The organism is Enterococcus sp. XAF26B05_ASV22, from assembly GCF_056727285.1.
Genome location: NZ_CM161538.1, coordinates 1,960,357 through 2,018,027, shown reverse-complemented (window position 1 = coordinate 2,018,027; position 57,671 = coordinate 1,960,357). Strand labels below are relative to the sequence as shown.

59 protein-coding genes, 1 tRNA gene and 4 pseudogenes (1 of these 64 running past the window's edge) are annotated in these 57,671 nt (G+C 32.9%); 52 read left to right on the top strand and 12 right to left on the bottom strand.

Annotated features, from left to right (window positions below; all coding sequences use genetic code 11):
* The 14 genes and pseudogenes from AC1PU0_RS10030 to AC1PU0_RS09965 form a co-directional block, all read left to right on the top strand.
* Nucleotides 1-1,349, top strand: partial view of a glycerophosphodiester phosphodiesterase family protein gene (locus AC1PU0_RS10030; protein WP_206849523.1) — the 3' portion only. Its footprint begins 442 nt before the window's first position; the window shows 1,349 of its 1,791 coding nt (coding positions 443-1,791); its start codon lies off the left edge, out of view; its stop codon occupies nucleotides 1,347-1,349.
* A gap of 616 nt (nucleotides 1,350-1,965) precedes the next feature.
* Nucleotides 1,966-3,117, top strand: a complete 1,152-nt coding sequence (gene hemW, locus AC1PU0_RS10025) for a radical SAM family heme chaperone HemW (protein ID WP_206849522.1) — start codon at nucleotides 1,966-1,968, stop codon at nucleotides 3,115-3,117.
* Nucleotides 3,118-3,366: 249 nt separating this feature from the next.
* Nucleotides 3,367-4,410 carry a heat-inducible transcriptional repressor HrcA gene (gene hrcA / locus AC1PU0_RS10020; RefSeq protein ID WP_111247062.1) on the top strand — a complete coding sequence of 348 codons (1,044 nt, stop codon included), beginning with the start codon at nucleotides 3,367-3,369 and terminating at the stop codon, nucleotides 4,408-4,410.
* A gap of 62 nt (nucleotides 4,411-4,472) precedes the next feature.
* A complete protein-coding gene (grpE, locus tag AC1PU0_RS10015; RefSeq protein WP_111247063.1) occupies nucleotides 4,473-5,015 on the top strand; it encodes a nucleotide exchange factor GrpE in 543 nt (180 codons plus the stop codon).
* Nucleotides 5,016-5,081: 66 nt separating this feature from the next.
* Nucleotides 5,082-6,911: a molecular chaperone DnaK gene (gene dnaK, locus AC1PU0_RS10010; RefSeq protein ID WP_069652973.1), complete on the top strand. Its 1,830-nt coding sequence runs from the start codon at nucleotides 5,082-5,084 to the stop codon at nucleotides 6,909-6,911.
* A 194-nt stretch (nucleotides 6,912-7,105) separates the two neighbouring features.
* A complete protein-coding gene (dnaJ, locus tag AC1PU0_RS10005; RefSeq protein ID WP_069652974.1) occupies nucleotides 7,106-8,272 on the top strand; it encodes a molecular chaperone DnaJ in 1,167 nt (388 codons plus the stop codon).
* Nucleotides 8,273-8,475: 203 nt separating this feature from the next.
* Nucleotides 8,476-8,747, top strand: a pseudogene (locus tag AC1PU0_RS10000) (hypothetical protein).
* A gap of 374 nt (nucleotides 8,748-9,121) precedes the next feature.
* Nucleotides 9,122-9,217: pseudogene (locus tag AC1PU0_RS09995) on the top strand (propanediol utilization protein); the annotation flags it as partial.
* A gap of 79 nt (nucleotides 9,218-9,296) precedes the next feature.
* Nucleotides 9,297-9,647: pseudogene (locus AC1PU0_RS09990) on the top strand (cupin domain-containing protein).
* Between the two features lie 405 nt (nucleotides 9,648-10,052).
* Nucleotides 10,053-10,940 carry an energy-coupling factor transporter transmembrane component T gene (locus AC1PU0_RS09985; RefSeq protein WP_206849520.1) on the top strand — a complete coding sequence of 296 codons (888 nt, stop codon included), beginning with the start codon at nucleotides 10,053-10,055 and terminating at the stop codon, nucleotides 10,938-10,940.
* Nucleotides 10,913-12,589 carry an ABC transporter ATP-binding protein gene (locus AC1PU0_RS09980; RefSeq protein ID WP_206849519.1) on the top strand — a complete coding sequence of 559 codons (1,677 nt, stop codon included), beginning with the start codon at nucleotides 10,913-10,915 and terminating at the stop codon, nucleotides 12,587-12,589. The genes AC1PU0_RS09985 and AC1PU0_RS09980 overlap by 28 nt, the downstream gene beginning before the upstream one ends.
* Nucleotides 12,582-13,268 carry an ECF transporter S component gene (locus AC1PU0_RS09975; RefSeq protein ID WP_206849517.1) on the top strand — a complete coding sequence of 229 codons (687 nt, stop codon included), beginning with the start codon at nucleotides 12,582-12,584 and terminating at the stop codon, nucleotides 13,266-13,268. Before AC1PU0_RS09980 ends, AC1PU0_RS09975 begins: the two co-directional genes overlap by 8 nt.
* Before the next feature lie 24 nt (nucleotides 13,269-13,292).
* On the top strand, nucleotides 13,293-13,667 hold the full coding sequence (locus AC1PU0_RS09970) for a DUF4430 domain-containing protein (RefSeq protein ID WP_206849515.1): 375 nt from the start codon (nucleotides 13,293-13,295) through the stop codon (nucleotides 13,665-13,667).
* A 706-nt stretch (nucleotides 13,668-14,373) separates the two neighbouring features.
* Nucleotides 14,374-14,547: an EVE domain-containing protein gene (locus AC1PU0_RS09965; RefSeq protein WP_242596564.1), complete on the top strand. Its 174-nt coding sequence runs from the start codon at nucleotides 14,374-14,376 to the stop codon at nucleotides 14,545-14,547.
* A 203-nt stretch (nucleotides 14,548-14,750) separates the two neighbouring features.
* Here the strand turns inward: AC1PU0_RS09965 and AC1PU0_RS09960 are convergent, their stop codons facing one another.
* Genes AC1PU0_RS09960 through AC1PU0_RS09950 form a run of 3 tightly spaced genes read right to left on the bottom strand, consistent with a single transcriptional unit; the run spans nucleotide 14,751 to nucleotide 17,555 of the window.
* Nucleotides 14,751-15,974, bottom strand: coding sequence for an ABC transporter permease (locus AC1PU0_RS09960; RefSeq protein ID WP_206849513.1), 1,224 nt, complete (start codon nucleotides 15,972-15,974; stop codon nucleotides 14,751-14,753).
* A 15-nt stretch (nucleotides 15,975-15,989) separates the two neighbouring features.
* Complete coding sequence (locus AC1PU0_RS09955) at nucleotides 15,990-16,682, bottom strand: ABC transporter ATP-binding protein (RefSeq protein ID WP_069652979.1); 693 nt, start codon at nucleotides 16,680-16,682, stop codon at nucleotides 15,990-15,992.
* 12 nt (nucleotides 16,683-16,694) lie between these two features.
* Complete coding sequence (locus tag AC1PU0_RS09950; RefSeq protein WP_111247071.1) at nucleotides 16,695-17,555, bottom strand: efflux RND transporter periplasmic adaptor subunit; 861 nt, start codon at nucleotides 17,553-17,555, stop codon at nucleotides 16,695-16,697.
* A 207-nt stretch (nucleotides 17,556-17,762) separates the two neighbouring features.
* Between AC1PU0_RS09950 and AC1PU0_RS09945 the strand changes: the two genes are divergently transcribed.
* From AC1PU0_RS09945 to AC1PU0_RS09925, 5 genes are all read left to right on the top strand, one after another.
* Complete coding sequence (locus AC1PU0_RS09945) at nucleotides 17,763-18,497, top strand: metallophosphoesterase (protein WP_111247072.1); 735 nt, start codon at nucleotides 17,763-17,765, stop codon at nucleotides 18,495-18,497.
* Nucleotides 18,498-18,613: 116 nt separating this feature from the next.
* Complete coding sequence (locus tag AC1PU0_RS09940) at nucleotides 18,614-20,806, top strand: Tex family protein (RefSeq protein WP_206849511.1); 2,193 nt, start codon at nucleotides 18,614-18,616, stop codon at nucleotides 20,804-20,806.
* A 2-nt stretch (nucleotides 20,807-20,808) separates the two neighbouring features.
* A complete protein-coding gene (locus AC1PU0_RS09935) occupies nucleotides 20,809-21,306 on the top strand; it encodes a SprT family protein (RefSeq protein ID WP_206849509.1) in 498 nt (165 codons plus the stop codon).
* A gap of 78 nt (nucleotides 21,307-21,384) precedes the next feature.
* Complete coding sequence (locus AC1PU0_RS09930) at nucleotides 21,385-22,110, top strand: YdcF family protein (RefSeq protein WP_206849508.1); 726 nt, start codon at nucleotides 21,385-21,387, stop codon at nucleotides 22,108-22,110.
* A gap of 84 nt (nucleotides 22,111-22,194) precedes the next feature.
* Nucleotides 22,195-22,277 (top strand) — tRNA-Leu (locus AC1PU0_RS09925).
* 131 nt (nucleotides 22,278-22,408) lie between these two features.
* Here AC1PU0_RS09925 and AC1PU0_RS09920 read toward each other — a convergent pair.
* Both AC1PU0_RS09920 and AC1PU0_RS09915 read right to left on the bottom strand, forming a co-directional pair.
* The gene (locus AC1PU0_RS09920; protein WP_111247076.1) at nucleotides 22,409-22,840 is read right to left on the bottom strand and encodes a hypothetical protein; all 432 of its coding nucleotides are present in this window, start codon (nucleotides 22,838-22,840) and stop codon (nucleotides 22,409-22,411) included.
* A gap of 36 nt (nucleotides 22,841-22,876) precedes the next feature.
* On the bottom strand, nucleotides 22,877-24,175 hold the full coding sequence (locus AC1PU0_RS09915; RefSeq protein ID WP_181429432.1) for a site-specific integrase: 1,299 nt from the start codon (nucleotides 24,173-24,175) through the stop codon (nucleotides 22,877-22,879).
* A 123-nt stretch (nucleotides 24,176-24,298) separates the two neighbouring features.
* On the opposite strand from AC1PU0_RS09915, the gene AC1PU0_RS09910 reads away from it, so the two are divergent.
* The 17 genes and pseudogenes from AC1PU0_RS09910 to AC1PU0_RS09830 all read left to right on the top strand — a co-directional run bounded on the left by AC1PU0_RS09910 (nucleotide 24,299) and on the right by AC1PU0_RS09830 (nucleotide 35,690).
* The gene (locus AC1PU0_RS09910; RefSeq protein WP_479998287.1) at nucleotides 24,299-24,793 is read left to right on the top strand and encodes a hypothetical protein; all 495 of its coding nucleotides are present in this window, start codon (nucleotides 24,299-24,301) and stop codon (nucleotides 24,791-24,793) included.
* Between the two features lie 444 nt (nucleotides 24,794-25,237).
* Nucleotides 25,238-25,366, top strand: coding sequence for a hypothetical protein (locus AC1PU0_RS09905; protein WP_479998286.1), 129 nt, complete (start codon nucleotides 25,238-25,240; stop codon nucleotides 25,364-25,366).
* 15 nt (nucleotides 25,367-25,381) lie between these two features.
* Nucleotides 25,382-25,807 (top strand): annotated as a pseudogene (locus AC1PU0_RS09900) (recombinase family protein); the annotation flags it as partial.
* Nucleotides 25,808-26,057: 250 nt separating this feature from the next.
* Nucleotides 26,058-26,297 (top strand): hypothetical protein, encoded by a 240-nt coding sequence (locus AC1PU0_RS09895; protein ID WP_479998284.1) that lies wholly within the window; start codon nucleotides 26,058-26,060, stop codon nucleotides 26,295-26,297.
* A 10-nt stretch (nucleotides 26,298-26,307) separates the two neighbouring features.
* Entirely contained in the window at nucleotides 26,308-26,634 is a 327-nt protein-coding gene (locus tag AC1PU0_RS09890) for a hypothetical protein (protein ID WP_111247081.1), read from the top strand.
* Nucleotides 26,635-26,657: 23 nt separating this feature from the next.
* The gene (locus tag AC1PU0_RS09885; protein ID WP_479998282.1) at nucleotides 26,658-29,603 is read left to right on the top strand and encodes a MucBP domain-containing protein; all 2,946 of its coding nucleotides are present in this window, start codon (nucleotides 26,658-26,660) and stop codon (nucleotides 29,601-29,603) included.
* Nucleotides 29,604-29,907: 304 nt separating this feature from the next.
* Nucleotides 29,908-30,204, top strand: coding sequence for a TIGR04197 family type VII secretion effector (locus AC1PU0_RS09880; RefSeq protein WP_479998280.1), 297 nt, complete (start codon nucleotides 29,908-29,910; stop codon nucleotides 30,202-30,204).
* A complete protein-coding gene (locus AC1PU0_RS09875) occupies nucleotides 30,204-30,542 on the top strand; it encodes a DUF3958 family protein (protein WP_206849450.1) in 339 nt (112 codons plus the stop codon). Before AC1PU0_RS09880 ends, AC1PU0_RS09875 begins: the two co-directional genes overlap by 1 nt.
* Before the next feature lies 1 nt (nucleotide 30,543).
* Nucleotides 30,544-30,711 carry a hypothetical protein gene (locus AC1PU0_RS09870; protein ID WP_206849449.1) on the top strand — a complete coding sequence of 56 codons (168 nt, stop codon included), beginning with the start codon at nucleotides 30,544-30,546 and terminating at the stop codon, nucleotides 30,709-30,711.
* A gap of 3 nt (nucleotides 30,712-30,714) precedes the next feature.
* Nucleotides 30,715-31,248: a hypothetical protein gene (locus AC1PU0_RS09865; RefSeq protein WP_479998278.1), complete on the top strand. Its 534-nt coding sequence runs from the start codon at nucleotides 30,715-30,717 to the stop codon at nucleotides 31,246-31,248.
* The gene (locus AC1PU0_RS09860) at nucleotides 31,202-31,843 is read left to right on the top strand and encodes a hypothetical protein (protein ID WP_479998276.1); all 642 of its coding nucleotides are present in this window, start codon (nucleotides 31,202-31,204) and stop codon (nucleotides 31,841-31,843) included. The genes AC1PU0_RS09865 and AC1PU0_RS09860 overlap by 47 nt, the downstream gene beginning before the upstream one ends.
* Nucleotides 31,844-31,845: 2 nt before the next feature.
* Nucleotides 31,846-32,223, top strand: coding sequence for a hypothetical protein (locus tag AC1PU0_RS09855; RefSeq protein ID WP_479998274.1), 378 nt, complete (start codon nucleotides 31,846-31,848; stop codon nucleotides 32,221-32,223).
* Nucleotides 32,224-33,165: 942 nt separating this feature from the next.
* A complete protein-coding gene (locus tag AC1PU0_RS09850) occupies nucleotides 33,166-33,939 on the top strand; it encodes a DUF4839 domain-containing protein (protein WP_479998273.1) in 774 nt (257 codons plus the stop codon).
* A 174-nt stretch (nucleotides 33,940-34,113) separates the two neighbouring features.
* On the top strand, nucleotides 34,114-34,305 hold the full coding sequence (locus AC1PU0_RS09845; RefSeq protein WP_206849496.1) for a hypothetical protein: 192 nt from the start codon (nucleotides 34,114-34,116) through the stop codon (nucleotides 34,303-34,305).
* Between the two features lie 449 nt (nucleotides 34,306-34,754).
* Nucleotides 34,755-34,925 carry a hypothetical protein gene (locus AC1PU0_RS09840; RefSeq protein WP_479998272.1) on the top strand — a complete coding sequence of 57 codons (171 nt, stop codon included), beginning with the start codon at nucleotides 34,755-34,757 and terminating at the stop codon, nucleotides 34,923-34,925.
* An 18-nt stretch (nucleotides 34,926-34,943) separates the two neighbouring features.
* On the top strand, nucleotides 34,944-35,090 hold the full coding sequence (locus AC1PU0_RS09835; RefSeq protein WP_206833972.1) for a hypothetical protein: 147 nt from the start codon (nucleotides 34,944-34,946) through the stop codon (nucleotides 35,088-35,090).
* 306 nt (nucleotides 35,091-35,396) lie between these two features.
* Nucleotides 35,397-35,690 (top strand): helix-turn-helix domain-containing protein, encoded by a 294-nt coding sequence (locus AC1PU0_RS09830; RefSeq protein WP_479998270.1) that lies wholly within the window; start codon nucleotides 35,397-35,399, stop codon nucleotides 35,688-35,690.
* Here the strand turns inward: AC1PU0_RS09830 and AC1PU0_RS09825 are convergent.
* The gene (locus AC1PU0_RS09825) at nucleotides 35,685-35,894 is read right to left on the bottom strand and encodes a hypothetical protein (RefSeq protein ID WP_479998268.1); all 210 of its coding nucleotides are present in this window, start codon (nucleotides 35,892-35,894) and stop codon (nucleotides 35,685-35,687) included. The genes AC1PU0_RS09830 and AC1PU0_RS09825 overlap by 6 nt on opposite strands.
* 218 nt (nucleotides 35,895-36,112) lie before the next feature.
* Here AC1PU0_RS09825 and AC1PU0_RS09820 point away from each other — a divergent pair, with 218 nt between their 5' ends.
* From AC1PU0_RS09820 to AC1PU0_RS09795, 6 genes are all read left to right on the top strand, one after another.
* Nucleotides 36,113-36,724 (top strand): recombinase family protein, encoded by a 612-nt coding sequence (locus AC1PU0_RS09820; RefSeq protein WP_479998266.1) that lies wholly within the window; start codon nucleotides 36,113-36,115, stop codon nucleotides 36,722-36,724.
* Between the two features lie 105 nt (nucleotides 36,725-36,829).
* Nucleotides 36,830-38,752: a DNA methyltransferase gene (locus AC1PU0_RS09815; protein ID WP_479998264.1), complete on the top strand. Its 1,923-nt coding sequence runs from the start codon at nucleotides 36,830-36,832 to the stop codon at nucleotides 38,750-38,752.
* A gap of 2 nt (nucleotides 38,753-38,754) precedes the next feature.
* Nucleotides 38,755-40,650 (top strand): DEAD/DEAH box helicase family protein, encoded by a 1,896-nt coding sequence (locus AC1PU0_RS09810; RefSeq protein ID WP_479998263.1) that lies wholly within the window; start codon nucleotides 38,755-38,757, stop codon nucleotides 40,648-40,650.
* Nucleotides 40,651-40,684: 34 nt separating this feature from the next.
* Nucleotides 40,685-41,383 carry a hypothetical protein gene (locus AC1PU0_RS09805; RefSeq protein WP_479998261.1) on the top strand — a complete coding sequence of 233 codons (699 nt, stop codon included), beginning with the start codon at nucleotides 40,685-40,687 and terminating at the stop codon, nucleotides 41,381-41,383.
* Between the two features lie 496 nt (nucleotides 41,384-41,879).
* Nucleotides 41,880-42,269, top strand: coding sequence for a hypothetical protein (locus AC1PU0_RS09800; protein WP_479998259.1), 390 nt, complete (start codon nucleotides 41,880-41,882; stop codon nucleotides 42,267-42,269).
* 339 nt (nucleotides 42,270-42,608) lie between these two features.
* Nucleotides 42,609-45,599: a DNA methyltransferase gene (locus AC1PU0_RS09795; protein ID WP_479998257.1), complete on the top strand. Its 2,991-nt coding sequence runs from the start codon at nucleotides 42,609-42,611 to the stop codon at nucleotides 45,597-45,599.
* Between the two features lie 453 nt (nucleotides 45,600-46,052).
* Here the strand turns inward: AC1PU0_RS09795 and AC1PU0_RS09790 are convergent, their stop codons facing one another.
* From AC1PU0_RS09790 to AC1PU0_RS09775, 4 genes are all read right to left on the bottom strand, one after another.
* Nucleotides 46,053-46,484: a hypothetical protein gene (locus AC1PU0_RS09790; RefSeq protein ID WP_479998256.1), complete on the bottom strand. Its 432-nt coding sequence runs from the start codon at nucleotides 46,482-46,484 to the stop codon at nucleotides 46,053-46,055.
* A gap of 35 nt (nucleotides 46,485-46,519) precedes the next feature.
* Nucleotides 46,520-46,681: a hypothetical protein gene (locus AC1PU0_RS09785; RefSeq protein WP_479998255.1), complete on the bottom strand. Its 162-nt coding sequence runs from the start codon at nucleotides 46,679-46,681 to the stop codon at nucleotides 46,520-46,522.
* A 210-nt stretch (nucleotides 46,682-46,891) separates the two neighbouring features.
* Nucleotides 46,892-47,383, bottom strand: coding sequence for a site-specific integrase (locus AC1PU0_RS09780; RefSeq protein WP_206849455.1), 492 nt, complete (start codon nucleotides 47,381-47,383; stop codon nucleotides 46,892-46,894).
* 45 nt (nucleotides 47,384-47,428) lie between these two features.
* Complete coding sequence (locus tag AC1PU0_RS09775; RefSeq protein ID WP_206849453.1) at nucleotides 47,429-47,746, bottom strand: hypothetical protein; 318 nt, start codon at nucleotides 47,744-47,746, stop codon at nucleotides 47,429-47,431.
* Between the two features lie 124 nt (nucleotides 47,747-47,870).
* On the opposite strand from AC1PU0_RS09775, the gene AC1PU0_RS09770 reads away from it, so the two are divergent.
* The 6 genes from AC1PU0_RS09770 (at nucleotide 47,871) to AC1PU0_RS09745 (ending at nucleotide 52,107) form a co-directional block, all read left to right on the top strand.
* Nucleotides 47,871-48,092 carry a hypothetical protein gene (locus AC1PU0_RS09770; RefSeq protein ID WP_206849452.1) on the top strand — a complete coding sequence of 74 codons (222 nt, stop codon included), beginning with the start codon at nucleotides 47,871-47,873 and terminating at the stop codon, nucleotides 48,090-48,092.
* A 218-nt stretch (nucleotides 48,093-48,310) separates the two neighbouring features.
* Entirely contained in the window at nucleotides 48,311-49,246 is a 936-nt protein-coding gene (locus AC1PU0_RS09765; RefSeq protein ID WP_206849451.1) for a CAP domain-containing protein, read from the top strand.
* Nucleotides 49,247-49,548: 302 nt separating this feature from the next.
* Entirely contained in the window at nucleotides 49,549-49,845 is a 297-nt protein-coding gene (locus AC1PU0_RS09760; protein ID WP_479998252.1) for a TIGR04197 family type VII secretion effector, read from the top strand.
* A complete protein-coding gene (locus tag AC1PU0_RS09755; RefSeq protein WP_206849504.1) occupies nucleotides 49,845-50,180 on the top strand; it encodes a DUF3958 family protein in 336 nt (111 codons plus the stop codon). Before AC1PU0_RS09760 ends, AC1PU0_RS09755 begins: the two co-directional genes overlap by 1 nt.
* A gap of 1 nt (nucleotide 50,181) precedes the next feature.
* The gene (locus AC1PU0_RS09750) at nucleotides 50,182-51,117 is read left to right on the top strand and encodes a T7SS effector LXG polymorphic toxin (protein WP_479998250.1); all 936 of its coding nucleotides are present in this window, start codon (nucleotides 50,182-50,184) and stop codon (nucleotides 51,115-51,117) included.
* A 450-nt stretch (nucleotides 51,118-51,567) separates the two neighbouring features.
* Nucleotides 51,568-52,107, top strand: coding sequence for a hypothetical protein (locus AC1PU0_RS09745; RefSeq protein ID WP_479998248.1), 540 nt, complete (start codon nucleotides 51,568-51,570; stop codon nucleotides 52,105-52,107).
* Nucleotides 52,108-52,186: 79 nt separating this feature from the next.
* Here the strand turns inward: AC1PU0_RS09745 and AC1PU0_RS09740 are convergent, their stop codons facing one another.
* Nucleotides 52,187-52,612, bottom strand: coding sequence for a hypothetical protein (locus AC1PU0_RS09740; protein ID WP_479998246.1), 426 nt, complete (start codon nucleotides 52,610-52,612; stop codon nucleotides 52,187-52,189).
* Between the two features lie 506 nt (nucleotides 52,613-53,118).
* On the opposite strand from AC1PU0_RS09740, the gene AC1PU0_RS09735 reads away from it, so the two are divergent.
* On the top strand, nucleotides 53,119-53,304 hold the full coding sequence (locus AC1PU0_RS09735) for an alpha-amylase family glycosyl hydrolase (protein ID WP_479724033.1): 186 nt from the start codon (nucleotides 53,119-53,121) through the stop codon (nucleotides 53,302-53,304).
* Nucleotides 53,305-53,815: 511 nt separating this feature from the next.
* Nucleotides 53,816-55,033: a pyridoxal phosphate-dependent aminotransferase gene (locus tag AC1PU0_RS09730; protein WP_206850299.1), complete on the top strand. Its 1,218-nt coding sequence runs from the start codon at nucleotides 53,816-53,818 to the stop codon at nucleotides 55,031-55,033.
* Between the two features lie 104 nt (nucleotides 55,034-55,137).
* Here the strand turns inward: AC1PU0_RS09730 and AC1PU0_RS09725 are convergent, their stop codons facing one another.
* Nucleotides 55,138-55,314 carry a hypothetical protein gene (locus AC1PU0_RS09725; protein ID WP_167351490.1) on the bottom strand — a complete coding sequence of 59 codons (177 nt, stop codon included), beginning with the start codon at nucleotides 55,312-55,314 and terminating at the stop codon, nucleotides 55,138-55,140.
* Between the two features lie 195 nt (nucleotides 55,315-55,509).
* On the opposite strand from AC1PU0_RS09725, the gene AC1PU0_RS09720 reads away from it, so the two are divergent.
* Both AC1PU0_RS09720 and nagA read left to right on the top strand, forming a co-directional pair.
* Nucleotides 55,510-56,337, top strand: a complete 828-nt coding sequence (locus tag AC1PU0_RS09720; RefSeq protein WP_206850300.1) for a helix-turn-helix domain-containing protein — start codon at nucleotides 55,510-55,512, stop codon at nucleotides 56,335-56,337.
* A gap of 103 nt (nucleotides 56,338-56,440) precedes the next feature.
* Nucleotides 56,441-57,589 carry an N-acetylglucosamine-6-phosphate deacetylase gene (gene nagA, locus AC1PU0_RS09715; RefSeq protein WP_206833979.1) on the top strand — a complete coding sequence of 383 codons (1,149 nt, stop codon included), beginning with the start codon at nucleotides 56,441-56,443 and terminating at the stop codon, nucleotides 57,587-57,589.
* Nucleotides 57,590-57,671: the final 82 nt, after the last annotated feature.

The window sequence follows — 57,671 nt, the reverse complement described above, 5'->3', positions numbered from 1 at the left end:
ACCAAGGGGTTTATTATCCTAAAAGTAGCACATGGGAATCGGATATTTTAGTAAAAAAACACCAAGAAGCTGGACGTTATCAGATAAAAATCCTAATAACCAAAGAAAATGGAAAAACGGAACTAGCTGATTTTGGTGAATTTAACGTTGATCAACCAACAATAGAAGCTGAAGTAGATAATGCTCAAATTGGGAAAGGTCAGTTCGATGTAAAGGTGAGAACGAAAAGCATCGCTGATATCGAAAAAATAAACGTTCCAGTTTGGTCAAAAGAAGATCAAAGTGATAAAAAAATATACGAAGGAATCCGACAAGCTGATAATTCTTATAAAGTTCACGTTGATTATGAAGACTTTGATTATAGGAATGGACTTTATCACGCAAATGCAGAACTAATTGCTAAGAATGGTTTAAAAGCTAAATGTGACGCAGGTACAGTAGAAATTGCGCTTAGACGTCCTGTTCGAATTCGGCTTATGCAAGAAACATCTCTTTTTAAAGATAGAAATTTATCAAAAATTGTCGGACTGTTGCCAGCGAATAGCATGGCCTACGTCAAAGGAATCGTCTTTAACTCTGACAAAAAAGTGTATCGAACGACTGAAGGATACATTTCTGCTGAGAATATAGAAATTAGTGAAATGATGGATGATATTCGTTATGTCGCACATCGTGGTAATCACAAGGTGGCACCTGAAAATTCAATCCCTTCTTTTCAGCAATCGGATAGTTGGGGGATCGAGACAGATATTTGGCTTACTAAAGATAAAAAATGGGTCATCATGCATGACAAGACAGTTGACCGCATGACAAATGGAAAAGGAAAAATAAGTGATTTAACATTAGATCAAATAAGGGCTTTGCGCATCGATCAAGGATCCAATAAAGAAAAATATTCTCAAGAACAATTAATTATTCCAACATTGGAAGAGTTTCTTACAATTATGAGTAGTAAAAAAAGTATTCCGTTTATCGAAATGAAAGCTAAAAATCTTGAACCAAGTGATTACGATGATTTAGCCAATATAATTAGTTCATTTGGTATAACGAATAAGGCTATAATCATTTCATTTGATTTTACGAATTTGGTCGAAATGAAAAAGCGTCTTCCTGAAACGCAGGTTCAGTTTCTAGCGAAAACTTTAGATGAACAAATGATTGATCAGGTTAGCAATCTTGGTGGGAATGCTGGGTTAGCTATTAAGTATGAAAGTGTTTTAGGTCGAGCAGACTTGATTGCTAAAGCTCAAAGTAAAGGTTTAACCGTTAATTTATGGGGGGTTCCTCAAAGTGAGTTTAAGAAGATGGAAGCATTAGGCATTAATAATCTAACTACTGACTATGATTAAGCTTTCTTTTTTGAAAGGAATAACGTTATCAATGATTTAGAATGGTGCATACTCTTTATTCTGTCATATAGGATATGGGAAAAATACGGAAATGAATAAAAGTAAATTTGAAGGATGCTCTTTCTCTCAAGTCGAAAGAAGGAGTACTTCTTCAAATTTGCTTCTAGTAAACGTTATTAAAAAATGTGAATTGGCAAGTACAAAGAGCATTTATAGGTTAAAAGTAGAAATAAAACATAAACAAGTTCGGAGAGAAAATTTCTTGGACTTGTTTTTATTTTCTAAACAGGATAATTCCCGATTCTCATTTTATTGAGAGTTTTATTTACAGCGAGAAAGAGTTTCTTACTAGCTCGTAGTTAAGCAAGAAAGCGATATGATTTAGTCTTTTCAACTATTCGTTAGTTGGTCATTATAGAAGCTTAAAAATATTCAAGAGAGTAAACTAGACAATTTTAGTAGGGGATATGTTAAGATAAGAGACGTGTCCCAAATGAATTACAAGTTTTGGAACAAAAAAGTTGATACAATGAAATCTTAAAATAGAAGTGAAATACTTTGGTAAGCTTCCTATAATAAAATCTGTAGCAACTTCGTTTAAACTGGAGGAAGAAAATTGAAAAACGATAAAACATCAGCCTATATACATATCCCTTTTTGTGAGCACATTTGTTACTACTGCGACTTTAACAAAGTCTTTTTAGAAGGGCAGCCAGTAGATGAATATATCCAAAGTCTTTTGACAGAAATTCGTTTGACAAAAGAGCAGTATCCAAGCAAAGATACAGAGACAATATATATCGGAGGGGGAACGCCTACTTCGCTTTCAGCTAAGCAATTAGCTGTTCTGTTAAAAGGGGTACGCGAGTTATTGCCGTTTGATGATAAAAACGAATTTACAGTAGAAGCGAATCCAGGCGATCTAACGCAAGAGAAACTACAAGTAATGAAAGAATATGGTGTAAATCGCTTATCTATGGGTGTTCAGACATTCGACAACCAATTATTAAAAAAAATTGGACGCAAACATACGGCAGAAGATGTCTATGAAACGATGAAATTCTTAGAAAAAGAAGATTTCCTAAATGTTAGTATCGATTTGATTTATGCTTTGCCTGGTCAAACGCTGGAGGGGTTTAGAGATACACTGAAACGTGCGATTGAACTTGATTTACCGCATTACTCTTTATATTCGTTGATTTTAGAAAACAAAACAATGTTTATGAACTGGGTACGTCAAGGTCGATTACAATTGCCAGATCAAGAAGTTGAAGCGTTAATGTTTGAGGAAACAATTAGTGCAATGGAAAAGGCTGGACGTCACCAATATGAGGTTAGTAACTTCGCGCTAAAAGGGCAAGAAAGTCAACATAATTTGGTTTATTGGAACAATGATCACTATTATGGATTTGGCGCCGGTGCGAGTGGTTATTTAGGACATACTCGATATCGAAATCATGGTCCGATTCAACATTATCTAAAACCTTTAAGAGATAACCAATTACCAACTGTTGAAACAGAGATTTTGACCGTCAATAATCAAATGGAAGAAGAACTCTTTCTTGGGTTAAGGAAGATGGGTGGTGTTTCGAAAAAACGATTCGAAGAGAAGTTCAATTTACCGTTAAATCAGGTATACAGAGAAACAATCCCGAACTTGATTCAAAAAGGATTGATAAGCGAAAATGAAACACATATCCAACTTACTGAACAAGGTCTTTTTGTTGGGAATGATGTTTTTGAAGCATTTCTTATTGACCAAGAATAAACGTGTACAGTACAACAATAAGAGTGAGATTGGGAAAGAAGTGTTCAATTCCCACCGTTCACTAGGATTCCGTTAGGCTAAGATATGGCTCTTGGGGCTATGTCTTAGCCTTTTTTTGTATATTTTAGCACTCTGATGCAATGAGTGCTAAAAAAGTGAGTTTTTCTCTTGACAATTCAAGAAGAACTTGCTATATTAATAATTGTATTAGCACTTGAATGTCATGAGTGCTAATGAAGGGTGGTAATTATGATAACGGAAAGACAAAAGAATATTTTGCGACTTATCATCCAAGAATATACGAATACAGGTAACCCTGTAGGATCAAAGAAATTAATGGAAGAAGGAATTAAGTCAAGTTCTGCAACGATTCGTAATGATATGAAGGCTCTAGAAGAGCACGGACTATTATTGAAGACACATTCGTCTTCTGGCAGGATTCCTTCAATGGATGGTTATCGCTATTATGTGGATCATTTATTGAGTCCAGCTGAAATCGAACGTGATGAATTAGAAACGATTCGTCATTCATTTGGGAAAGAATTTCATGAGATCAATGATATTATTGAACAATCAGCTGAAATCCTTTCTGATTTAACAAGCTATACTGCTTTTTCGTTAGGTCCAGAAGTGAAAGAAAGACGATTGACTGGTTTTCGAATTGTTCCATTAAATGAACGTCAGATCATAGCGATCATAGTGACGGATAAAGGCAATGTGGAAAGCCAAGTATTTGCGATTCCAGCATCTGTTTCAAGCCAAGACTTGGAAAAGATGACGCAAATCATTAATGATAAATTGGTCGGACAACCATTGCTGACGGTCTATCATCGTTTACGCACCGAAATTCCGATGATTTTACATCGCTATTTCCAAACACCTGACGGCATGATGAACCTATTTGATGCGATGCTGGGACACGCTTTTGAAGAAAAAGTGTTTGTCAGTGGGCGCATGAACCTATTAGATTTTGGTGTACAAGAAGATATCAATCAACTAAAATCTGTGTATTCCTTTATGAAAAATACAGACGCAATCACCCACTTGTTGACGTCTGATGAAGAGACAGATACGCAAATTGCGATCCGTATCGGTTCAGAAATAGGAAACGATTTACTTGATAATATGAGCATGATCACTGCGACTTATGAAGTTTCTGGTCACGGTAAGGGAACCATTGCGTTATTAGGCCCTACAAGCATGCCCTATTCAAAAATGTTTGGTCTGGTAGATGTATTTCGCCATGAATTAGCTTCAAAACTCGGTGCTTACTACCGTTTTCTTGATGAGTAAGTGATGAGTTGAAAATATAGAATTCTAATAATTCTACGTAAATGAGAAGGGAAGTTGCCAGAGTGAGTAATAAAGAAGAAACGAATGAAGAATTACAAGAGGAACACATGGATGCTATCGATGACACTGGTGTTTCAGAAGAAGAAACAGAAATGACAGAACTTGAAAGTGCCAATGCTGAATTATCAGAAATGGAAGACAAGTTTTTAAGAGCTCGTGCTGAAATTGCCAATATGAGCAATCGTTTCAAAAATGAGCGTGAATTGCTTGTTCGTTATCGTTCACAAGATTTAGGAAAAAAATTGCTACCTTCGATCGATAATTTGGAACGTGCGATGGCAATCGAAGTCGATGATGAACAAGGTGCTAGCTTGAAAAAAGGGATCTCAATGGTTCTTGAAGGGTTACAAGCGGCATTAAAAGATGAAGGTATCGAAGAAATCCCGACAATGGGTGAAGTGTTTGATCCTAATTTACATCAAGCAGTTCAAACGATTCCAGCAAGTGACGAAGTCCCTGCTGATACAATCGTCGAAGTGTTACAAAAAGGGTACAAGTTACATGACCGCGTTTTACGAGCAAGCATGGTTGTTGTTGCACAATAACAGCAAGCGATGGTTGTATAATATAAATTGAAAAAAATTAAAATAGAAGATAGGAGATCATTAATTATGAGTAAAATTATTGGTATTGACTTAGGAACAACAAACTCAGCAGTGGCAGTATTAGAAGGCGGAGAAGCAAAAATCATTGCGAATCCAGAAGGTAACCGTACAACGCCTTCAGTTGTATCATTTAAAAATGGAGAAATCCAAGTCGGTGAAGTTGCAAAACGTCAAGCAGTAACAAACCCACACACAATTTCATCAATCAAACGTCATATGGGCGAAGCTGGCTATAAAGTAGAAGCTGATGGCAAATCTTATACACCACAAGAAATTTCTGCAATGATCTTACAATATTTAAAAGGTTTCGCAGAAGATTATCTTGGTGAAAAAGTAGACAAAGCAGTTATCACTGTTCCTGCTTACTTCAACGATGCACAACGTCAAGCAACAAAAGACGCTGGTAAAATCGCTGGTCTAGAAGTAGAACGTATCGTTAACGAACCAACAGCTGCTGCATTAGCATATGGTTTAGACAAAACAGATAAAGACGAAAAAGTATTAGTATTTGACCTTGGTGGTGGTACATTTGACGTATCTATCCTTGAATTAGGAGATGGCGTATTCGATGTATTGTCAACTGCTGGCGATAACGAATTAGGTGGAGATGACTTTGATAACAAAATCATCGATTACATGGTAGCAGAATTCAAAAAAGAAAACGGTGTTGACTTATCTAAAGATAAAATGGCTGTTCAACGTTTGAAAGATGCTGCTGAAAAAGCGAAAAAAGATTTATCAGGTGTAACATCAACACAAATCAGCTTACCATTTATCACAGCAGGAGACGCTGGTCCATTGCACTTAGAAATGAACTTAACTCGTGCGAAATTCGATGAATTAACAAGTGATTTAGTAGAACGTACAAAAACTCCAGTACGCCAAGCGTTGAAAGATGCTGGTTTAAATCCATCAGAAATCGATGAAGTTATTTTAGTTGGTGGATCTACACGTATTCCAGCTGTTGTTGAAGCTGTACGTAAAGAAACGAACAAAGAACCAAACAAATCAGTTAACCCAGATGAAGTAGTAGCTATGGGAGCTGCGATCCAAGGTGGCGTTATCACTGGTGATGTGAAAGATGTCGTATTATTAGACGTAACACCATTATCATTAGGTATCGAAACTATGGGTGGGGTATTTACTAAATTGATCGATCGTAATACAACAATCCCAACAAGTAAATCACAAGTGTTCTCAACAGCAGCAGACAATCAACCAGCTGTAGACATTCACGTGTTACAAGGTGAACGTCCAATGGCTGCTGACAATAAAACATTAGGACGTTTCCAATTAACAGATATTCCAGCGGCTCCTCGTGGTGTGCCTCAAATCGAAGTAAGTTTTGATATCGATAAAAATGGTATCGTAAACGTACGTGCAAAAGATTTAGGAACGCAAAAAGAGCAAACAATCACAATCAAATCTTCTTCAGGTTTATCAGACGATGAAATCGAACGTATGGTTAAAGATGCTGAATCAAATGCTGAAGCTGATAAAGCCCGTAAAGAAGAAGTTGATTTACGTAACGACGTTGACGCATTATTGTTCACTGTTGACAAAACATTGAAAGAATTAGAAGGCAAAGTTGATGCTGATGAAGTGAAAAAAGCAGAAGATGCTCGTGATGAGTTGAAAGCAGCTGTTGAAGCGAATGATATCGAACAAATGAAAGAAAAACGCGATTCATTAAACGAAATCGTTCAAAACTTAACAGTAAAACTTTACGAACAAGCAGCGCAACAACAAGCAGCAGAAAATCCTGAAGCTGCACAAGGTGGAGCAGATGATGTTGTAGATGCTGACTTTGAAGAAGTAGAAGGCGACGACAAATAATCCTTGATCGTTAACAAGCTGGCAAAGACCAAAGTCATCGCTTTGGTCTTTGCCTATCTTTATTTATAGGGAAAATTAAGTGAAGCGGTTTTTCTTTTACTTAATATGTGGTATGATTACAACGATGTTTTTATACAAATAAGTTGGCGTCGATCCTTTTTTTAATAAATGGAATAATAGTTGGAGGGGAACTAATGGCTACGAAAAGAGATTATTATGAAGTCCTAGGTTTAGCAAAAGGCGCTTCAGATGATGAAATAAAAAAAGCTTACCGTAAGCTTTCCAAGCAATACCATCCGGATATCAATAAAGAAGCGGATGCAGAAGATAAATTCAAAGAAGTTTCTGAAGCATATGAAGTATTGAGCGATCCTCAAAAGAAAGCGGCTTATGATCAATATGGTCACGCAGGGACAGATCCAAATTACGGCGGAGGTGCTGGTGGTTTTGGCGGCTTTGGCGGTGGAGGATTCTCTAGCAGCGGTTTTGGTGGATTTGAAGATATTTTCGATTCATTCTTTGGTGGCGGATCTCGTAGTGTAGATCCAACTGCGCCAAGACAAGGTGCTGATTTGCAATATACGGTGAATTTAAAGTTTGAAGAAGCTATTTTCGGCGTGGAAAAGGAAATCAAGTACAATCGTGAAGACAATTGTGCCACTTGTGGTGGAAATGGTGCCAAACCAGGGACACATCCTGAAACGTGTCATAAATGTCATGGATCAGGTTCCATTAATGTGGAACGTCAAACACCACTTGGCCGTGTAATGAGTCGTCAAACGTGTGATGTTTGTCATGGAACAGGGAAAGAAATCAAAGAACCGTGTCCAACTTGTCATGGAACAGGACATGAGAAAAAAGCGCACAAAGTGAAAGTCAACGTTCCTGCTGGAGTGGAAGACGGACAACAAATGCGTTTAGCAAATCAAGGGGAAGCTGGCATGAACGGTGGACCATATGGTGATTTGTATGTAGTATTTAGCGTAGAAGAAAGCGATATTTTTGACCGTGAAGGCTCAGAAATCTATTATGATTTGCCATTAAGCTTTGTTCAAGCGGCACTTGGTGATGAAATCAAAGTACCAACTGTTCATGGGGATGTAAAATTAAAAATCCCTGCGGGTACTCAAACTGAAACGAATTTCCGTTTACGAGGCAAAGGCGCACCACGTTTACGTGGCGGAGCTAATGGTGATCAGCACGTGAAAGTTAAACTCATCACACCTAAAAACTTAAACGAAGAACAAAAAGAAGCCTTACGCACTTTTGCTAAAGCTGGCGGTCAAACCGTCAGTGAACAGCAAGAAGAAGGGTTCTTTGATAAGATGAAGGACGCTTTTGGCGGTAAGAAAAAGAAATAAAAATAGTAAAGCTACTCAACCTGTACTGAAATCGTTACAAGTTGAGTAGCTTTTTTGCTAGTCTGATTATTGGTAAAGTTCGAGTAACTGTTCGATACGTTTTTTCATTCGGCTCTAACATGAGATGGATAAAGGCATGCATATTGATCTCCAAAGTCTAATCTAAAATCCAACCAAATGAAGCTTACTTAGCATCTGAATTGGTGATAAGTGCGCCAAGAAATAGTACTGCTGATACAGGGATGGACGTTCTAACACGTGCGCTTGAAGCCTATGTTTCGACTAAAACCAACGTGTTTTCTGATACTTTATGTGAGAGAGTTGTTGTTCTTGTATGGCAGGCATGGCTTTTAATTTAACCTCTCTTGGTCTCAATCGTGGTATCGCTCATGCTACGGGAGCAAAATTAAACGTTCCTCATGGACGATTGAATGTACTACTATTGAGTGAAGTAATTCAATATAATACAGGATGAGATCATTTCAATCACTCTTATAATGAGCAAACTACAGAGAAGTATGCTATTTAGCTAAATTACTTGGCTATGAGAAAGCAACGACAAAATTAGGGATTAAGCATTTGATTCGAGGAATAGAGCAGTCGAAAAAACAACTAGTAATGCCAAATAGCCTGGAGTAAGCTCGGAGGTTTTTGAACAATTCAAACGAGAAATTACCGAAGTCTCTTTGCTTGATGGATGTACCCAAACGAATCCTAGGGTCCCTACAAAAAAGCAGAAATCGAACAAATTTTGGACAATGTTAAATAAATTGAGTTTAATCAATCATATAATGTGACATGTAGATCAGAGAAGAAAAAGAGGTGAGCCTATTGACTGAAAAACAACGGATGATTCAAGAATATGTTCCTGGAAAACAAATAACATTAGCGCATATTATTGCAAATCCTAATCTAGAAATTTATGAAAAATTAGGATTGATGGATGTGGAAACCAATGCAATTTGTATCTGAACAATTACGCTTAATGGTGGCTACTTTAGCCAATAGTATTCCAATATTTCAAATGATGAAAGACAGAGATCCACGCGGTATTTTGTCTATTAAGCTACCTTTGTGAAATGTGTCAGAAGAAGATTGTTTAGATACAGGAAATCCAGAGCACAAAGTATACTGTAAAGACCTAGTGACTTTAAAAGAAAGTCCACGTTTAGGCTGTGGTTTGATGGTAATGGACGATACTACCTTTGAATGGCTATTAGAATATGAAGAAGTGGATTATATTATTGAAGGTCGCTTAGATGTGATTATCGAGGGACGCACAATTACAGCAGGTAAAGGAAGTCCAATCACGTTCTGCGTTTCTGGACATGCTCGCTTTATTTATGTGACATATCCTGCAGATTGGCAAAAGTAATCAGTCAATGAATAAAAATGGTTTTTAAAGTTAGAGGACAGCTGATTTTTTGAACTATTTTTTTCATTAAAAAAATCCCGCTTTAAGAAAGGAAGTCCTTTAATGGTGATTGACTTTAAAGGGATAACTTTATATAATAAGAGTGGTTGAACAACAATGAAGTTGTTTAAAACGAGAGATGATTATGTCAATGAAGATATAGCAAAAATAAAAAATAGAAAGTGTCTGGAAGGCTCATGAATCTATGTGCGTATATCCGTACTTTTTATAAAGACATCTTGTATACAAAGGATGTTTGCTGTTCTGACATAATAACATTTCGTTATACTAGTCAATTCAGACAGCACACTTATACAAAAGTGACGGCTGTTTTTTTATTGTTCCAACAAGGAAGAGGAGGTTGAGATGAATCCACATTTTGTTAGGCAAAGACATCCGTTAGTCATTTCCAGCTATTATCTACTGATGTTATTGATTGCTATGAGTACTACAAATCCCTTAATCATTGGTAGCTGTTTTTTTGGAAGTCTATCTTTTCGATTAGTACATTTAAAAAAGGGGAAAAAGCATTCAATTATCTTTCCGTTGATTTTTTTGATTTTGATCACGATCACAAATCCTTTGTTTGTACATAGAGGCGGTACGATTTTATTCTTTTTTCTAGGTAAACCGACGACACTTGAGGCATTTGTCTATGGCTTTTTTATGGGAATGATGATTGCTTCCGTCATTTATTTATTTCAAAATTTTCAAACGTCAGTAGATTCTGAAAAATTTTTTTATCTTTTTGGGAAACGATTTCCTAAGTCTGCCTTACTAGTGACGATGGTTTTTCGTTTTATTCCTTTATTTAAAACGTATTACCAAGAGTTGAATCAGGTACAAAAAACGATTCAGCGAACGCAAAAAAGAAGTTTTAGAGAAAAAACTTCCTATGGACTGGACTTGTTTGGCAACTTATTTTCTTGGGCACTGGAAAACGCAATGGATACAGCGAATTCGATGAAAGCAAGAGGATACGGCGTGACGACTAGAAGCAGTCGGACGGTCTATCATTGGAGGATTTTGGATTCATTTTCTTTAGTTATAATAATCAGTTTGGGTAGTCTGTTCATTATGTTGGTTATGCAGGGAAACTATCAATTCAATTTTTATCCATATCAAGAAAATCTGTTATTACTGTTAAAACAACGTTGGTTGGATTATCTAGTGATTTTAGTATTCGCTTTGATACCAACCTTGAATCGAATATGGGAGGTGATCGTATGGACTATCTTGAAATCCAAAATCTGAGTTTTAGTTATGCTGGTAGTGAAAAATTAGTGTTGAATAATGTGTCGCTCTCTATAGAAGAAGGCGACTTTGTGTTGATATGTGGTGCTTCTGGAAGTGGTAAATCGACATTGCTAAAAATGCTAAAACCACAACTGACACCTGCTGGGAAGCAGGTGGGAGACATTTATTTAAACAATGAAAAAGTCACAGTCATTCCAGCTGTTTTTTCAACGAGTAAAATTGGTTATGTGATGCAAAATCCGGAAAACCAAATCGTCACAGATAGCGCTTGGCATGAATTAGCTTTTGGTTTAGAAAATATCGGACTGGAACCTTCTGAAATAAAAAGTCGTGTTGCGGAAATGGTCAACTTTTTAGGGATTCAAGATCTAGTAGACTATCAAACGAAAGATTTATCTGGTGGACAAAAACAACTACTAAATTTAGCGTCTGTTTTAGTGATGAGACCTGATATTTTGATTTTGGATGAGCCTACCACTCAGCTTGATCCAATTGCTTCTCAGAATTTTATTGATGTTTTGATTCGTTTAAATAGAGAAATGGGTTTAACTATAGTGTTAGCTGAACATGGCTTGGAATCGGTTTTCTCACTAGCGGATAAAGTGGTGCTTTTGGATAAAGGGGAATTGATTTTTTCTGATGTACCAGCGAACATAGTCAGAAAAATTAAAGGTAATCAACGTGAGCTTAGTCGTTTTATAGTTAGTTTGCCAAGTGCAGTTCAACTTTTCCATGCAAGTGGTTTGACAGGACCGAGTCCAATCACTGTGATTGAAGGAAAGCGGTTCTTAGCACAACAATTTCCTAAAAGACCTGTTATAGAAGAGAAAAGAGTGCCAGATCAAACCAAAACGCAAGAAAAAGTGATTCTTCAATTAAAAAATTGCTGGTTTCGTTATGAGAAAAATAGTCGAGATATTTTAGCAGGTGTCGACCTTGATTTAGTTGAAGGAGAAATTTTCTCTCTAGTTGGGGGCAATGGTACAGGGAAAACAACCTTACTTAAAGTCATTGCGTGTATTCAGGAGTGTTATCGTGGCAAAATCACGCTTTTCAATCAATCCCTCAAAAAAAATCAACAGGTAGTGGGGTATTTGCCACAAGAACCACAAATGATGTTTAGTAGAGATTCAGTACTAGATGATTATAACAATTATCTAGAGAGCAAAAAAATGAGTGAACAAGAAAAGCGCAAGCGAATCGATTCGATTGTCAATTTACTTGATTTAAGCGAAATCTTGTTACAGCATCCATTGGATTTAAGTGGTGGCGAGTGTCAGCGTGCAGCCCTTGGAAAGCTTCTTTTGACAGATCCTAAAGTAATACTGTTGGATGAGCCGACAAAAGGGATCGACAATTATGGGAAAAAACAATTGATCGACTTATTGAAACAATTGTCTATGAAAGGCAAAACGATTTTAGTGGTGACACATGATTTGGATTTTGCGGCAGAATTATCGGATCGTTGCGGACTGTTTTTCCAAAATGATTTATTGACAACGGCTAAACCTGCTCAATTTTTTAGCCAACATACTTTTTATACAACAGCTGCTAGCCGAATTTCGCGTGAATTTTTTTCAAATTTGATCACAACTGATGAAGTGATTGCGGCTTATGTTGCCGCTAAAGGAGTGACAAATGAATAAGAAGATAAATCCAATTGTGATCAGAAGTGTTTTTGCGGGGATCTTGATCTTTATAGGAATTGCACTTTTTCAAGCAAGTCAGTATCAAGTTATTTCGATGCTGCTTGTCATAGTTGCGTGTATTCCAATTTATTATCGCTATGAGAAAAAGCAGTTAAATATCAAAGAACTAGTAATGATTGCAGTGGTAACGGCAATCGCTGTTTTAGGTCGATTCTTATTTTATATGGTTCCAGCGATTACTCCTATGACGGCGATCATTATTATTTGTGGGATTTGTTTGGGTTCGGAAGTTGGCTTTTTGGTTGGCTCGCTTTCAGCGATTACATCTAATATGCTGTTTGGGCAAGGGCCATGGACTCCTTTTCAAATGTTCTCTTGGGGGATGATTGGTTTTCTTGCTGGGTTACCGTGGATGCAAAAAGTTCTAGGGAAAAATTATTGGTTTTTAGCGTTATATGGTATTTTTGCGGGTCTGTTTTTTTCCTTTTTTATGGATGTCTGGACTGTCTTTTCAATTGACCGGACATTTTCTTGGCAGAGGTATTTAGCCTTATTACTGACAGCTGTTCCTTATACAGTTTCATATTGTTTTGCAAATGCATTCTTTTCGTGTTTGCTGTTTAGAATAATCCAGACAAAGCTTCAACGTATTTTAACGAAATACGATATAAAATAAATAGAGATAAAGGCGGAATGAACGATGAAAAAATTTTTAAAAGTAGCAATGGTTTTAACAGTGATTTTTTTATTAGGTGCATGTGGGAAAACAAATGATGACAAAAAAGAGCAAGATGCCGGAATGAAGGTAACGATCATCTTAAAGGAAGAGGATAAACAATTTGATAAAAAAGAAGTCAAGGTCAAAAAAGATGAATCGCTTCAAACCGTCATGGAAACAAATTTTAAAGTTGAGATGGACAAAGATTTTATCAGCGGTATCGATGGGCATCTCCAAGATGCAAAAGCAAGTAAATATTGGCTATATGATGTGAATGGCAAACAACCAGAAGTAGGTGCAGTTGAGTACTTCTTAAAAGATGGCGATATAGTGACTTGGACGTTGAATAAACTATAGGAGTGAGTATAGGACAAAGCGATTGACAATAACGGTATTGTTTATGGCAGTATCTGTCATTGAATAAAAATTAACTGGTCGATTGTTTTGGATTCACTCCCGGTTTTTGTAGGACAGTCATTTTTAATCCAATTTTAGGGTTTAGTGTGGCCAGTTTTAAGTATTTAGGTGTTATACGAATCTTGGATCATTATTTTAATCGCGATTCAACTGTCAGGTTTTGTTTGTTAGACTGAACTTGTCAGTCAGACGAAAGAACATAACGGAGGCAAGAATTTAGGAAAACAACTGAAGCGTATGAGTGAACAGACAGAAATTGCGTTAGCTACAAGTGTTTAAGGAGTACCAAATGTTAGGATCGTCAGTTTTTTTATGATGAAGCTAAAAATGTCTATTCTTTTCCATGTTCAAAGGAAATGAAAAATGACTGAATTTCAAAAGAATCCCAAAGTTGCGTTTACAACGATTCCATCTATTACTACACATCATGTTCGGGTACACTATGCGGATATAAAAAAAGTGAGTTAACAGTTTATGATGTAGCAGAGCAATAGATTCGAAAAATTCCTAGTTATGAACAAAATATTAAGAAAGCTGGTTCTATGCTGGAATTAGTCGAGATTCATTTTAACCAAGCAATTGTGATTTTAGGGATGGACAATAGAGAAACAATCAATCTATAAAAATGAAGGAGAGTGGATATAACTTGAATTCGTGGATTGGTGTTGCCTCTAAAAATAATGTAGAAATTGGGGTTGCAGGTGGTTTTTGTCAATTATGTCATGGGAAATCAGCGCCATTGGGCAGATTTTACTTGGAAAAGCTTATTCATTCGAAATGGCTCCTGGTTTTATTCCAGTTAGAAGAGATATTGATTTAAAAAAATATTCAATCCGTTCCGTTACAAGCAATTGCTGATTTTCCTTTGTGGCAGGAGTATCGATCACGCCTGAGATTTGGCCAATTTCAAATTCCAGAGGAGTTGTTCAACTTGATTGCATCTGGAATGAAAAAAGAAGAATAAAAAAATCAGGACAGAGAAATCACTCTAGTCCTGATTTTATTTTTGAAGTATGAAACATTTTATTCGTAGCGTAATGCTTCGATTGGATCAAGCTTCGCTGCTTTTCTTGCAGGATAAACACCAAAGAATATTCCGATAGCGCTTGAAAATAAGAGTACAGCTATAATTGAACCTAGTGTAAACTGCGCAGTGATGTCTAAGACACTTGCTATAGTGACAGCCAAGATCGCACCTAACGTTAATCCAATCAGTCCACCAATCAAGCATAGAATAACGGATTCTGTTAGAAATTGAAATAAGATATTACGATCTGTTGCACCCAGAGCTTTTCTTGTTCCGATTTCTCTAGTTCGTTCAGTGACTGAAACAAGCATGATATTCATCACACCAATGCCGCCAACGAGCAAAGCAATTGCAGCAACAGCCGCAATGAAGTTGATAAACAAACCTAATACGTTATTCACCTGATCAAGTGCTTGCAAGAAATTTGTTGCAGTATAGACTTTTTCACCAACTGTATTGTGACGCACAGAGAGAATATTTACGATTTGTTTAGAGACTGAATCAATATCATCTTTGGATTTAGCAATAACGGTCAAACTGGTGATTTTAGTTGCATCAGGATTCAAATTATCTGCTGTAGTCAGTGGGATTGAAATATAACCCATCATTTCTTCCTCATCAAATGCCCCAACCATTTTTTCAACGGTACTTTTGGTTACTCCGATGATTCGAGCACTTATCTGTCCTTTTTGCCCGCGTAAATTGATTTTTTCGCCAACGACATTTTCACGTCCATTGAAAAAATACCGAGCCGTATCAGCGCTAATCACCGCTACTTTGCTGCCTTCAGAGTATTCAGTTGTATTGAAATAGCGTCCGTAGACGATGTCTTTATCCATTGTTTGGTTTGTATATTGTAAATCAGGTGTTCCCGCCATGACCAATGTTGCTTTTGATTTTTCATTTGCTGTACCAACAACTTGGATCGACACAACAGGGGAGAGATGGTCAATTTGCGGGATGCCATCTTTTAATGCTTTGATATCTTTACTGGTAATTTTTTCATTGTCAGTTGCGTCACGGCTAGTAGAAACAGAAATCGTAGAAGCACCTAAATCACTAAAAGTACCAGTTATTTGACTCGTTGCACCATTTCCAACCGCAAGTATGGCGATGACTGCTGCAATGCCGATAATAATTCCAAGCATTGTCAAAAATGAACGCATTTTGTTCGCTAAAATACTATCGATCGCCATTTTGAAACTCTCAATAATTCCCATGAAAATGACTCCTTTCTATAGCGTTCTTCGTTCCAATACAGATTGGTCATCAATGATTTCTCCATCTCGAAAAGAAACGATTCGCTTTGTATACTGAGCTACATCGGGCTCATGTGTGACCATGACCACAGTAGTACCAGCATCATTTAAATCTTGGAAAATTTTCATGATTTCCAGTGTTGTTTTTGAGTCCAAATTTCCTGTAGGTTCATCAGCCATTAAAACTGCTGGATCATTTACGATAGCACGAGCTATTGCGACACGTTGTTTTTGTCCACCAGAAATCGCATTTGGTCTATGGGCGACACGGTCAGCTAAACCTACTTTTCTCAATGCTTCTAGTGCGCGTTCTTTTCGTTCCTTTGTTGGAATACCAGAATAAACCATAGGTAGGGCAACGTTATCTAGTAAAGACATTCTCGGCATTAAATTAAAGGATTGAAAAACAAAACCAATTTCCTTATTTCTGACATGAGCACTTTCATTACTACTCAAATTAGTAACATCTTGTCCATTTAAGTGATAAGAACCTTCGTCAAATCGATCCAATAAACCAAGAATATTCATCATCGTTGATTTACCCGAACCGCTAGGACCCATGATTGAAGTGAATTCTCCTTCTGCGATATGTAAGGAAACGTGTTTTAATGCTTCTAATTCTTCTCCTCCGGTCCGATAAATTTTTACGACATCTTTTAAATCAATCAATCATTTCACCTTCTATTCTTTGGTTACTTCAGCATTGTTTTTAATATCAGAACTTGGAGAAAGAATAACCGTTTCTCCTTCTTTTAGACCTTTTTTGACTTCAATCAATTTATCTGATTGAATGCCGATCTCGATTTTTTTCTCTTTAGCAAGACCATCTTTCACGATATAGGTAATGGGTTCGTTTTTATCGTTATAGGTTAAGGCTTCAATTGGTAGGGCAAGCACATTTTCAACGGTGTCCGTAGTGATAGTTACATCAACATCAAAACCAGAAAAGAGTTTTTCTGGTGCATGATCAAACGTTACGACAGCACCAAGGCTCGCACTGTTACCGGTTGCGGATTGAGTGCTTTGAGCAGTCGGATCTTTTTCAGAGACTTTTCCTGAAAATGTTTGGTTTCCACTCGTTATTTCTACTTTCTGATCAACAGCTACTGAAGAGGCTTCAGAGTTAGATAAAGCTAATTGAACGTTTAACGTAGAAAGATCATCTAACTGAATCGATGGTTTTCCTTGCTGAGCATTTGTGTCGGCTTGGTTATTCTTGATATTGACTTGCGTGATTGTTCCATCAAAGCCAGCAATTAATTGAAGTCCATTATCATATGTTGCTAAAACGTTCTCTTTTGTTACCTTATCGCCAGTTTTGACAAGCACATCCACAACATTGCCAGTACCAATAAGTGCTTGTGTTTGATTTGGGATCAAGGTTCCAGTTGTGGAAAGTGTTTCAACGATTGTTTCTTTTTTTACTTCTCCAGTTCTAACAGTAACAGCGTTTGATTTTCCTGAATTTCCTTGAACAACTAAGAAAATAATCAAGGCGACAACCAAAACGGCAAGAATACCGAAAATAGTTTTTTTCTTCATAAATTTCAGCTCTTTCCTACTAATTTTATGACATAGTGTCACTTACGCAATTTTACTCTTTTTTTCATGAAAAGTCTAAAATTAATTTCAATTTTTAAATTATTTCTAAATAAAAAATAATCGTGACTTATTTGATCAATAATCTGAAGTACCAGGTGTTTCTTGCGTTATACTAGAGAAAATGAATGGTGAGAAGGAGCTGAAATAATGAAAAAATTTATTTATGCCATCAGTGATATCCATGGCGAATATGAGTTGTTCAATGAGTTGATTCAATACTTTGATCCGAAGATACATCAACTAGTATTAATTGGTGATTTGAATGATCGCGGGCCAAAGACTAAAGAGAGTTTTTTACTTGGAAAAGAGTTAGTCGAGAAATATGGAGCGGTTTATCTTAGAGGAAATCATGAAGAGTACTTTCTTCAGTTTTTAAACAAACCAGAAGATTGGTTTACTAGTTATGTTCGAAATGGTGGTAAAGAGACGATGGAAAGCTTGCTGCACAAAGGCGCGACAGAAGAATATTCTCCAACAGAGATCAGTATGTTGATTCGTAGCCGATATAAAGAGTTAATTGAATTTTTAATGGAACGACCACTGTATTTTGAGTGGGAAGAGTATCTATTTGTTCATGCCGGTGTCGATTTAACGAAAAAAGATTGGCATGAAACAAGTCCTCATGATTTTATCTGGATAAGAGAAGTATTTCATCAAGGCACAAATCATACTGAGAAAAAAATCGTTTTTGGTCATACCATCACACCTATGCTCCACGGGGATATGGAAACGACTGATTTATGGCAATCGGACAATAAGATCGGGATTGATGGAGGAGGAGTCTTTGGTGGTTCTGTTCATGGTGTGATTTTCGATAAAAATGGAATCGTACAAGATATTGAATATCAAAATTTAAACGGCCCTTGGCAACCTGATTTTTAAACAATTGTATTTTTTCAGAACGAGTAAAGACTAGCTAAGCTTTGGACTCGTCCTATATTTCAGCAAGAAAATATGCTAAAATGAAACAGTATGTTAATGAAGAGAGGTATGTAAATATGGCAGAAGCTTATAACCAAGAAGTAGTTGATTTACTTCAGAAAGAATTGTCGGAGTATCGTCCAAAACAAATAAAAACAGTGTTGACTCTATTAAGTGAAGGAAACACTGTTCCTTTTATCGCTCGTTATCGTAAAGAGATGACAGATAGTTTAGATGAAGTGCAAATTCGTGAAATCGAAGAACGTTATACTTATTTAGGTAATTTAGAAAAGCGCAAAGAAGAGGTTCTTCGTTTAATCGACGAACAAGGAAAACTGACGGATGAGTTGGCTAAATCAATTCAAAAAGCGGCAAAAATGCAGCAAGTTGAAGATTTATATCGCCCATACAAACAAAAACGCCGGACCAAAGCAACGATCGCTAAAGAAAAAGGACTAGAACCTTTAGCAGACTGGTTGATGAGTTTTCCAATTCAAGCGGATGTTGTAGCTGAGGCAGAAAAATATATTGATGCTGAAAAAGAAATAGATACAGCAGAAAAAGCATTGCAAGGAGCACATGAGATCATTGCTGAAAGAGTATCTGATGAGCCTAAATTCCGTACATGGATTCGTGATTTTACCTTTAAACATGGTCAATATGTTAGCACCGTGAAAGACGAGGAAAAAGATGAAAAAGCGGTTTACGAAATGTACTATGATTTTTCTGAACCTGTTAGCAAAATTGTTTCTCACAGAGTCTTAGCTACAAACCGTGGCGAAAAAGAGGATATCTTAAAAGTTGCTCTTTTAGTAGAAGAAGAAAAAATTAATTCATACTTAGAACGTCAGTTGATTGGCATTAACAAACAATCTCCAACTGCCATTTATGTTGAAACAGCTTATTTAGATAGCTACAAACGATTTATTGGTCCAGCAATCGAGCGTGAAATTCGTAATGAGTTAACGGAAAAAGCAGATGAGCAAGCAATCAAGATTTTTGGTGAGAACCTACGTAATCTCTTATTGCAACCACCTTTGAAAGGCAAAGTTGTACTAGGCTTTGACCCGGCCTACAGAACGGGATGCAAACTGGCGATTGTAGATGCAACGGGTAAAGTGTTAGCTATTCAAGTTATTTATCCACACAAGCCCGCTTCAGGTGAAAAACGCGCAGCAGCAGGACCAGCGTTTACCAAGTTGATAGAAGAATACGAAGTTGAAATGGTAGCGATTGGTAATGGAACTGCCAGTCGTGAGTCAGAGTTATTTGTTGCAGAACAATTAAAACAAATCAAACGAGATGTTTTCTATGTGATTGTGAATGAAGCGGGGGCATCTGTCTATTCAGCAAGTGACGTGGCTAGAGCCGAATTTCCTGATTTGCAAGTAGAAGAAAGAAGTGCGGTCAGCATTGCTAGACGGTTACAAGATCCCTTAGCTGAACTTGTAAAAATCGATCCTAAGGCGGTTGGTGTCGGTCAATATCAACATGATGTTTCACAAAAACGTTTAGCAGAACAATTGGATTTTGTTGTAGAAACAGCTGTTAACCAAGTTGGGGTTGATGTAAATACTGCCAGTCCGCAACTGTTACAACATATTTCTGGTTTAAATAAAACAACTGCTCAAAACTTAATGGCTTATCGTGACGAAAATGGTGCATTTACTGCTCGTAATCAAGTCAAAAAAGTGCCTCGATTAGGACCAAAAGCTTACGAACAAGCCATTGGATTCTTACGGATTCCAAATGGAAAAAATATTTTGGATAACACAGGGATTCATCCGGAAAGCTATGACGTTGCCAAAGCAATTTTAGAAAAAGCCAAGGTTCAATTAGGAGAGCTTGGTTCGGGGCAAGCGGCTCAACAGATCAAGGGATTGTCATTGGAACAATTAGAAACGGAATTATCTGTTGGGAGTGAAACCTTAAAAGATATCGTTGCAGCATTAGTTCAACCAGGAAGAGATATGCGTGATGAAATGCCAGCGCCTCTTTTAAGAAAAGATGTCTTATCGATGGAAGACCTAAAACCTGGTATGGAACTTCAAGGTACAGTCCGAAATGTGATTGATTTTGGTGCTTTTGTTGATATCGGTGTGAAACAAGATGGTTTAGTGCATATTTCAAAACTTAGTACAAAATTTGTTAAACACCCAACAGATATTATTGCTGTAGGAGATGTTGTGACTGTGTGGGTGGAAGCAGTCGACATGAAGAAAGGGCGCATCAGTTTAACGATGTTACCGCAAGCTGAAAGGAAAGAATAACGTTGAAACCTTTTCCTAAAGAAGGAAAACCAACAAAGCAAGAGTTAACAGATACCCAACTGCAAGCAATGGTGGAATCAATTTCTTTAGCATTTTTTGACAAAAAGTTTCAGCATCACGCTTTTTTTAACCGACGTCTGAGAACAACAGGTGGTCGATATCATTTAAACTCGCATAACATTGATTTTAATCCAAAAGTTTTCGAGATTTACGGGGAAACAGAGTTGATCAATGTGATCAAACACGAGTTATGCCATTATCATCTGCATTTAGAAGGTAAAGGGTATCAACATAAAGATGCTGAATTTAAATTGTTACTAAAACAAACTGGAGGAAGTCGCTATGTACGTCCTCTAGTGGATCAAAAACCACAGTCATACCACCAGTATGAGTGTGAAAAATGCCAAACATTGATTTTACGAAAACGGAGAATCAACCTTCAACGCTATGTTTGCGGAAAATGTCATGGTAGGCTAGTAGAAATCAATTCGAGCATATAAAAAGGATATGATGCCGCTTTTTCTTTTAATAGAAAAGGCGGTATTGTGTTAAATCAAGTAAAAGAATAGAGGAGCATGATGATCGAACATTGGAATACAGTCATTGATTACTTAGCTGCACAAGAACAAATAACAGAAAAGTATGACCTTGCTATCTTAGCTGGCAACAGTTTGCCTTATTTGGCAGATGCGTTTATTCAATTGTATGAACAAGGAACAGCCTCTGAATTCATGATTGTTGGCGGTATTGGGCATGCGACGCCCTTTTTACAGAAAAATCTAAAAAATATCGGTATCAAGGTTAGTGAGGTAAGTGAAACTGACATGTACCTAGAGTATTTTAAACAAAAGTATCACTTCGGTAAGGAACTCTTTTTAACGGAGACGACCTCAACTAATTCTGGTGAAAATGCTCGCTTTTCACTAAATAAGATGAAAAAGGAAGGGCTGAGGCCGAAGTCTGTGTTATTATTGGAAGACCCCATTTTACAAAGAAGAATTAAAGCGACTTTTGAAAAGGAATGGCAAGAGACAAAAGCTAGTTTCACCAATTATGTTCCAGTTATTCCTTATATAAAGTCCATTGAGGACAAGATTATTTTTGAAGAAAACCAACTTAATGGATTGTGGACGAAAGACTATTTTCTTTCATTAGTTCTAGGTGAAATTCCCCGACTTAGAAATGACGATAATGGATATGGACCAAAAGGAATGAATTATATTGGATCAGTTGAAATTCCTAAAAAAGTGAGCAAATCATATGATAAGCTTTGTCAGGTATACGAGTATAGGTACAAACGATGATCATCCATTTGTGGAAAAGTAAAATTTTGAACGATTGACAAAAGCTAAAGCATATTTTATCATATACTTAGTTATGATATAAATGCGGTCATGGCGGAATGGCAGACGCGCCAGCTTGAGGGGCTGGTGGGGGCAACCCCGTGGAAGTTCGAGTCTTCTTGGCCGCATAGTTCAGTGATAAACCTTGATATGATAAGGTTTATCACTCTTTTTTTATGCCTGTATAAAAGTTCTGATGCACGAAGTGATGCAGTTTTTGCTCAAAACATTATTTTTTAGATAACTGATAGTGGTAGGTTCAATGATAATAGTTAAATGTCTTTTCATACAAAAATCTTGTCTGCTTTTCATCTCCATAAGATAAACAATCATCAGCATAGCTTAACGTCCAAAAGGGTTCTTTTTCATTGATAGGATAAGGTATATATAAATTCCAAAGTAAATACATTTTTTGAGCAAATTCATTGATAGTGAATTCATTTGATAAATAGATGCTTTCTATATTTTGGAACAGCAGTTTTCCAAAAAGCTGTAAGTCTAGATTATCGAAATAGCTATTAAAAATTTTATTGATTGCGTCATTTGTATTTTCATACATAAATTCTAACTCCAATAAGAGGTCATTATTGGAGTTTGTGATAAAGTAAGAATCTAATTTTTCTAAATAAGTTGATTTAGTTAGTAATTCTAATTCAGCTAATAGTGCAAAGGAAAGAATTTCTTCAATCATTTATTGTATCCCCTTAAAAGTAGATGAAATTTTGAATTAGTTTTTCAAAAAGTCTATATGTGCTAATTTTTTCTGAAATTCTTGTTGAGGATGAACATAATATTTTATGAAAACATCAATTGTATGTCCCAGTGAATCTGCAATTGCTTGCAGGGTTGCACCATAGTTTGTATTTTTATTAGTACTATTATTACTTTGGTTCATCGCATATAACATTAGTGTCGCGTATGTATGTCTTAGAGAATACAGTTGATACTGAGGGAGATTAGGTATTTTTTGGATAAAAGCTGTCCATTTTTTTCCTATTCTTTGTGGTTGATAAGGTTTTCCGCCAGAGTGACTAAATAAAAAGTAAGCTTCTTCATCTTTTTCCCATCCAAATTGTCTTCTGTTTCTTTTAGGTTGATTCAAAATTCTATTTTTTTCATTTTCTTTAAATATTAATTGCTCTAAAATAATGTCATACACTCTTTGAGAAAAATATACATTTCTGATTTTTTCATTTTTTGTTGTACCAAGTACAGTACCATTATCTTTTACTTTTTTGATAGCTTGAAAAATAAAAAGATGGTATAGATTATTATCTTGACTATCTTCAGATAAAAAAATACTTTTATTGATATCTAAACCACATAGTTCTTGTGGTCTTAATCCTGTTAGTAGCATAAGTTCCATCATTCGAGCAAATTGTTTATCTTCTTCGTATTTTTGTAAATAATCGAGAAGAAAGTTTGCTTGTTGTTTTGTGTAAGAATTTCTAGTGATATTTTTTTGAACAATTTTTGTTCCTTTTACAAAATCCTTTACCTTTAATTCTTTTACAGGATTGTACTGTATATATTGATAGTTTTTTGCTAATGTAAGTAGGTTCGATAATGCTTTTTTGTGATTCTCAAGGGCACTTTCAGAGGGATAATCTAATATTTTAGTGTTTAAATTCTTTATTTTAGTGGTGGAAATTTTAGTAAAATAAGCATTTATCTGCTTTAGAGTTAACCCGTCTAAAGAAATATCACCTAATTCTGGTAAAATCTGATTTTCTAATGTAGATATATATCTATCTGTAGTTTGTGTTTTATTTTGAGTTTTAAGGGGATACCAACCATTAGTATAAAAATCCATTAAGGTAGCTGATTGTTCATTACCTGCATATCCTGTATTAATTTCATGTTGCTTTTCCTTAGCCCAAATTTCGCCTTGTTTTGTGGCAGATTTTTCAGTTTTAAATTCTTTTTTGTTGAATCGTTTAGTATGTCTTTTGGTACTGCCATCTGGATAGTTAAAAATCTCCTGATAAACCCATGTATTATTTTTAGCCATAGAGATACTTGCCATGTAATCACTCCTCAAAAAAATTATACCACCATAGAATTGAAAATAATAGATTTGACTTAAGATAACATGAGAGTTAATCTGTAGATGCTTTAGGGCAAATAAAAATTTTAGGAGAGATTGTAAATGAGTACAACAGCAAAGGTTTTGGAAAAAAAGCATATTTTACTAAAAGAAAATGAAAGCGGATTAACTAGCGATAAGTTATGGGAAGAATTAATGTCAGACAAGGAATTAAGTAAAGAACTGATTGATAAAAACGGCAATAGAAGAAACGGAGTAGTGGTTGGTCTAACTACTAGAATTAAAAATGGTAAGGTTGAAAACATAAAAGTTATTAAAAATAGTAGTAATAAGTTAGTTTATATTGCTTCAAAAAATAACATGAATTTTGTGAGTAAATTGACTAATAAATTTATTGGAGATGTTCAAAAATTAGAGTTTACAGATTTAGAAGAACTATCTGCAGCAGACAAAAAAGTATTGAAGGACTATGAAAAAGCAATAACTAACTTAATTAAAACTAGTGTCAATATAGAAAAATTATCTGAAAAAATTGAAAAAGAAAAAGCCGAAGATACATCAAATGTTATGGGAGATGGAGAACAATTAAATACGTAAAATCAACGATTTTTGATGGCTATATTTATTAAGTCCTAGGAGCCTGTCTGGCTAGTTTTAAGATAATAATATATATTCACATGAAAGTATAATTGAGTAGTCGTAAAATGGCTAACAAGGCGACTCATAAGGTATCAAGGTTACAAGAGCATGGTTATTAAAAATAGTATCTGAAAAAACTTTTAAAACAATTTTATCCAGATATAATATAGCTTGAATACAAATTAAGAGAAGAAATTGTGAAAGATGATAACACTTTTAGGACAGCATCATAATTTTGATGCTATACTTAGTTTAAGTTAAAAATCATTTAAAGAAAAAAACAAAAAGATTAAACCAAAACTTACAGTATAATTTAAGAGTAAATACTGAAATAATATATATGTTGAAATGAATAATTATAGAATAGGAGATGATAAATAAGAATACAGGAGATGATTAATAATGGCAAAAACCATTGCATATGGACGGACAAGTACGAATAAACAAGACTTGGGCATTGAAGTACAATTAGAGGCATTTAAACCTTATAGTCCTAATTTAATTTTTACTGAGCAAGTTTCTGGGAGATAAACAGATAGAGAAGAACTAAACAAAGCATTAAAAAAATTAGAAACAGGAGATACATTTTTAATATACAGAATTGATAGATTATCTAGAAGTGTTAGGCAATTAATCAACTTAGAAGCAGATTTACGAGAAAAAAATATTCACTTAAAAATTATCCACGAAAACATTGATACCAGTACAGCAATGGGTAGGCTAATATTTAATATCCTTGCAACATTTGCTGAAATGGAAAGCGAAAACGTATCATTACGGACAAAATCAGCATTACAGCAAGCCAAAAAGAATGGTGTGATTTTAGGAAAAAGGAGAATCGATGAAGAAACCGAGCAGAAGATAGTAGACATGTATATTAGCGGAAATTATATCTTACAAGAAATAGCAGAATATTGTGATGTTTGCCTAAAAACAATCTATAACGTTAGAAAAAGAAACGATTTAATTTAAAGAACTTAGCAGAAACACTTTTAAAAAAATGAACATCATGTTAAAATTATAGAGGTTAGATGGAAAGCGCAAAAAAACCAGTAAACAGGTAAGAAAAGAACGATAGTTACCTTACATATTTAAAAAAATAATTACATATAGAAAAGCTGATTTAAATGGATTTCTAAATCCAGATGAATCGGTTTTTTTGTCATGTCCATATCGTTCTTTTCTTACCGCATAAAAAAGGCAAGGGAGATAGGCATTAGCTATGGATATTAAAGGATTTGCACAAGCTATTAATGAGAGCAGATTAGCTATGGAAGAAGGGCGTATAGTGATAATTAATCGATTTGGAGAAAGAGAGGAATATAGTTTGGATACTGAAATTAATGGAAATGACGGCTTTTTAGCTCAAACTTTGGGATGGGAATCAGATGGAAAGAAAGTTAGTAAAGGTGTTTATCATATAAAATCTGTAAATGGGATATTAAAAGACAAATTTAAGTAAGGAGTAAAATATGGAAGAATTAAATTTAGAAGAAATTGAAGAATTACGGTTATGGGCAAAAAGAAAAGAAACAAACAGTATTACAACCTATTTTTTAGTGGCTAGTATGTTACCTTGTGTCTTATTATATGGTGGATTTTATCTTATCATATTTTTGTTTGTAATCCTGTGTATCAAATCTTTTTTGGGAACGTATTTTGAGGATAAAAACAAAAAAGCATTTATCGTATGTGTGGTATTAACTAGTATGTACTATTTATTAAGTTCAATGCTTTTAAATCGAATTGCAGGTAATTTAAAAGCAGAATTAGCCAATGAAAATGAGAAACTATCATAATTTAAAAGAGGAGAATTTTAAAAATGACAAAAGAAAAAAAATTAGAAAAAGCATTAACAGAGGAAAAATACCGTTGTCGTATGGTTAAATCCAAGAAAAATTGGGTTATCAAAGGCATGTTATTTTCCACATTATTAATTAGTGGAATGTCGATTCAAGCCAATGTTTATGCAGATAATTGGACAGCTAATAACCCAGAATCAATCCAAATAGAAAGTGGAGCAACATCCTATACACTTAAAAATGGGGATACTTTATGGGCAATTTCTCAAGTAACTAATATCAAAGTTGAAACTTTAGCAGAAATTAACAATATCAATTTAAATTCAGGTGAACAATACAATTTAGAAATTGGAAGAATCATCTATTTTGATGGAAATCATATCACTGTAAAAGATAAAGATGGAAATATAGTTGCTGATAAAGTGTTAAATGATACAGATAAAGTAGATAGTAGCAAACCATTCGCAAATCAAGATTCGGATACTCAAAAAAATCCAGTCCAATCGGATGTTAATGGCAATGTGGTAAATAGTCAGACAAATGCTGACTCGAATCATAATTCACCGGGTAATGCTAGTACTCAAAGTAATCAGAGTGGAAATCACCAGAATAGTAATTCAAGCCAATCAAATAGTGGAAATAATAATTGTCAAGAAAATATCAATAAACCAACAAATCCAAGTAAACCAGTAAATCCAACTAAACCAGAGAAACCAACAAATCCTGAAAAGCCAATTACACCAGAAGCAAAAGAATATACAGTATTGGTTATCCATAAAGATAACGAAGGAAATATTTTAGAAAAAGAAGCAGATATTAAAATCAAACAAGGTGAGTCTTATACAGCTAAAGCAAAAGAGTTTGATGGTTATACATTAACTGGGCAACCTACTCAAACGATTAAAGTTGATAGCGATAAAGTAATTACTTTCACTTATCAAAAAAATGAAAAACCTAATCCTTTAGAAAAATTTGAAATCACAGTGAAATACGTTGATGAAAACAATCAAGAAATTTCAGATTCAGATACTTTGAAAATTGAAAAAGGTCAAGAATATACAGCTACTGCAAAAAACATAGAAGGTTATTCTTTAGTTAGTGAGGTGTCTCAATCAATAACCGTGGAAAAATCGGAAACTATTACTTTTAAATATCGAAAGAATGAAAGTCCAGTAGAGAAATTTAAAATTACGGTAAAATACGAAGATGAAGATGGAAATGAAATTTCATCCTCTGAAATCCATGAAATAGAGAAAGGACAAGTACTTACTGCACAAGCAAAAGATATAGCTGACTATGCTTTAATTGGTGATAATACTCTGTCAATAACGGTAACTGGTGATAAAACAATCACATTTAAATATAGTAGAAATGAAGAACCAATTATTAAATATCCAATTACCGTGGAATATAGAGACGAAGAAGGAAATCTTTTAAGTTCTGAGAGTTCGATTGAAATTGAATCTGGAAAAAGTTTTACTGCAGCGGCAAAAACTATTAGTGGTTATATATTGCAAGGAGAGAATACCCAAACAATAACAGTTAATAGGGCAGAAACAATTACTTTTGTTTACAAAAAAGATGAATCTCCTGTTGTAGTAGACAAATCGGAATTAGAACAATTAATTAATTCAGTTGGAAATACTGAAAAGGGTAATTTCACTAATGAAAGCTTTAGTAATTTTGAAACAGCATTAAACAATGCAAATTCTATTTTAAATAATGAAAATGCAACACAGGAACAAGTAAATCAAGCAAACACAAATTTACAAACAGCATTTAATAATTTAGAAGAAAAAGTACCAGAAGTAACCAAATTTATGGTAACGGTAGAACATAAAGACACAGAAGGAAATATTTTGGAAACAGAAACGCCAGTTTCTGTAGAAGAAAACAAAATGTTTACAGCAAATGCTAAAACATTTAGTGGATATACTTTACAAGGAGCAACTAGCCAAACAGTAACAGCAGATGCAGATAAAACAGTAACATTTGTTTACAAAAAAGATGTGGTAACACCACCAACAGAAGACGTAAGTGAAGTAGAATCAAAAATTGCATCAGAAGCATTGGCATTAATCAATCAACACCGTAACAATAATGGATTAATCTCATTGGGTAATCAATCAGCACTACAACAAGGAGCTGATGTTCGTTCCCAAGAAATCTTTGATTTATACGAACATACACGTCCAAATGGAGATGATGGAGCAGATGCACCTTATGATTATGGCTATGAAAATGTAGTATTTTGCGAGAATATTGGAATGTATAATAACCCTAGCAGTTTAGAATGGTTAGCCCAAAACGGTGCAAGCATTGTAGTTAATGCATGGATTAACTCTAGTGGACATAATGCCAATCTATTGCTTGATGGACTTAACGAAGGTTCTGTGGGTATTCATTTACAAGAAAATGGTAGTGGAAAATATACAATGGGTTCAGTATTTTTGGGAGCAAAAAATTACAATAAACCCACGACAAAATCAAGTCGTAGTGTAGAGACACAAGATACACAAAAAAAATTAAAATTTAATATTAAAGAAAATACAGAAACCCCAGAAGAATTACCAAAAGCAACAAGTGAGACTGAAGATGCAACATCTGAGGCAGAAGTAACAACTGAAACTACTGGGGAAGTAACACAAGAAAGAACAGAAGTAGTAGAACTAACAGAAAAAACTAGTCAAGTAGCGGAACGAGTTGTTGAGGAAATTGCAGATACTGGAGCCAAAGAAGAAGCTGAGGAGCAAGAAAAAATTCCATCAGTAAATAAAAATCTTCTTTTAGAAGCCTACAATCTAGCATTAACGCTAGAAGAATCAAATTACAGTGTACATTCATGGTCGGCGCTAATGATTAAATTAGCTGATGCCAAATTTGTCTATGATAGTCCTGATGCTAATCAGTCGGATATTGATAATGCTGTACTAGCTTTGCAACAAGCAATTAACAATCTAAATTAATAACAAAAAACTAGAGGTAATGAGTGTAAATGCTTATTATCTTTTTTTTAGAGCAAACTTAAAAGCCTCTGCTAAGCTTTTAAAATAACTATAAAGATTTCAAATTTAACTTTATTAAAATGGTTCTAGAATAGTAACCTCAAGTTATATAACGTCTAATTGGATAATAGATAGCTATTCTAAATAAGAAACAATAATATTCGGATATTGAAAAAAAAGAGAACATAAAAATAGAAAATTTGTTATAATTAGATATTGAATAAGATAATAAGTTACATATATACAACTAAGGAGGAGTTAAAGAATGGGTGTTAAAAGTAGTACAACTGTTGCAGGCAGTGTATCCGCTTCTTTCAGCAAATCGGCTAGTGCATTAAATAGTATCAATGCCTCTACGAGTGTGGCATCAAGAACAAATGTTGCTGGAAACGAAGTAGCAAAAAGTTCCACAATTAATTACGGAAAAGGATTAAAACAATTATCTACAAGTATTGTTTCGGCAGGTAATGCTATTCATTCAGTCGCAAAAGACTTTGCTACTATAGACCAACAAGCTTCTCAACAATTTCAATCTAATTCTTTAGGAAGTTGGTTTAAATAATGGAGATAGACTATCAAACAAAAATCCGTCAAGTTCAAGATGAACAAGATAGGATTAGAGTGGAAATTCGTTCAGTTGAACAGCAACAAGAAGAGTTCTTCGCTTTACAACAAGAGGAACAGCGTCTTTACTCAGAAGTGGTAGAAACAAGTCCTCCAGAAGAACGTCAGTATTTTAAAAGCAGAGGAGAAGATAGTTTCTCTTTAGCCAAAAAAGCACAACGGCAATTGGAAGAACAAGAAGATAAACTGAAAAATACTAGAAAACAACTGATTGACAAAGAGGAAGAATTATACATTGAACAAAGAAAAGAGCAAGTGAAAGAAAAGGAGCAGTAGGATGGGGTTAAAATTTTATGTAGGAGAGATACAGCAACAGGGAAATGAAGCCTCTCGAATGAATAAGCAAGCGAGTCAGGCCATTTCTTCATTACAAAGCAGTATTTCACAATTTTTATCTGCACCACTTTCTGGTAAAGCTTATGATTCAGCAAAAAGTTATTTTTGAGTAGTGTATACACCACTTTGTCGTTCTGCCATTTTAACTGGAGAGGCTCTTGAAAGTGCACATAAACGATTGTTAAGTGAATATCAAGGAATGGTTAGTAGCATTGATACAGATGAAGACCAAATTCAAAGCCAAATTGAGCGGTTTGAACAATTAAAACGAGAACTAGAAAGACAAATGCATGTGGCTAAAACTATGCGACCAGATTTAGAACATCGATATATGAATGCCTGTGATGTAATCTCAAAAAAGAGAGAACAATTGGAAAAATTCCATGCGTATAATGCCCGTTCTGCTAGTATTTTTGCAGAATATGAAGCCTGTCAGCAAGAATTTAATAATGGTTTAGCACAGGTTAAGGATTGTAAAGCATGGAATTCAGCTTCTGGAACTTTTGACATTGGTCGGTTAAACATGACATGGGCAAGTCCTATTAATGCACGATGGCAGGCAACGAGAAAAAATGAAACAAGAAGTGAAGAACCGAGAAATGAAACAAACAATTGCAAGTTTAAATGGTTATACTATTATTTGTAGTACCTTAGGAACTAAAAAAACGTGGTACCTGATGAAAAATGGCAAAATTGTATCACCAAATGCTCATCCTAATCTCTATAATCAACTAGAAAAATGCAAAAATTATTTAGGAAAAGACCAATATAGAGTTGAAGAAGTAAAAGTAATGAGAAATGAAATGCCATTATCACCCGCTTTTGGAGGAATATTAGGAAACATTGGTAAAATAGGTAAAGGTATTGATATAATTAGAAAAGGTGCAGGAACTATTAAAATTGGACAATCTGTTTTGGACAAAATAAATAATGTACCCACCATCAATGCGATTGATGAGACTGCTGAACTAGATAAAAGTTGTGAAGAAGGAAAACCTGCTAAGAAACATAAAGTCTTTGATTCAGAGAAAAGAAATCTGGATAAAGAGGGCGAACCAAACTCATCCGCTGACTTATTAAATGATGACGGTTCAGTAAAACAAAGAAGATACTATGGACCAGATGGTCTACCGATTGAAGATATAGACTACAATCACCCTGACGATGGAACACATGAATTCCCTCATAGACATAAGTGGGATTGGAATAAAAAAATACCTAGACAAAAAGGAGAATGGTAGAAATGAATATGGTACATGACTATGAAATAAAAAGCTATTTTGTAAATTTTGAAAGTAAGGATATAGTTATGAATATATCTGATGATGAGAAAGAAAAACAAATTATATTCCATAACTTTCTATGCTACAAATTTTATGATGAAATGCCCTATAGTATTATCTTAGACCTAGAAGAAAGAGTTTTAGATAAATTTTTTATAGAGAATAAAGAATTATTGATTCAAGGGAAAAAAAATGTATGGCCAATGAGGTATAATTCATTAGAAGAGTTGGAAGAGGAAATAAGGAAAGAGCACATGACCTATCAAGTATTATATTCTTCTTATGGATTGAATGGATGGGTGTTAGCAGAAAGTGTAGAAATTAAAGAAATGAATTGATTAAGTTATCTGTTCGAATAATAATAATGGTTTTATGATTAGGAAATAAATATTAACACTACAAGTTTAAAAAAAGAGCAAGCAACAATTAGTAAAATTTTATCTTACGTGAACAATGCACTGAATAATTTGATAACTTATAAAATTATAATATATTAGTTGAGAGGGACAATTTTAGTGATTGTTTTCTCTTTTTTGTATTCACAATAGGAAAGACCGTGAGAGCCTATCTAGGACGAGTTAGTGATGAGATATATTTGGTTACTCATTCCAAATTAAAACTTCTTAAAACTAATCTGGTGGCTTTTAATAGTGATTTAGATATCAAATACTTGGAAACAAAATATCTTACTTATCTCAAATTGCATATATAATAATTCCTGAAAATTAAATAACACGAAAAAGACTTTGATGGTATACAATAAAATTTTTTTACATAAAGCATTACTAGTTAGATAACGACAAATATTGATTTTTATTTTTTCAAAAAGTGTCAAAGTGAAGAATATTAGAAAATTTTAATCCAAAATATCAATATAAAATCAAGGAAATTTCATTCATGATTAAATAACAATCAAAGATGATAAAAATTTTGTGACAAGAGATAAGAATGATTGTATAATTGATTTAGAAGAAAACTTACAGTTAGATTTAAAAAAAAATAAACACATTATGAATAAAAAAAGAAAAATAATTGAAGGGAGTTTTTATATATACAGGGGAAAGTCTATAAGAGATTATCAAGTTATGAAATAAAGAAGTAGAACACTATTATTAATGACATGTTAGCATTAATTATAATTAAATGAATGGTCGTTACATATGAATATCACGAGGAGATTAATAAGATGAAAAAGAAACAAGGTTTTTTGTTTACTATTGTGGTAATATTTTTTAGTTTTATATTGGTTGGTCTGCAATAGTGAGAAAAAAGAAGATACGATGATAAAAACTCCAGCAAGTGCAAAAGAATTAAAGAAAGAAAATTATGAAGATGTACAAAAGCTTTTCAACAAAGCTGGATTTGAGGACATTCTATTAAAAGAAGAAGCTGACTTAAAAATAGGTTTGTTTTCTAAAGAAGGCGATGTAGATTCTATATCTATAGATGGTGATACAAAATTTGAAGAAGGTGATTCTTTTGATAAAACTGCGGAAGTAGTAATAACTTATCATGTTTTTCCTCAGGAAGATAGCTCATCTTCTAATTCTAAAGAGGAAAGTAGTAGTCATTCTTTAGCAAGAGAAAATAGCACGTCTAACTCACCAAAGAAGTCTGAACCTTCTTCTTCTTCTGAAGAAATAAAAATAGAAGAAAAAGCAGATAATGGAATTATTACTGTTGAAAATAATTCAGAATTTGTAAATGTGTTAACAGGTATTGATGATTATAAAGGCTACAAAGAATTTGCAGAAAAATATAAAAATCGTAAAGTAGAGTTTGATGGAAATATTGCTTACATGTCTTTACACGGAAATAATAAAACTCGATATGATTTCTTAATAACACCTGGTAACTATGACCCTAATGGTAGTAGTGGAGCTAATTTTCAAATTAACAATAAGAATGTTACTTACGATTTACATTTAACAGGTGATAACATACCTGACTCCATTTCAGAAGGTCTTAATATACGTATAATTGCAACAGTTGACAGTTACAATGAGGATGCTGACCTTGTGATGATAACGCCTATAGAAATAAGAATTAGATAAATTAAGAAAAGATACGTTTAACTACTCTTAACGTATCTTTTTTTATTTATTTTTGTAATTTATGTAAATACTTCTGAACTAAAAAAGGAGTAAATGTTACCCCACATGGACAAAAAATTTGTGAAACAAAGTAGAGACTGAAACAAGTAATTAAATTACATAGGGGGGATATTTATGGATTTATACGAATTATATACAGTGAAATTTACCGAAGAAACAAAAATAGGAATGATATATGCAATTTACAAATTGGAAAATGAAGAAATAACTGAAATGGAACAAGAATTTATAAATTATTTTGTAATAGGTTTATTTAAAAAATTACTAGAAAATAAGGATAAACACTGTCAAAATTTAAATACTTAAAAATAAATTTATGACAATAAAATAACTATTTAACATGTCCATTTTAATTTGACTGTAGTAAAAAAACGATGGTATACTTAACTTAAGGTTTTAATCTTTAAAAATAAAAACGTTTATAAACGTTTTAAACAAAGAGTTGAAGGGAGTCTTTATATATACATATCAGTTATACATATAGATAAGGTAGATATATAAATACATAGATAAATCACAAATCTCTCATCATAATATAAAGGATGGGGGATTTTTTATATAGAAGGAAATATTAGAGGAGGAATTGAAATACCAATGAACAAAGTCTAATTGAGTGAAAAAGTACATAGCAATAATAAGAGGAAAGCTTGAAACATAGTAGTAAGTATAGTTAAAAAACAAGGACAAAAAGATTTATAAAAATTAGATGTGTCCATAGTTATGATTTAAAAAATAGACAACAGGAGAGGATAAAAATGGAATTATGGACTATTACGGTAGACCCAGCAGTAAAAAAATTATTAGGAGATATGGTACAGGATTTAGATAGTGGGGAATCAACAGAAGAAGAACGTATTGCGTATAGTTATGTACTACGTAGATTTATATCGGATTTACTAGATGATAAGTATACAATAAATATGTGAAATTAAAGGAGGAAGGGGATGTTAAACAAAAAAGATAGACAATTAATGTACGAATTAATAATAAAAATGGAACAGCAAGATTTTTTAAGTGGTAAACTGGAAGAACGTAATATTAATAAATTTACAGTTTCTATATTCAAAAAAATACTAAAAAATTTAAAATAACACATAGTAATTAAATTTGACACGTCATAATGACGTGTCTTTTTTCTTTATTTAAAATCTTCCTTATGTCTGATTTAATGAGGTGACATCAGAGATGACATTTCAGATGAAGATTAAAAATTAGGAGTATTTTTATCGAAAAACGGAGCATTTCTAATCTCAAAAACGGAAATATCACCAACAATTAAAATATAGAGATGATATTTTACATTAATGTCTTATCTCAAAATTATTCTTTTTGTCTTAGGTCAATGTTGAAATAAAACTATTATTGAAACGGACAATAAGATAATAGGAGGTGATGATATGGATGATGTAGCAAAAATAATACCCCATAATCCGATATATATTGTTAAAAGTAAAGGAGTTGGATACGATTCAATAACTGAAGAAGAATGGAAAAGAAGAAATAAAATAAAAAAAGGAATGCAGGAATCAATCAAAAAAATTGGAAGACCAGCTAAAATCGGTGATGAAACATTGAAAAAATCTTATGGAAAATGGCTTAGTGGTATGTTAACACAAAAACAAATCGCAGAAATTATTGGAGTATCAGAAAGAACAATCAATCGTAAATTTAAAAAGCTAAGAGAATCATAATGATTCAATAATTTCATCCAAAATTTTATTAATAGTAATTTCGTTAATTACTTCGTTGTTATCTATTTGAACATTGATTCCAAAAGAAGTATTAGAATCGTTCATCATTTTTTCAATAGCAGATTCTAAAGAATCAGATTCAAAATAGCCGAGTTGATAATATGTATTAACGATTTTTCCGATTTTATAGATAGGAAATTCCATGGTGATGCTCCCCTTTAAAGTTTGATAATTAATGTTATCAAAAAAGTAACGTAAAAGAAACTAACAAATTAAAAATAACAGAAGAAAGTATTTTTTAAGTATACCCATGGTGGACAAATACTCATGTTTTAAAAATTTAGACTTTATTTTAAAATTTAAATAGGAGTTGTTATCCATTTTGGGTGTTCATTAAATAAACTTAAAAAGGGAGGAGTGAAATGAAATTTTTTTATATTCGTGTCAGTTCAAAAGAACAGAATGAAGCGAGACAACTAGAACAAGCACATAAATTAGAAATTCCAGAGAAATGTATATACATAGATAAAGAATCAGGAAAAGACTTTAATAGACCAAAATGGCAAGAATTAATCAATATTTTAAGAATAGATGATGAATTAATTATTTCTGATTTGAGTAGATTATCTCGTAATAGAGAGGATATTAAAAACTGTTGGAAAATGTTAAGGGACAAAGGAGTAAATATTACAGTTTTAAATATGTCTATCCTTAATACCAAGCAATATACACAAATGGAGGGAATGGGTCAGTTAATATCTGATATCGTATTCGAGCTTTTGAGTTGGATGGTAGAGGAAGAACGAATTAGAATTAAAACGAATCAAGAGGCAGGTATAGCAGAAGCAAAGAAGAATGGTGTTTACAAAGGTAGGCCACCAAAATATCACAAATATGCAGTTGGTAAAGATAAATTAGTTTATGATGCGATAATTGATGGATTAGAATCTAATATTAGCATTAAGAAGCTATCTAAAAAATTAAGAGTAAGCAGAACTACAATTTATAAGATAAAAAATGAAATTAATCGGTAAAAAAATGTGTTTAATATTTCTTTCTAAAAAGAGTATAAAGCGATATAATAAAGAGGATAATGTACATACTAAAAGTGAAGGAGATTCAATTTGGATACTAACCTAATGAAACAAATTAAAGAGATATTAAAAGAATTTCCACAATATTGGAACGGTGAGGAACTGCAACGTACTGTGGTTATTGATGATTTAAAACGATATGATGCAATGCTTATTTCATCATTATTAAAAAATAAGAAAATTAAAGAAGTGTACTCTGTACAAGCAGGGGATGTTCTTATTTTTAAGGTTCAAGAATTTATTGATTTATTAAGGTACAAAGATTATTGGGCAGATAGTTATACTAAGTATTCAAATACAATTGGTTTATCTACTGAAGGAAAATATCTACAGTATAATACTGATGTTGTATTAAATTTTCCATATAAAGATTGTGTTCTAGAAGGTGGAATGACAAAAGAAGAAGTTGGAAAAGAAGAAATATTTTATAATGATATTATTGCAAGAGATGAAATAGATACCTTGTTAGCACCTAAAATCTTTGAAAATGTGAAAAAATATGATGCTAAAGGGGAACAAAAAGTTGATTCATTCAGTGATAACGATAATGTAATTATCAAAGGCAATAACCTGTTAGCTATGCATTCTCTGAAAGAGCGATATTCTGGAAAGATTAAATGTATTTTTATAGACCCTCCATATTTTTTTGATAATTCTAAACCAGCCGATACTTTTGCGTATAATTCTAATTTTAAATTATCTTCATGGCTAGTTTTCATGAAAAATAGATTGGAAATTGCCAAGGATTTATTGATGTTTAATGGTACTATCTTTATTACAATATCTGATGATGGAGCACACTATCTTAAAGTTTTATGTGATTCTATTTTTGGAATACAGAATTTTATAGCAGACATTACTTGGCAGTCTAGAAAGTCTGTATCAAGTGATGGATTAATTTCAGTATCAAGTAATCATGTACTTGTATATTCTGCAGAAAAGAATAAAATAGATAAGCAATCTTTTAGATTATCCTTAGATGTAGAGGGATTTAATCTAGAAGACGAACAAGGTAAATTTAAAGTAGAACCTTTCGATGCCCCAAATGTTAGAAAAAATTTGTCTTATGAAATAGTTAATCCAAATACTGGAGAAGCCTATTTACCTCCACAAGGTAGACATTGGCGAACGACAGAAATAGAGTATAAAAATTTATTAAAAAGAAATAGAATAAGATTTGGAAGTAGTGGAAACAGTAAACCTCAACTCAAAGTATATCTACAAGATGCCATTGAACAAGGAAAAGGGAAGGCAGCGACGACTATTTGGAATGATTTAAATACTGATAGTATTATATGGTCAACGACAGATACCACCACTAATGCAACAAAGCATCAACAAAAGTTGTTTGGAGAGGTTATTTTTGAAAATCCTAAACCTGAAAATTTAGTTCAACGTGCATTTGAATTATCTACTGACGAAAATGATATTGTTTTAGACTTTTTCATGGGTTCTGCAACTACTCAAGCAGTCGCAATGAAAATGAATAGAAGATTCATTGGAATTGAACAAATGGATTATATTAATACAGTTTCTGTTCCTCGTTTACAAAAGGTTATTGAAGGAGAACAGGATGGTATTTCGAAAGAAGTTAATTGGGAAGGTGGAAGTTCATTTGTTTATGCTGAATTAATGGAGTTTAACCAATTATATCTTGATAAAATTGAAGAAGTATCAAATAAAGATGAGTTAGGCTCATTATGGATAGAGTTAGAAAATAATGCAGATTTGAATTTTCAATTGGATAAAGAAAAGCTAACCAATGATTTACTAAAACAACGAGATGAAGAACTGGATACTATAACATTTGATGATTTAACTTTTGAAGAACAGAAAGAAATCTTTAAAAAAGCTTTAGATAAGAATCAGCTATATGTTCCATACTCTGAAATTGATGATGAAAATGTAATTGTTTCTAATAACGATAAAGCTTTCAATCGTAGTTTCTATACCGATGGAGGTGAATAAACATGGCTAAGGAACGGTTATATGATTGGTTAGATAACCAGATGTCCAATATATTCTACTTAAATGAAAATCTTCATGAGGTACCAGAATACGTAAAAGTAAATTTAAAAGATGAATTACGTGATTATCAAGAAAAAGCCTTAAGGCGGTTTCAATTTATGCAAGACGATAATTTGGTAGCTAACATCAGTACTGCAGGCTACCAAAGAAAGCAGTTGCTATTTAACATGGCAACTGGTTCTGGTAAAACTATGGTCATGGCTAGTTTAATGTTGTATTGTTACAAAGAACTAGGGTATCAAAATTTTATCTTTTTAGTTAATACAGATGCCATTATTAAAAAAACACAAGAAAATATGTTAAACAGTTCTTCTAGTAAATACTTGTTCAATCCAGAAGGTATAGTGATTGATGGAGAAAAGGTTGAGATTCAAGCAGTTGAGAATTTCCCCGCAGTTAAAGATAAAAATACCATTTATTTAAAATTATCCACTATTCAAAAGATTCATGGTGAATTAACAAAACCACGAGAAAATGGTATTTCACTGGATAGTTTAGAGGATGAAGATATTATTCTTTTAGGCGATGAAGCTCATCACTTTAATGCTTCCACTAAAAAAGAAAAAGAAGATGAAAATTCTTGGGAAAATACAATAAATAAAATTTTATATTTACGTACAAACAATAAACTACTTGAGTTCTCTGCAACTATTAATATGGATGATAAAACAATAGAGCAAAAATACAGTGATAAAATCATTTATAAATACGACTTAGGAGAATTTATGAATGATGGGTATTCTAAAAATGTATTGCGTTTACAATCATCAGAAGATGATGAAGAAAAAATGAAGGATGCTCTTTTGTTAAGTCAATATCGAAAACTGATTGCAAGAGAAAATGAGATTTATTATTTTAAACCGATTATTATGTTTAAATCGAATAAAATTAAAATATCTGAAAGCAAACAAGAAGAGTTTAGTACAATAGTTGAAAACTTATCTGTAGAAGAATTAAGAAGATATATTAAAAATAGAAAAAGTTCAGTAGAACCAACGTCAACCCTATTTAAAATGTTCAACTATTATCTTGAACAAGATTTAGATAGTCTTATTCGGGAAATCCAAGAAGATTTTGAACCACGTAATATTTTAAATGCAAATGAAAAAAATATGTTAAGTGTAGATAATGCTGTTCTTTTAAATACCCTAGAAAATATAAATAATCCAATCCGTGTTATTTTTGCAGTAGCAAAACTGAATGAAGGTTGGGATGTATTAAATCTTTATGATATTGTACGAATATCGGAAGGAGCAGGAACAACAAGAACAGCTACGGATAGTGAAGCTCAGTTGATAGGACGTGGAGCAAGATATTTCCCTTATGAATATGAGGGAGAAAGAAGTTTTACTCGTAGATTTGATAATACAGCGAATGATTTACGTTTCTTAGAAACATTACATTACCATACGATAAATGAAAAAGGGTATATTGCCAACTTGGAAAAATCAATGAATGCGGTAAATTTAATTTCTGCAAGTGATGAATCAGTTCAAGTATTTTCAACGAAAGTAAAAAATTCATTTAAAAATACGCAAGTATTTAAACAAGGAAATTTATACTTAAATGAAAAAAGAAAAACAACTCCAGAAGATTATGGTTCTTTGGATAAATTCACCATTCCGAAAGAATGGGTGACTAGCTTTATTAGTTCTACAATAGAAGTTCAACAAAACAAAGAAACTAAAGAACAATCCATAGAACGTCATGAACAACCTTTAAATGTCGATAGGCGTTACTTTAAAAAAGCATTGCAGACGGAATCCATTTTATCAATTCTCAAATTTAAAAAATTATTTACCGTTACTTCTTTCCAAAGAAGAGTTGTTAACAAGTGAGAACTATTTCAAGGGAGTATCAGTAACGGTATCTTTGCCGAAAGAACAAGAAATTAATGGATTGACAGCCAATGAAAAGCTAGAAATAGTTGATTCGTTTTTACGTTTCTGTGAAGAGAAAATTCGAAGAAATTACAAAAAAGAAATTGGTTTAAAAAGATTCAAAGCAATTCCAATTCGTGAAGTTGTTAAGGATTACGAAGTAATTGTTCCTACATTTGAAAGTGGGCAACATATTACACAACGAATCGAAGAAAAGCCAATGAATGGAAAAGATTGGTTTATATATACAAAGGCAATCATGAATCGATTAGAACATAATTTGGTTGAATTGATGGGGAATTTTATTCATGAATTAGAACAAAAATATAATGAAGTTTATTTGATAAGAAATGATGAAAAAGCAACTCGATTTAAATTAACTGAGTTTAATGGCCCTAGAGGCTTTATGCCAGATTTTATCCTCTATTTATCTGATGCAGAATTTGTTTATCAAATTTATATTGAACCTAAAGGAGAAGATAGAGAAAAAGAGGATGCATGGAAACAACAAATGTTGTATGAAGTCAATGGGGAAGATATTCAAATTATTGGAGAAAATGAAGAAGTCCAATTGATGGGTATTAAATTCTATAATAAAATGAATAGAAGAGTATTTATCGATGAATTATCTGAAAAAATATACGATGGTCAACCATTAGATGGGAAAATAGAATTGTTAAGCGAGTTTTAACTGTTTTATAAATGAACTGAAGAAAGAGTAACATTGTGATAATGGATATATAATTTAGAAACACAAGAAGTGCTAATTAAACTATAATAAAAAATAAAACACTTGAAATTCTCTATAAGAGACCTCAAGTGTTTTTTTCCTACAATATTCAAATTTAAAATATTGAGACCATATTGATTAAAAAAACAAACATATACATTGTTTTTATATTATAAATTATTTTTTAAACTCATTTAATATTTTTATAAATGCTGATTTGCAGGCTTTTATACGTGGTCTTAAGAAGTATTTAGAGAAAGATAATAATATTTTAAAGAATAGACTTGCAATTTTAAAAAAAGGAGTTATACTATCGATACAAGTTAAGGAACAACAAGAATTTCCTCCGAAATTTAAATCAACTACATATCTTATTTTCTACATGGGGAAAATAAAATAATAAAGAAAGGTGAGCTTTACAAGCCATGTAAAAAAATTAAAAATGGAGGAAACAATAATGAATATTGAAAATTTTGAAACAAAAACTGGAGTGGTATCACTATATATGTATAGTGGAGAGAAATGTGTAGGAGCAGAAGTAAGTTATAAAGAGTTTGAAAAAGGTCAAAGTATGTTTGATTTTACTGAATTTGAGTATTCGATTGGGGTAGATAGTCTTTTAAAAAGCGAATGGGATGAAAAATCATGGGTTGAATTCGTAGTAAATGCAATAGGAACAGTAATGATATTAGATGAGGCTTTTATTGGAGTGGAGCAATTATACATTAGTTTAGGTGGAGACGCTGAGCTTGGAGTACCTTGTAGTAGAGAAGACAATATTTCTACAATTATTAAAAAAGCTGTTACGGATAAACGATTAACCAATGTTACCATTGGTTGTCAATGAAATAATTACAAGTAGGGTATCTACTTGTATACATATGGATGAACTAAAGAAAAACCATGATTTTTCTACCTGTATAGTTGGTAGGTCAAGAGCAATGGCATTATATTAAAAAAGTTGATAGAGGTGAGCCTAGTCTTTTTAGAATAGGTTTTTTTTATTTCTCAAAATTTAGATATTAACTGATACAGTAAGATAAAGCAATCGATGTTTGAGGGAGTTGAAAAGATGGTTTTAAGTAGATATATTGCAAAAAATAGAAGTGCAAAATTTCTTTTATAAATTGAAATGAAAGGATATAATCAATATGATAGGAAATTGAGGGAGAAAGGATTGATAGAGATGGAAATTGAAATAGATAAGTATTTATTTGAAATGACAGACAAGGAGGAACGTGTATATGATTTAAATGAAATTAAGAGTAACAAATCCCCAAAATTAAAAAGTTTGGGGAATAATACAATTCAAAACAAAACATATATTTCAAAAAGTTTTTCTGATAAAGAAAAAAAGTATTTAGAAGAGGAATATTTAATTGATGAATTAGACCTTATATTATATTCAACTGGGGATTATTTTAGCACTAAGGAGTTGTTCATGCTTCAGTGTATAATTCTTATGAATTTAGGTGTTAAACCTTCAAGCAAACAAACACTTAAAGAGAAGGTAGCTACAAAAGTATTTTACAGAAAACTATTACATCAGTTAAATAGAGCATTCAAAGACATTGTTGCTCAATGTGTTTTACTTCGAGAGGATAGTTTGAGTGAGACATATGATTTAACAAATAAAACGTTTAAAAATGAAAAAAAAGAAACTGTAAAAGCTATTTTATTCAGTTATATCTATGAAGGATACAATACCTTACTCAATGATTTTACTCAGACCAATCCAAATTTTGACTATGATAATAATAGCAACATAGATATTTTTGAAAAAATAATGAAAAATAAGTTTACTCAATTGACAGAGGATATATTTAATTTTGTTTTTTATATTCAGCCAGAAAATTTTGAAAATGTTGAGTTGGTATTTGAAGAGGTATTAGAAGAATATAAAAATGAGACGAAAACTCAATTTACAGAATTTGAGTCAGGTTATTTTAGTAAATTGAAAAAGGGTGATTTAAAAGGAACAGCAAGGAATCGAATTTGTAATATGGATTTCCATGATTTACATCGACAAATAGAACCTGATTCTGTTAATGCAATCATAACGGATAGTCCCTACTTTTACGATTACAATAATAAAGCTTGGGATGCTTTTTTAAATGAAGAGGAAAGATACGAATTTTTTAAAGGGTATTTTCAATCTGTTGCTCATACAATAAAAGATGATGCTGTTATTGTATTTTTTAATTTATACGAAAATATACCTCAAATTAATAAGGCCATTGAAGATGTTTCAAAAGATGAGAGGTATCCCGAGTTTAATTTTACAGTATTACCTTATTTAGAATATACGAAGTTAAGTCCAACTGCTCACTTAACGCAAAAAAGAAAATCAGAATATATAGCTTTGGCTGTAAATAATTGGGAAGATTCTTTTTTAGGGGATACTGGTATTTTAAAAAATGGGTCGATTGATATTTCGCTTAGTGATAAATTTGAAAATAAGAAATTTAAAAGTCACGAACTAATTCGTGAAGCAATGAAAAATGGAAGAGAAATTTTTGATTCTCCTTCTAATATCTATAATACGAATGGTGTGATTCATACAACAACTAAACCAGCATATCTGCTTGATATAATTATACAACGTTTTACAGCTGAAGATTGGGTTATTTTAGATTCGTTTAGTGGTAGTGGTTCTATTTCTCTAGCTGCTTATGAAAATAATAGGACATCAGTAGCATGTGAGTTGGATACGTACATGATGTTAAGAAGTAATATTCGTTTACACGAATTTCGAAGAAGAATCAATAAAAAAGCATTTAAGTTAAACGCAAAAGATGCTATATATGAAGTCTCACTTACAAATAAATCATCAAAAGAAGCAATGAATCGTTATTTTTATATGCCATTGGTTCGTATGTTAAATATAGAGGAAAGAGTTCAATTTTTAAATGATTTTATAGAATCACTAAGTGAACGTAAGAAAAAGCATGAAGTGACATTTCATGAAGTGCAACAAACTGAAAGGGATAGAGCTATTTTAACTGCTTTATCTAATATCTATAATACTAAAGAGTTTGAAGAAATCTTTGGTCTATCTTCTAGAAATCCAATTCAGTTGTTTGAGGAAAATAATTTTTCTGTAGATGAGTTTAATGTGTTTGCTAGAGCAGTTCGGTTTAGTAAAATAGCCACTATACCTGCAGACTATATTGTACAACTGGATTTGGCAAGGCACAGACTTGATAACTATAAAGAAATAAATGATGATGAACAAATTGACAGTGTTAATGCATACTTGAGCTATTTACATCAATTAGTTCAGGATTTACTTGTTTATGAGTTTAAATTAAAAAAAGAGTTGCTTAATAAAGAGAGTTATGAAAAAGAAGAAAAATTCTATGTTCTTTTTACTTATATTTTAAAAAGTTATGAACACTTTACAAAAGAGTTGGTTAAATTAAAAGGAGTTCCATTACCGTATCTGTACACAATTGATGAGCTATATGAAAGTAATCACTTACTTTCTATGGATATAGAGCAATTAAAAAAGGAACGGAAAAGATTTAATGATTCCTATTCTTTTAAACATTATAAAGATTTTAAAACTATCTATGTTATTGAAGGGAGTTTAAATTTTTATGATGAGGTATCCAACATAGACCAAATAATACAACGGTTGGATATTGATAACATTAAAAATGATTTAGATATTGCAGATTCAGAAATACTGTCTCAATATACTATGGTGTCAGAAAAAGGTAGTACAACAAAAAGATATGGGGATAATTTAAAAACATTTTATTTAACGCTAAATGATTATAAATATGCGGAAGATAAAATGGAGTATTTGGCAAAATTAAATAAAAATGGTGTTGTTTTTAAGAATAAGAACGCTTTGATAGAGCAGGTGAAAGTAAGTAAAGAGGCTGAAAAAAATGTAGTTGCGAAGAAAAGCAAAAGTATAGAAAAAGAATCGGATGCTGTTCATTCGAATAGGAAGAAAAGTAAGTCTACCATTGATTCATCAAAGGAAAACAATACAAAAAAATCAGAAAAGAAAAAGCGGGTTAAAATTAATACTGAAGAAGTGAAAGAACTCTATCTTTCAGGAATGACTCAAAAAGAAATAGCTGATAAATTCAATACTAAAAGTGCAACGATATATCATCATATAAAAAAAATAAAAAAAAATGGTGATGAAACAGAACAAAATTAGCTTACCCAGTATGATTTAGCAAATTAAGATGTTTTCTTTTTTTAATTTTTGTTAGATGCAATAATGATGCAATAAGATACTCAAAAATGTGAGAAAAGAAGTTTGAGGATTTAAACAGATGTTGAAACTAAAAGATTAATTAACGGAAGAATCTTTTAAAAATAATTTTTTACTGATGCAAAACTGATGCAAAAATTGTTGGAATATGTATAATTTTAACAGAAATGATAAGATACTCTAATTTACGAATGCTGATGTATAGCGGTTTATCAAGGCGGAAAATCGAACTAAATTACGTGGAAGTTCGAGTCTTCTTGGCCGCATAGTTCAACCCTAAACCTTGATTTAGTTGGTTTAGGGTTCTTTTTTTATGCCTGTATAAAAGTTCTGATGCGCGAAGTGATGCAATTTTTATTCAAAACATTATTTTTTAGATAACAGATAGTGGTAGATTCAATGATAATATTTGAATGCTTTTTCATATAATAATCTTGTTTGATTTCCATCTCCATAAGATAAACAATCATCAGCATAGCTTAACGTCCAAAAGGGTTCTTTTTCATTGATAGGATAAGGTATATATAAATTCCAAAGTAAATACATTTTTTGAGCAAATTCATTGATAGTGAATTCATTTGATAAATAGATGCTTTCTATATTTTGGAACAGCAGTTTTCCAAAAAGCTGTAAGTCTAGATTATCGAGATAGCTATTAAAGATTTTGTTGATTGCATCATTAGTATTTTCATGCATGAATTCTAACTCTAATAATATTTCACTATTGGAGTTTGTGATGAAGTAAGAATCTAATTTTTCTAAATAAGTTGATTTAGTTAGTAATTCTAATTCAGCTAAGAGTGCAAAAGAAAGAATTTCTTCAAGCATCTATTATATCTCCTTAAAGTATATGAAGTTTTGAATTAGTTTCTTAAAAAGTCGACATGAGCTAATTTTTTCTGGAATTCCTCTTGCGAGTGGACATAGTATTTAATAAAAACATCGATAGTATGTCCCAAACTATCTGCGATTGCCTGCAGAGTTGTACCATAATTTTTATTTTCACCTTTGTTATTTTGATGCATGGAATATAACATCAAAGTAGCGTATGTATGCCTCAACGAATAAAGTTGATACTTGGGGAGATTAGGAATTTTCTGAATAAATTTTGTCCATTTTTTACCGATTCGTTGAGGTTTATAAGGTTTGCCTTTTGAATGGCTAAATAAAAAGTATGCATCCTTATCTTTTTCCCAACCAAAATTTCTTCTTTCTTCTTTCTTTTTTTGGTTTGTTCAAAATTTTATTTTTTCATTTTCCTTATAAATAATTTGCTCAACTATAATTTTATAAACTCGAGTGGGAAAATAAACATGCCTATTATTTGTTGTTTTAGTGGCACCTATAATTGTACCTATACCACTTACAGTTTTTATTGCCTGAAAAATTGATAGATGATAAAGGTTCGACTCCATAGAATCTTCTGCTAAAGATATACTTTTATGAATATCCAGAGCACAAAGTTCTTGTGGTCGCAAGCCTGTTAATAACATTAATTGCATCATACGAGAAAATTGCTTGTCCTCTTCATATTTTTCTAAGTACTCTAAGAGAAGATTTGCTTGTGATTTAGTGAAAGAGTTGCGAGTGATTGCTGTTTGGGTTATTTTTTCCTTTTTTGCAAAATCCTTTACTTGTAATTCTTTGACAGGATTGTACTGTATATATATATTGATATTTTTTTGCCAGTGTAAGTAGGTTAGATAATGCTTTTTTGTGATTTTCAAGTGCGCTTTCGGATGGAAAATCCAATATTTTAGTATTTAAATTCTTTATCTTAGTATTTGAAACTTGAGTAAAGTTGATATATATCTATCAGTAGTTTGTGTTTTATTTTGTGTTTTTAATGGATACCAATCAATGTTATAAAAATCCATTAAGGTGGCTGATTGCTCATTGCCAGCATACCCTGTATTAATTTCATATTGCTTATCCTTTGCCCATATTTCTCCTTGTTTTATTGCTGATTTTTCGGTTTTGAATTCTTTTTTACTAAGTCGTTTGGTATGTCTTTTAGTACTGCCATCAGGGTATTTAAAAATATCTTGATAAACCCATGTATTATTTTTTGCTGTAGATATACTTGCCATGTAATTACTCTTCGAAAAAATTATACCACCATAGAATTGAAAATAATAGATTTGACTTAAGATAACATGAGAGTTAATCTGTAGATGCTTTAGGGCAATAAAAATTTTAGGAGTGGACTAAAAAATGAGTACAACAGCAAAAGTTTTAGAAAAAATGAATATGTTACTAGCAAATAATGAAAGCGGATTAACAAGTGAGGAATTATGGGCAGAATTAATGTCAGACAAAGAGTTAGTTGATAAGAATGGCAACAGAAGAAATGGTGTAGTTGTGGGTCTAACAACCAGAATTAAAACTGGAAAAGTTGAAAATATAAAAGTTATTAAAACAATGATAATAAATTAGTCTATATTTCTTGCAAAAATAACCTAGAATTTGTTAATAAACTAACGAATAAATTTATTGAGGATATCAAAAAAAAAGGAACATCATTTACAGCGAATGCTACTACTATTGAAGGATATACATTAAAAGGAGAAGCTACACAAACAATTACAGTAAATGGTAACACAACAATTAAATTTGTATATGTTAAAGACGAAGTAACACCTCCAGTACAAGATGTGTCAGCAGTAGAAGCCCAAATTGCAAGCCAAGCATTGGCATTAATCAATCAACACCGTAACAATAATGGATTAATCTCTCTTAATAACCAAACAGCACTACAACAAGGAGCTGATGTTCGCTCTAATGAAATTTTTGAACTGTATGAACACACTAGACCAAATGGAGAATATGGAGCAGATGCACCGTATGACTATGGATACGACCAAGTAGTTTTCTGTGAAAACATTGGTATGTATAACAATCCTAGCTCATTGGAATGGTTAGCCCAAAACGGTGCAAGCATCGTAGATAATGCATGGATTAATAGTCCAGGGCATAATGTAAACTTACTATTAAATGGACTAAATGAGGGTAGTGTGGGTATTCACTTACAAGATAATGGTAGTGGTAAATACACAATGGGTAGTGTATTTTTGGGTGCTAAAAATTACAATAAACCCACGACAAAATCAAGTCGTAGTGTAGAAATACAAGATACACAAAAAAAATTAAAATTTAACATTAAAGAAAATACAGAAACCCCAGAAGAATTACCAAAAGCAACAAGTGAGACTGAAGATGCAACATCTGAGGCAGAAGTAACAACTGAAACTACTGGGGAAGTAACACAAGAAAGAACAGAAGTAGTAGAACTAACAGAAAAAACTAGTCAAGTAGCGGAACGAGTTGTTGAGGAAATTGCAGATACTGGAGCCAAAGAAGAAGCTGAGGAGCAAGAAAAAATTCCATCAGTAAATAAAAATCTTCTTTTAGAAGCCTACAATCTAGCATTAACATTGGAAGAATCAAATTATAGTGTGCATAGTTGGTCGGTTGTAATGATTAAATTAGCTGATGCCAAATTTGTCTATGATAGTCTTGATGCTAATCAGTCGGATATTGATAATGCTGTACTAGCTTTGCAACAAGCAATTAACAATCTAAATTATTAACAAAAAACTAGAGGTAATAAGTGTAAATGCTTATTACCTCTTTTTTAGAGCAAACTTAAAAGTCGCTGCTAAGCTTTTAAAATAACTATACAGATTTCAAATTTAACTTTATTAAAATGATTCTAGAATAGTAACCACGAGTTATATAACGTCTAATTGGATAATAGATAGCTATTCTAAATAAGAAACAATAATTTTCGAAAATTGACAAAAAAAGAGAACATAAAAATTGAAAAATTGATATAATTAGATATTAAGTTAGATAAGAAGTTGTATTTATAAAACTAAGGAGGAGTTAAAGGATGGGTGTTAAAAGTAGTATAACTGTTGCAGGCAGTGTATCCGCTTCTTTCAGCAAATCTGCTAGTGCATTAAATAGTATCAATGCCTCTACGAGTGTGGCATCAAGAACGAATATTTCTGGAAATGAAGTAGCAAAAACGTCCACAATTAATTACGGAAAAGGATTAAAACAACTATCTACAAGCATTGTGTCGGCAGGTAACGCTATTCATTCAGTCGCAAAAGACTTTGCTACTATAGACCAACAAGCTTCCCAACAATTTCAATCTAATTCTTTAGGAAGTTGGTTTAAGTAATGGTGATAGACTATCAAACAAAAATCCGTCAAGTTCAAGATGAACAAGATTCAATAAGACAAGAAATTCGTTCTGTTGAACAACAACAAGAAGAATTTTTCTCTCTACAACAAGAGGAACAACGTCTTTACTCAGAAATAGTAGAAACAAGTCCTCCAGAAGAACGTCAGTATTTTAAAAGCAGAGGAGAAGATAGTTTCTCTTTAGCCAAAAAAGCACAACGGCAATTGGAAGAACAAGAAGATGAACTGAAAAATATTAGAAGACAACTGATTGATAAAGAAGAATTGTACATTCAACAAAGAAAAGAGCAAGTGAAAGAAAAGGAGCAGTAGGATGGGGTTAAAATTTTATGTAGGAGAGATACAGCAACAAGGAAATGAAGCTTCTCGTATGAATAATCAAGCGAATCAAGCAATTTCCTCATTGCAAAGCAGTATTTCACAATTTTTATCTGCACCACTTTCTGGTAAAGCTTATGATTCAGCAAAAAGTTACTTTGGTACTGTGTATACACCACTTTGTCGTTCTGCCATTTTAACTGGAGAGGCACTTGAAAGTGCACATAAACGATTGTTAAGCGATTACCAAGGAATGGTTAGTAGCATTGATACAGACGAAGACCAAATTCAAAGCCAAATTCAGCGGTTTGAACAATTAAAACGAGAATTAGAAAGACAAATGCATGTGGCTAAAACTATGCGACCAGATTTAGAACATCGATATATGAATGCCTGTGATGTAATCTCAAAAAAGAGAGAACAATTGGAAAAATTCCATGCGTATAATGCCCGTTCAGCCAGTATTTTTGCGGAATATGAAGCTTGTCAGCAAGAATTTAATAATGGTTTAGCACAAGTTAAGGATTGTAAAGCATGGAATTCAGCTTCAGGAACTTTTGACATTGGTCGGTTAAACATGACATGGGCAAGCCCTATTAATGCACGATGGCAGCAACGAGAAAAAATGAAGCAAGAAGCAAAGAATCGAGAAATGAAACAAACAATTGCAAGTTTAAATGGCTATACCATTATTTGTAGTACCTTAGGAACTAGAAAAAATTGGTATTTAATGAAAGATGGAAAAATTGTATCACCAAAAGCGCATTCTAATCTCTATAATCAATTAGAAAAATGTAAAGATTATCTAGGTAAAGACCAATATAAAGTTGAAGAAGTAAAAGTAATGAGAAATGAAATGCCATTGTCACCGGCTTTTGGTGGGATATTAGGAAACATTGGTAAAATAGGTAAAGGTATTGATATAATATGAAAAGTTATTGGAACAGTAAAAGTCGGTAAATCTGCGGTAGAAGCAATAAATTCTGCTAGAAGTGTTGAAGCAAGTAAACGAGTAAGAGCAGTTAATCCAGAAGATTTATTACCACAACAAGGATTAGTTACAGGTGAAGTCGAAGGGGCTCCTCCAGTAGATGCTGGTAAACAAGGAAAACACCAAGAAGGTCATAAAAATAATGAACAGTCAACAGAAGATAAATCAACATGGATTGATGGAGAAAATGGTGTAGAGGAAACACAAGAGGCTTGGGAAAAAGGAAGATGGGTTAGAAATAGAGAAGGAACTGTTAAAGAATATGATTCTGGTAGAGTAGTTGGTAGTGATGGAGTAACAACTGAAATAAAGGTTCATATTGACGGAAAAGGTAATATACATGGGTACCCTAAAATACCATTAGATGAAGATAAATAAGGGGATGATAAAATGAACAATACAGAACGGGCAATCAACTTCGTGAATAGAAGCTTAAAAGAAGGTGACTATGGTTATGTATTAAGAAAATATGTAAAAGGGAATCAATGGAATTCTTATTTGCTAAATGGTATGGAAGGAATTGTATTCAAGCCTATGACAAGTTTTGAATATACTAGGTGTTTTTCATATTATTTTATAGAAGATATTCAATTGGAAAATTCTTTTTTTTCAGATGGAGCAACTAGAGAAATAATGGAACGTGGTTATATAGAGTTCATCAATTTACAAATCTCAGCAATAAGCCCATTTTTTATAATTGAAAAAGCACAGTATCAAAAACCTAAAGAAGGTATAACTCTAGATATAATCGATTTAACAGAATTTAAAAATAAGAAGTTAGAAAAAAAATATACAGAACTAATAGAAGTATTAACAGAACAAAAACTGATTTTGGTTGACAGGGAAGAATTAAAAAAAGTACCGTTAGATATCCCATTAGAAGATTACGAACCGGAAGAAGTAAATTGTTTAAGTTATCTATTTGAATAACAACAATTTAAAGTAGGAAGTGTAGAAACTTCCTACCTCTTTTTTATGTTTCGCATTAACCCCAGAGAGGCTTTTACAGCTATTGTAAAAATTTAGGCATAAATATATCAAATCGATTCCAATTTCTTGAAACATTCTTTTTCAAGTCAAGCATAATTTGGTATTGAAGCTGTTTAGATAAGTGATAATGTTCTTCAATCAGCTCTGTATGAGCATGGAAAGTAGCACCACATTCATGACAAAGAAACCGTGTCCGTTTTAGTTCTAATAGAGTGAAGCGCTCATTAAAAACAGGCAATTGAGCTGTTGTTGTATGACTGCCATTTTTGATGATTTGTCCATAATTGAGGCGCCCACATTTCTCGCAATGAGTAGGTGAATAGGTCAGCTTGGCTTTAATCACTTGAGCTTGCACTCCTTTTACTGGTCTTTGTTCCAACCAATTTTCTTCAAACCGGAGGTTTTTGTCTGTAAGTCCGAGCAATAATCTGGTATTCTTATCCATAGGGAACAACCTTTCTGATGATTTGTGGTTTTTGTCGATTTCATTTTATCAGTTAGTTGTTCCTTTTTTTTATTTAAATGCTCAAAAAAATGCTGGTAGAAAATCTTTTTTTATTTCCACTAACACAATTTATTATAGAGCCGTTATATATAGGTTTAGGGTTCTTTTTATCCACCTATTCCTATGACAAAGCATTTATTCTGTAAGGATCCACTTATTTTCATATAAAATAGATAACAGTAGAGAAGAGGGATCGTAGAAAATTTCAAAATAAAAGAAGACTAATATGATGGATTCTCAAGCAGTTTATAGTACTGGTTGTCTTTTAAAAATATGAATAATCTAAATAAAGTACTAGGTTCTAAAAACACTTTCTATTTAAATTTAATTTGGTAAGATAAGTTTGTACAAAGCTATTACTATTCTATGCCAAAAGAAGAAAAAAATTAGAGGTGATAGAGATGACAATCAAACGTGTATGGTGGAAAGTAGCAGTTGGTTATTAAATCTACCTAGCAAGTTTCATGGATACAAGTAACGACGTGATTGTGGACTTAAATGGAATCCGCTCAAAATTGGATTATCTCAAAGAATTAAGTATTGGATTTATCTGGGTCAAGTCAATAAAATGGACAGCAGAAGAATATGCTGATTTTAAAGAGAAAACCCTGGATGGTTATCAATCCAAATAAGCAATAGATCAATGTATTAGTCAAAATCAATAGATCCAAATTCCGGTTTGAATTTTTTACAAAGAAGTGATCAAGCTAAGAATAGAGAATGAAGCATTGGTCTATAGTTCTTACAAACTTTACTTACCCAACTCCCCCAGAATTATTTGTTTATGATTCGCGTTTCACGAACGAGTGTTTTATGGTTATCGTCAATTTTTTCAAAGAATTCCCTTTAGCAGACTTACCAAAAACGTTCAGATAGAGTAGGGACTCACAGTTGTATAGTTTGAATATCACATCATTCACCAACACACGATTTTTCTTCCTTATGAAGCAAGGGTATTCAAACATATATAAGTGGCTGTTTTTTATTTTAGTAAGAAGGTTAGTAGGAAGTTTTTCCAGACAAATAAAAATACGTCTATCGAATAGTGAGACTCTTTTTTTGAAAATTTGCAATTTTCCATTGCTTTTTTTTTCTAGGTGGCGTAACTTTAAGTATATAAATTTTGAAAATGAGGGATACAGTATGAGAAATTTTGAAAAATCTAACAAACTTGATGGAGTCAGTTATGATGTACGTGGTCCAGTTTTAGAAGAAGCGGACAGAATGCATGAAGAAGGCATTCGTATTTTGAAACTTAATACTGGTAATCCCGCCCCATTTGGTTTTGATGCTCCGAATGAAGTGGTTCGCGATATGATTATGAATGTTCGTAATTCAGAAGGCTATTCTGATTCAAAAGGAATCTTTTCAGCACGAAAAGCAATTGAACAATATTGCCAAGTGAAGGGTTTCCCTAATGTAACGATCAATGATATTTACACAGGTAATGGTGTTAGTGAATTGATTTCGATGTGTATGCAAGGACTTTTGAATAATGGAGATGAGGTTTTAGTTCCAATGCCTGATTATCCTCTATGGACAGCGTCAATTTCTTTAGCTGGTGGTAATCCTGTTCATTATATTTGTGATGAGCAAGCGGAATGGTATCCAGATATCGATGACATCAAATCAAAAGTGACGACGAATACAAAAGCAATTGTGTTGATCAATCCCAATAATCCAACCGGGGCTTTATATCCTAAGGAAATCCTAGAACAAATCGTTGAGATTGCGAGACAAAATGATTTGATCATTTTTTCAGATGAAATCTATGATCGTTTAGTGATGGATGGATTAACACATATTCCAATTGCAACATTAGCACCAGATTTATTTGTAGTTACTTTAAATGGACTTTCTAAATCACATAGAGTTGCAGGGTTCCGTTGTGGTTGGATGGTACTTAGTGGAAACAAAAAACACGTTAAGGGCTATATAGAAGGATTGAATATGTTAGCTTCGATGCGTTTATGTTCAAATGTACTATCTCAACAAATTATCCAAACTGCCTTAGGTGGCTATCAAAGTGTTGATGATTTGTTGTTGCCAGGAGGTAGAATTTATGAGCAACGGGAATATATTTACAATGCAATCAATGATATTCCAGGTCTATCTGCTGTAAAACCTAAAGCTGCTTTTTATATATTTCCTAAAATCGATAGTGCCCGTTTTAATATTTATGATGATGAGAAATTCGTTCTTGATTTTCTTCATGAACATCATATTTTGCTTGTTCATGGTGGTGGTTTCAATTGGACTCAACCAGATCATTTTAGAATTGTCTATCTACCGAAGATGGAAGACTTAAAATTTACAACTGAAAAAATGCGTGCGTTTTTAAGTACTTACAAACAAAAATAACAGGTTGATTTTTGAAACTAAAAAAAGTGACTCAAAACTTTATCAGTTTTGAGTCACTCTCGTTTTAAGAATGTGTTTTGCAAAGAGACGAATAGAAACGATCGTTACTCTGCAGTTTGACAATCTTTTTTACTTATTACCATACGATTTGTGTATTTTTCCTCCATATCCGGACTTGGATCCGAAACAACAACCAAATAAGCATTCTCATATTCTTTCTCGACATAGCCATTATAACTACTTTTGTCCCAACTGAAGTTAATTCTTTTCTCTTGTGTCATAAATAACACCCCTTATTTGCAAAGCAAAATTATTTTAAATCGTCTCCATTTCCTGTTAGGTAATGTTCTTGCAGTATATTATGCATTAATGTACAATAAATGCATAATGCGAATTCGCATATTTTGAACTTTTTTTGATTAACACGATTTTTTTCAAGAAATAGCTCAATTTTAACGTAGCTTAGGAGTGAAAAAATGGATTCTTTTGGAGCAGTTATTAAAGAAATTCGTAAAAATAGAAAACTAACGCAAAAAATGTTATCAGAAGATATTTGTTCGCAAAGTGTATTAAGTAGAATCGAAAATAATGAAGAATTACCGAATGTCGTAGTAATGCAGCAAATTTGTCAACGCTTAGGCGTAACGATGGATCAAATTATGCAATTCAAATCGGATGAAGTTCGTTTGATCACGCAAATATTTGAAAAAATAGCTGATTATTTTCGACACAAAGAATATGGAAAAATAATGACATATATGAATGATACTAAAATTGAAGAAAGACTTCATTTGGATATGGATTGGCAACGTTACTATTATTATCTAGGTAGTTGTAAATTTTATCTTTGTAATGATTATGAACAAGCAATACATGATTTAAAAAAAGGATTATCTTACACTTATCAAGCGAATAAAGTAAATTTGTCCGATTTTGAAATTCAAGTAATTAGCTGCATTGGCAGTACGTATAGCAGCATAGGAAAGATCGACGATGCTGAAAAATATTTAAAATTAAGTATTCATTATTTTCATAAATTACCAAATGAACGAGTAACCGCAGAACTAACAAAGATATTTTATAATTATTCTAAGTTTTTAACAGATCAAAACCGTCTTGAAGAAGCGCAAATATATATCGACCAAGGAATTGTTTGGTCGAGACATAAAAATAGTTACTATTACTTGAGTGAATTGTTTCAGTTGAAAAGTCAATTGCTTACGTTAAAAGGAGAGCCAGATAAAGCAGACGAATATAGGATTTTGTCAGAACAAATCCTACGTATCGAAACAATTAAAATCTAAAGAAAGTTAAGTAAATTTTTCTAGAAAAGGTCTACACCATTCTTGACTTTAACTGATTTTAAGAGTACGTTTAGAGTAGAAAGTTAAAGAAAGAAGGATGAAGATGAGAACGTTTATCTTTGCTGAAAAGTTCTTTTTAAAAAGTGATGTAAAAGGACCTGGATATTTAGAAATCACTGATGGTCTATTTGGAAATTTTTATAAAGAAGTTCCTGAAAGTGATGCAAAAATAATCAAAGAAGAAGGCAAATGGATTGCACCAGGATTAGTGGATACTCATATTCATGGATTTATGAATCATGATGTAATGGATAGTGATACAGAAGGCTTGAAAGTGATGTCTGAAGGGTTATTGTCATGTGGGGTTACTTCATTTTTACCAACAACCTTAACTTCAAGTAAGGAACGCTTAAAAGATGTTGCTAAAACAATCGGAGAAGTACATCAAGAAGTCCCAGGGGCAAAAATACAAGGAATCTATTTTGAAGGTCCATTCTTTACTGAAGAACACAAAGGAGCTCAAAATCCAAGTTATTTTGGTGACCCAGATATAGAAATATTTAATGAATGGCAAGAAGCTTCAGGTGGTTTAATCAAGAAAATCGCTTTGGCACCAGAACGTAAAGGTGTTAAAGAATTTGTCAAAGCTGTAACAGATGAAGGTGTCGTAGTGGCTTTAGGTCATAGTGATGCAACATTGGAGCAAGCAACCGAGGCTGTTGAATCTGGCGCTAGTGTTTTTGTACATGCATATAATGGTATGCGTGGATTGAATCATCGTGAACCTGGAATGGTTGGTGCATTAATGTCATTGAAACATGTTTTTTCTGAATTAATTTGTGACGGACACCATGTTCATCCCAATGCAGCTGATATTTTAATGGAAAAAGCTGGACATGATCATGTCGCTCTGATTACAGATTGTATGATGGCCGGTGGTATGCCAGATGGCAATTATAATCTAGGAGAATTCCCAGTTGTCGTTAAAGAAGGGACAGCTCGTTTAGAATCTGGAAACTTAGCGGGTAGTATCTTGAAATTAAAAGAAGCGATCAAAAATGTTGTTGATTGGGAAATTGCTACACCAGAACAAGCCATTATGATGGCATCTTTAGTGCCAGCAGTGAGTTGCAAAATCGATGATAAATGCGGTATGATCGCCAGAGGACGCGATGCTGACTTTATCGTATTGAATCCAAATATGGAATTAGATGCAACTTATTTAGACGGGGTAGAACGTTACCGCGCATAATCAAAGAGACAAAAAAAGTTTGTTGATTTTAAGAGTGCTACAAAACGGTTGCTACGTTTTGTAGCACTCTTTTTTGTTCGGG

Excerpts from the sequence above, each read along its gene's own strand:
- hrcA (WP_111247062.1), top strand. The coding sequence starts at position 3,367 with ATGATAACGGAAAGACAAAAGAATATTTTGCGACTTATCATCCAAGAA.
- dnaK (WP_069652973.1), top strand. The coding sequence starts at position 5,082 with ATGAGTAAAATTATTGGTATTGACTTAGGAACAACAAACTCAGCAGTG.
- dnaJ (WP_069652974.1), top strand. The coding sequence starts at position 7,106 with ATGGCTACGAAAAGAGATTATTATGAAGTCCTAGGTTTAGCAAAAGGC.
- AC1PU0_RS09985 (WP_206849520.1), top strand. The coding sequence starts at position 10,053 with ATGAATCCACATTTTGTTAGGCAAAGACATCCGTTAGTCATTTCCAGC.
- AC1PU0_RS09980 (WP_206849519.1), top strand. The coding sequence starts at position 10,913 with ATGGACTATCTTGAAATCCAAAATCTGAGTTTTAGTTATGCTGGTAGT.
- AC1PU0_RS09975 (WP_206849517.1), top strand. The coding sequence starts at position 12,582 with ATGAATAAGAAGATAAATCCAATTGTGATCAGAAGTGTTTTTGCGGGG.
- AC1PU0_RS09970 (WP_206849515.1), top strand. The coding sequence starts at position 13,293 with ATGAAAAAATTTTTAAAAGTAGCAATGGTTTTAACAGTGATTTTTTTA.
- AC1PU0_RS09960 (WP_206849513.1), bottom strand. The coding sequence starts at position 15,974 with ATGGGAATTATTGAGAGTTTCAAAATGGCGATCGATAGTATTTTAGCG.
- AC1PU0_RS09950 (WP_111247071.1), bottom strand. The coding sequence starts at position 17,555 with ATGAAGAAAAAAACTATTTTCGGTATTCTTGCCGTTTTGGTTGTCGCC.
- AC1PU0_RS09945 (WP_111247072.1), top strand. The coding sequence starts at position 17,763 with ATGAAAAAATTTATTTATGCCATCAGTGATATCCATGGCGAATATGAG.
- AC1PU0_RS09940 (WP_206849511.1), top strand. The coding sequence starts at position 18,614 with ATGGCAGAAGCTTATAACCAAGAAGTAGTTGATTTACTTCAGAAAGAA.
- AC1PU0_RS09930 (WP_206849508.1), top strand. The coding sequence starts at position 21,385 with ATGATCGAACATTGGAATACAGTCATTGATTACTTAGCTGCACAAGAA.
- AC1PU0_RS09920 (WP_111247076.1), bottom strand. The coding sequence starts at position 22,840 with ATGATTGAAGAAATTCTTTCCTTTGCACTATTAGCTGAATTAGAATTA.
- AC1PU0_RS09915 (WP_181429432.1), bottom strand. The coding sequence starts at position 24,175 with ATGGCAAGTATCTCTATGGCTAAAAATAATACATGGGTTTATCAGGAG.
- AC1PU0_RS09910 (WP_479998287.1), top strand. The coding sequence starts at position 24,299 with ATGAGTACAACAGCAAAGGTTTTGGAAAAAAAGCATATTTTACTAAAA.
- AC1PU0_RS09905 (WP_479998286.1), top strand. The coding sequence starts at position 25,238 with ATGGCAAAAACCATTGCATATGGACGGACAAGTACGAATAAACAAGAC.
- AC1PU0_RS09895 (WP_479998284.1), top strand. The coding sequence starts at position 26,058 with ATGGATATTAAAGGATTTGCACAAGCTATTAATGAGAGCAGATTAGCT.
- AC1PU0_RS09890 (WP_111247081.1), top strand. The coding sequence starts at position 26,308 with ATGGAAGAATTAAATTTAGAAGAAATTGAAGAATTACGGTTATGGGCA.
- AC1PU0_RS09885 (WP_479998282.1), top strand. The coding sequence starts at position 26,658 with ATGACAAAAGAAAAAAAATTAGAAAAAGCATTAACAGAGGAAAAATAC.
- AC1PU0_RS09880 (WP_479998280.1), top strand. The coding sequence starts at position 29,908 with ATGGGTGTTAAAAGTAGTACAACTGTTGCAGGCAGTGTATCCGCTTCT.
- AC1PU0_RS09875 (WP_206849450.1), top strand. The coding sequence starts at position 30,204 with ATGGAGATAGACTATCAAACAAAAATCCGTCAAGTTCAAGATGAACAA.
- AC1PU0_RS09870 (WP_206849449.1), top strand. The coding sequence starts at position 30,544 with ATGGGGTTAAAATTTTATGTAGGAGAGATACAGCAACAGGGAAATGAA.
- AC1PU0_RS09860 (WP_479998276.1), top strand. The coding sequence starts at position 31,202 with ATGAAACAAACAATTGCAAGTTTAAATGGTTATACTATTATTTGTAGT.
- AC1PU0_RS09855 (WP_479998274.1), top strand. The coding sequence starts at position 31,846 with ATGAATATGGTACATGACTATGAAATAAAAAGCTATTTTGTAAATTTT.
- AC1PU0_RS09850 (WP_479998273.1), top strand. The coding sequence starts at position 33,166 with ATGATAAAAACTCCAGCAAGTGCAAAAGAATTAAAGAAAGAAAATTAT.
- AC1PU0_RS09845 (WP_206849496.1), top strand. The coding sequence starts at position 34,114 with ATGGATTTATACGAATTATATACAGTGAAATTTACCGAAGAAACAAAA.
- AC1PU0_RS09840 (WP_479998272.1), top strand. The coding sequence starts at position 34,755 with ATGGAATTATGGACTATTACGGTAGACCCAGCAGTAAAAAAATTATTA.
- AC1PU0_RS09835 (WP_206833972.1), top strand. The coding sequence starts at position 34,944 with ATGTTAAACAAAAAAGATAGACAATTAATGTACGAATTAATAATAAAA.
- AC1PU0_RS09830 (WP_479998270.1), top strand. The coding sequence starts at position 35,397 with ATGGATGATGTAGCAAAAATAATACCCCATAATCCGATATATATTGTT.
- AC1PU0_RS09825 (WP_479998268.1), bottom strand. The coding sequence starts at position 35,894 with ATGGAATTTCCTATCTATAAAATCGGAAAAATCGTTAATACATATTAT.
- AC1PU0_RS09820 (WP_479998266.1), top strand. The coding sequence starts at position 36,113 with ATGAAATTTTTTTATATTCGTGTCAGTTCAAAAGAACAGAATGAAGCG.
- AC1PU0_RS09815 (WP_479998264.1), top strand. The coding sequence starts at position 36,830 with ATGAAACAAATTAAAGAGATATTAAAAGAATTTCCACAATATTGGAAC.
- AC1PU0_RS09810 (WP_479998263.1), top strand. The coding sequence starts at position 38,755 with ATGGCTAAGGAACGGTTATATGATTGGTTAGATAACCAGATGTCCAAT.
- AC1PU0_RS09800 (WP_479998259.1), top strand. The coding sequence starts at position 41,880 with ATGAATATTGAAAATTTTGAAACAAAAACTGGAGTGGTATCACTATAT.
- AC1PU0_RS09795 (WP_479998257.1), top strand. The coding sequence starts at position 42,609 with ATGGAAATTGAAATAGATAAGTATTTATTTGAAATGACAGACAAGGAG.
- AC1PU0_RS09790 (WP_479998256.1), bottom strand. The coding sequence starts at position 46,484 with ATGCTTGAAGAAATTCTTTCTTTTGCACTCTTAGCTGAATTAGAATTA.
- AC1PU0_RS09785 (WP_479998255.1), bottom strand. The coding sequence starts at position 46,681 with ATGCATCAAAATAACAAAGGTGAAAATAAAAATTATGGTACAACTCTG.
- AC1PU0_RS09775 (WP_206849453.1), bottom strand. The coding sequence starts at position 47,746 with ATGGCAAGTATATCTACAGCAAAAAATAATACATGGGTTTATCAAGAT.
- AC1PU0_RS09770 (WP_206849452.1), top strand. The coding sequence starts at position 47,871 with ATGAGTACAACAGCAAAAGTTTTAGAAAAAATGAATATGTTACTAGCA.
- AC1PU0_RS09760 (WP_479998252.1), top strand. The coding sequence starts at position 49,549 with ATGGGTGTTAAAAGTAGTATAACTGTTGCAGGCAGTGTATCCGCTTCT.
- AC1PU0_RS09755 (WP_206849504.1), top strand. The coding sequence starts at position 49,845 with ATGGTGATAGACTATCAAACAAAAATCCGTCAAGTTCAAGATGAACAA.
- AC1PU0_RS09750 (WP_479998250.1), top strand. The coding sequence starts at position 50,182 with ATGGGGTTAAAATTTTATGTAGGAGAGATACAGCAACAAGGAAATGAA.
- AC1PU0_RS09745 (WP_479998248.1), top strand. The coding sequence starts at position 51,568 with ATGAACAATACAGAACGGGCAATCAACTTCGTGAATAGAAGCTTAAAA.
- AC1PU0_RS09740 (WP_479998246.1), bottom strand. The coding sequence starts at position 52,612 with ATGGATAAGAATACCAGATTATTGCTCGGACTTACAGACAAAAACCTC.
- AC1PU0_RS09730 (WP_206850299.1), top strand. The coding sequence starts at position 53,816 with ATGAGAAATTTTGAAAAATCTAACAAACTTGATGGAGTCAGTTATGAT.
- AC1PU0_RS09725 (WP_167351490.1), bottom strand. The coding sequence starts at position 55,314 with ATGACACAAGAGAAAAGAATTAACTTCAGTTGGGACAAAAGTAGTTAT.
- AC1PU0_RS09720 (WP_206850300.1), top strand. The coding sequence starts at position 55,510 with ATGGATTCTTTTGGAGCAGTTATTAAAGAAATTCGTAAAAATAGAAAA.
- nagA (WP_206833979.1), top strand. The coding sequence starts at position 56,441 with ATGAGAACGTTTATCTTTGCTGAAAAGTTCTTTTTAAAAAGTGATGTA.